Genomic DNA, 57,148 nt, shown 5'->3' with positions numbered 1-57,148 from the left:
TAGTTGTGTATAACATTGCGCTAACACAAAAGAAACTTCTCGTGCAAACATATACTTAGAAGAATAATCTTCGTTTTGAATGTCGAATAGTAACTCTTTTGCTTCTTTTAAGCGACCTTTGTTTACTAAATAAATGCCATAAAACAAGCGAGCAGAAAGTGCTTCTACCTCACTGAAGTTGCTTTTATTCTTATCAATAATAGTCCAATCTTGTAAAGCTAAATGCGTTTTACCAGACATTAAATGATAGCGCATCATGTAAAGGTGGTACGTATTAATATAGTTCGTGCGTGCTATCGTGCTTTCCTTATCAAGTAACCGAACCATGATCGCGTGTGCTTCCTTTTCATCAACAAATTGAATCGCTTCGATGAATGCTTCTAGAGAATGTTTAATTTCTGCCTGCTGAGCGTATTCATCTTCTATGTTAATACCAAGTCTCTCTAAAAGAAGGGACGCAGTTGCGTGATTGGCTTTGTAAATGGTATTCTCAATTTTGCTTAGATGTGGAATGGAACAAATACCGTCAGCAAGTTCGGCTTGAGTCATATTGTGCTTAATTCGGTAATATTTAATTGTTCTACCTAACTCCACTAGTCATCAACCCACTTTTTTTAGTATCGGTGTAACGATGTCACTAATGTACTATTAATTCGTCAAAAACACGGAAAATCCTGCAAAGTAAACGGAAAAGAATAGATCGATTAAATGATCCATTAATAAAAAACGAAGAGCTACTGCAAATGCAGTAGCTCTTCGTTTTCTTCACCTTCAGCTTCAAGTAAAGCTTGCTGTATTTCTTCTATTGTATAGCCAAAAGTCATTTGCAAATGAGGGAAATCGACAAAATCCGTCCAATCTCCTCCCCACTCAAACCCTAAATCTTTTGCAAGCTCTGCTACTTCAAACCAGTCAGGCTCTCCGTTGTTATTCCCGTCATAAGTTAAATCCCAGATTGGCTGGCCTGATTGATTTAATAAAGCGTAGTCTACTGCAAGACCGAAATTATGCAATGACTGACCACCCATAGCATTCGTAACAATTTTTCCGCCCGCTGAACGACCTTGACGGAAAAGTTCGTTTTGTTCTTCTATTGAACGAAATCCATCGGTAATCATCAGATCAATTCCAACAGCAGCAGCATGTTCAATCAATTGCTCTGTTTTTTCTTCTATAATAGGGTGTAAACCTTCTGCATAAATAATTTCTTCTATTTCAACTTCTGGTTTATCAGAGGAAATAAATTGTGCAAGGGTATTTTCTATATGCGTAATATCGATAAATGAATCGGACTCAACGCCATTAAACGCTTCATCTCTATTTATATAAAAAACCATAAAAATTAGTAGGGCGACACAGACAAACAAAAAAATAAATGACTTTAAAAAAGACCTCACTAAGTACCTCCTTTATCAATTTTTGATGGTCGATGTAGAAATCGCTCGATGTATGGAAGCACTTCCTATATCTTACTCTTTGTCATGATTCATTTCAACAATGAATTTGAGGTGCATTCGTCTTCTGATTAAAAAGTAGACAAGCCCAATAATCATCCAGATTAAGCCAATTGTTAATGCATTTCGCTCTATTGAAAAAAGAAGTGAGATGCAAAAAATGGCTCCTGATAGCGGTATGAGTAAATTTAATAAAACACCTTGAACGGATCTTTCTCTTTTACGAATAAAATAGTGAGCAATTACAGAGGCATTTACGCTCGTAAAGCCAATTAAGGCACCAAAACTAATGAATGAATAAATAATCTCCAGCTCTCCGAATATAGCAGTTAAAGAAAGCACGCCAATTAACACAATATTAAACAAAGGCGTTTTAAATGTAGGATGAATATACCCAAAAAACCGTTTAGGCAAGGTATGATCCCGACCCATCGCAAATAACAAGCGCGAGGCACTAGCGTGTGAAGACATCGATGAAGAAATGACAGCTACCATTGTCCCTGCTAAAAATAGGGAATGTAGAAAGGAGCCACCAACAAATTGAGCAATTTCTAACGATGCCGCCTCAGCTGACATAAATGCTTCAAAGTTTGGATAGACAAGTTGAAGCAGGTAAGAAACGCCAACAAACAGTGCTCCACCTATTAGTACAACTAAAACAATGGCCATAGGGACCGTTTTCTTAGGGTTTTTTGTTTCTTCTGATAAAGTAGAGATTGCATCAAAACCGAGAAACGAAAAACAAAGAATGGATGCACCGGTAAATACGGTCGCCATTTCGAGTGAAGGACTAATAAAAGGTAGAATTGATACGAGTTCGCCTGAACCTAGCCCACTTGTTAATCCACGAATGATAAAAAACACAAAGACAGCTACAACAATGATTTGAAATAACACAAATAGGCCCGTTATGTTTGCAGTCAGTTTAATTCCAAGTGCGTTCACTGTCGTAATGAGAACAGCTAAGATAATGACCCAGATAAATGCAGGGATATTGGGAAATGCGGCTTCTAAATAGACCATCCCAATGGCGAAGTTAACCATCGGTAAAAATAAATAATCAAGTAACAACGTCCAACCTGCTGCGAAGCCAACATTAGGATGAATGCTTTTTTGTGCATACGTATACGCTGATCCCGCTTTTGGATATGCCTGAACCATACGACCGTAACTATAGGCCGTTAAAAGTAAGGCTGCGATTGTGAATAAGTAGGATGTTGCGACATGCCCTTGTGTTAATTGCGCTACGATTCCGTACGTATCAAAGACAACTAACGGGTCCATGTAAGCTAAGCCGATAACAAGTAACGGCACCAGCGTAAGCGTACGCTTTAATTGCTGTTCTTTCTCCAAAGGAACCACCCCCTATAATATAGATTTAGTTTACGGTTTTGCTTGTTTTACTGCAAACTCTTTTTTGTTTGTCTATGCATTAGAATGTTTTATTTTGTAGAAATGAGTCAAACACGCGTCAAATAAATGATAAATTTGTTTGCACAAACGCTGCACGCATATTATACTCATTAATGAAAATGAAAATCTTTATCAATAAGGTGGAGGCAAGAACGAATGAAACGATTAAATAAATGGTCAATTACATCTACATTAGCACTAAGTGCAGTCTTACTTACGGCATGTGGAGATGATTCTGCTGAAGAAAATAATACAGACAATAACAATCAAGCAGGCGAAACACAAGCGGAAACAATACAATATGAAGCGTTAAATGGAATGCAAGAGATCCCCGCTGATCCTCAGCGTGTTGTCTTACTCGCAGACGTGTATTTTGGTTACTTGCAAGAACTTGACATTGATGTCATTGCTACAACTGATTTTGTGTTCCAAAGTCCGTTTTTAGAAGAGTATACGACTGATATTGAGAATTTGGGTGATGCTAATGCTGTTGCCGTTGAAGAAATTTTGGCTTTAGATCCAGATTTAATTATTGCCTACCATTCTTCAGAAATTCTTGAACAACTAGAGAGCATTACAACGACAGTAGCTGTTGATTATGCATCACTTGGCTACAAAGAGCAACTAGAAGAATTTGGAACGATGTTCGGGCGTGAAGAACAGGCTCAAGCGTGGATTGATGATTGGAATGCGCAAATTGATGAACTTAAACCAGCTGTTCAAGAAGCTGTTGGCGAACAGACAATCTCGATCTTACAACCAAATGAGAGTGATGTTGTTCTCTATGGAAACGGTTGGGGACGAGGCGGAGAAATTCTTTATCAAGAATTTGAATTAAACATGCCAGAATCAGTCGAAGAATCGGTTGGCTCAAACGGCTTTAACAACCTTTCTCTAGAAGCAGTACCTGAATATGCTGGAGATTATATCTTAACTGGTCCGTGGTTGCCTAGTTTAGATGGAAGCTTTTTATACGACAGCTCAATTTGGAACGGACTTCCTGCCGTTGAAGATGACAAGATTTTTGAAATGGATTCAATTGGCTACTATTTCAATGATCCATTATCGATTGAACAACACTTAGATGAAATCTCAACGTTCTTAATTGAGAATGAGTAGTATCCGTGAAAGACTAGTATCTCACTAGTCTTTTTTTTGTTTATATGAGATCCTTTTAAAAAGCGTTCAAGAAATGGAGTGAGGAAAATGATCGTAACTTCAGAGTGGTTAAATGCTCAGCAAGAAGAAAATATAGTGATTTTAGATGCAAGGCATGACTTGGTCGACTTAGAATTTGGAAGAAGGGAATACAACAAAGACCATATTCCAGGAGCGCTTTTTATTGATATGGCAACTGAGTTGGCAGACCTTTCTTTAGAGGGTGGCGGACGCTATCCGATGCCGTCGCCGCAAAAGATGGCCGATATGTTTGCGAAAAAAGGAATTAATGAAGATTCAAGAGTCGTTGTTTATGATGACAATAATGGCGGAATGGCTGCTGGTCGTGTATGGTGGATGCTACATTATCTTGGGAAGAATCAGGTTGCATTACTTGAAGGTGGAATCTCTGCTTGGAAAGAAAAAGGGTTCCCTACTACAAATGAAGTTAAGCCAAGGACGCCGATTCAGTTTACGCCTACTATTCGAAATAATGAACGCATTGAGGCTGAAGAGGTATACAAAAAACTTGCTGACGACAATGTTGTACTTATTGATGCGCGCACATTCGATCGCTATAGTGGTCAGAGTGAAACACTTGACGCAAAAGCTGGACATATTCCAGGAGCGCTAAGCTATTTCTGGAAAGAAATACTGGCTGATAATAAGAAGTGGAAGAACAATGAAGAGCTTGGTGTACATTTCAATGCCATCAATAAAGAGAGCGAAGTCATCGTTTACTGTGGTTCAGGTATCTCAGCTTGTCCGAACGTCATGGCTTTAAAAAAAGCAGGATACTCGAATGTTAAATTGTATCCTGGTTCATGGAGTGACTGGATTACCCATGATCAATATCCAATTGAATAAGAAAGAACGTGAAAAACGTTTTACATCATGTAAAGCGTTTTTATACGTTTTAACAAGGGGTAAAAAGGCTATTATTTCATCATGATAAAAGTTTCATTATTATGGAGGTATTCATTTGAGCGTCCACGTTATTTGGTTTCGGAGAGATTTGCGTCTTAACGATCATTCAGCCCTTGCAGAAGCACTAAAAGAAATGGACAAGGATGATCAACTATTATTTGTGTTTCATATCCATCCAGCATTAACAGATGAATTTACAGTTAGGCATGATTATTTCTATGAAACGCTTCATTCATTTGTAGAGAATGCTGAAGAGAAAAAGCTGCCAATACACTTTTTAACTGGTGAAATGGAGAAAGGCTTCGATCAGCTCTTAACATCCGTCGAAAAGATAGAAGCCATTTATTTTCATGAAGATGAGACTGCTTTTGGTCAAAAAAGAGATCAGACATTTGAGAAATGGGCAAAACAAAAGGGTCTAAAAACGGTTAAAGTGATTGATCATCATTTACATGGATCAAAATCGATTGTCAAAGATGATGGGACACCGTATAAAGTCTTCAGCCCTTACTATAAGAAATGGCGAGCGGAAGAAAAACCAATGATTCACGACTACGACTGCCAACAGTTAAAGAAACAAATGCTTGTTAACGTAACTGAATTAAAGGAAGGTAAGCGAGCTTACAGTCAATTAATGCAGCAAAAAACGGGAAGGTGGAAGAAGTTTGCGGGAGAAGCATCAGCGTATGAGCAATTGGAATCGTTCATAGAGAATGATCTTGCGACATACCATGTAAATCGAGATCTGCCTGAAAAAGATGCAACTAGTCAGCTATCAAAATACTTACGGACCGGTTCGTTATCCATTCGTTCAGTTTACCATGCAGCGTTGGCTAAAGCGGATGAATTGGAACAGACAGAAGGGGTGGAGACATTCATTCAGGAGCTTGCTTGGCGGGATTTCTACAACATGATTTATGCAAACTATCCTAATAGCAAGAATGAAGAAATACAATCAAATTACCGTGACATTAATTGGCGAAAGGATCATGACCAATTAAAGGCTTGGAAAAAAGGGGTGACAGGCTTTCCCCTTGTTGATGCGGCGATGCGTCAATTAAATGAAACAGGTTGGATGCATAACAGATTGCGCATGGTAGTGGCTTCGTTTTTGACGAAGCATTTGTTAATTGATTGGCGAGAAGGTGAAAAGTATTTCTCTGAGCAGTTGATTGACTATGATGCAGCTTCAAATATAGGAGGCTGGCAGTGGGCATCTTCGACAGGTACGGATGCTGTACCGTATTTTCGAATTTTCAATCCAACAAGGCAGTCGGAACGGTTTGATAAGCATGGGCGGTTTATTCGCCAATTTGTAGAAGAGTTGCAGGATGTCCCTTCTAAATTTATTCATTCACCGGAAAAAATGACAACGGAACAAAAACAAATGTATAACTGTAGCCGCTATCCAGATCCAATTGTTGATCATAAAAAAGCGAGAGAGCGGGCATTAGAAACGTTTAAAAACCAATAGTCAGCTTTTCTCGTTATGCATGGTCACCGATCTATTGGTATACTTGTGATACGGATTAACAGAAGGATATGAAGAAAGCGGGTGATTGTGTGTCGGATACGTATACACAATTTTTACACCAAGGCTTTACCACGTTAGACGCATTCGCTGAGAATTTAGGCCAGTTATTGGCTTGCCCCATTACAATTGAAAATAATCATCATCACCTTCTTGCTTATTCTGAGCACGGTGAGGGCACTGATTCAGCACGAGTTGCTACGATTATTGGTCGCAAAGTACCAAGTACACTTATCCATCGCTTTTGGAAAGAGGGTATCATGACTTCTTTAAATCAATCACCTGAGCCTGTTTTAATTGCAGGTATTCCAGATGTTGGTTTAGGAAGAAGAGTGGCTTTATCAATTCGAGATAAATTGAATCAAGTGATTGGCTATATATGGGTATCAGAGGCAACTCGCGTTTTAACTGTTTATGAACAGCAGTGGATGAAGCGGGTTGCCATTAAAGCGGCTAGTCTTCTTATTAAAAAAGGAAACGTTCAAGGAAAAGCGTCAACGGAAGAAAAACTTTGGAAACTGTTAACGAATACGTATATTCAGGAAGAAGTTCCAGAAGAAACGAAATTAGCTGGTGCGGTACACACTATTTTTATGATTGATTTTGAAAATAAAATGGAACATTTAACGCAATGCCAAGTAATCATTGAACAAACCACCGCTCTTTATATGTTTGATGGTAGATACATGATCGCGTTCTTATCAAATCGTTCAATTGTACATAGTGTGAGTCATCTTGTTAAACAATTACCAGAAAATCTTATAATGGGTTGTGGAAACCCGTCTTCTTCAATTGATCATGTTGCTCGATCATACGAACAAGCGAAGGCAATGCTCATTTTAAAACAACGTTACCCTCATGAATTAAAGAATGCACTATTTTATTATGAAGCAGGAGCATTACGCTATATTCAGCCATATGAAGAAAAAGCCTATCTAATCGGTGATCATCCGGCTATTGTCATTCTTGAAGAATACGATTTACTGAATCAAACAAGCTTACTGGAAACCGTGATGGTATATGTCAAGAATAATGGGCACGTCTCTTCTACGGCAAAAGCATTGCACATCCACTTAAATTCGCTTCAATACCGTTTAAAACGAATAACTGATTTGACTGGTTTACAATTAAAAGACCCAACTGAACGGATTGGCATTTATCTTGACTTACATCGGAGACAATAGACTTGTGTAAAATACACAAATCGATTGTCTTATTTTTAGTTTATCTACCTAAAGAAAGAAAACGCTTTTCTGGATATACTAGTAGGACTAGAAGAATTCAAGGGGGCTTTCAAAATGATTATTGGAATACCTAAAGAAATAAAAAGCTACGAAAACCGAGTGGCAATAACGCCAGCTGGCGTCATTACGCTGATTACAAGCGGACATCATATTTTAGTTGAGTCAGAAGCGGGTATTGGAAGTGGCTTTAAAGATGCAGAGTATCAAGAGGCAGGAGCAACAATCCTTGATAAAGCAAGTGATGTATGGCTTAAAGCAGACATGATTATGAAAGTAAAGGAGCCGTTGGCATCTGAATTCATTCATTTCCGTCCTGGTCTCATTTTGTTCACATACTTACATCTAGCAGCGGAGCGTGCTCTCACAGAGGCACTCATCAAACACGGCGTGACAGCAATCGCGTATGAAACGGTTGAATTAAACCGGACATTGCCACTGCTCACGCCGATGAGTGAAGTTGCTGGCAGAATGGCAACGCAAATTGGTGCACAGTTCCTTGAGAAGACGAATGGCGGAAAAGGAATACTGTTGTCGGGCGTTCCTGGGGTTAAGCGAGCAAAAGTTGCGATTATTGGTGGTGGAGTAGTCGGTACAAACGCTGCCAAGATGGCAATCGGTCTTGGCGCAAGCGTGACCTTACTTGATGTTAGTGCAGAGCGATTACGTCAGTTAGACGACCAGTTTGGCAATGACATCCAGACAATGATGTCTAATCCACTCAATATTGCCGTTGCTGTGCAAGAAGCTGATTTAGTGATTGGTGCTGTCCTTATTCCTGGGGCAAGAGCACCAAAGCTTGTAACCGAAGAAATGGTTGCCAGTATGAATGCGGGAAGCGTCGTAGTTGATGTTGCGGTTGACCAAGGTGGTATTATTGAAACCGCAGATCGCGTCACTACACATGACGCACCAACGTATACAAAGCATGGTGTTATTCATTATGCAGTTGCGAATATGCCAGGAGCTGTGCCACGTACGTCAACAATTGCTTTGACGAATGTGACGATTCCATATGCAAAACAAATAGCAGATAAAGGTGTAAAAGACGCTTTATTTGCAAATCACTCGTTATTAAAAGGGTTAAATACAGCTGGTGGCTTTGTTACCTACCATGCTGTTGCGCGAGATTTAGACCTTGCATTTAAAGAAACAGAGGAAGCCTTATCAACTCTATAACAAAAAGCACATTGCTTCGGCAATGTGCTTTTTTGTGTGTAGTTTAGATAGGCTCGGTTAAGAACGTTACGCATACAGGATAAGGCACATCAATGTGAGCTTCCTGCAGTGTTAATCTCCCAGTTTCTTTATTGCGGGAAAACACGGTAAGCGTGCTAGACTCTTGATTGGAAGCGAGTAGGATAGAGCCTGATGGATCAATCTGAAAATCACGGGGCCAGCTTCCTTCTGTTGAGACAATTTCCAACAGTTCAAGTTCACCAGAATGCTCGTTTACTGAGAAACAGGCAATCGAGTCATTTCCTCTGTTTCCAGCATAAACAAATTTCCCATCCTTCGATAGATGAATTGCACTGCCTTGACTATGTTCAACGAAGCCCTCTGGAAGTGTAGAAATAAGCTGCAGTTCTCTCAACTCACCTAAATCAGCATTGTAATGACAGACGATAACTTGATTTGATAATTCCGTCATGATATAGGCATAAGGCTCATGCGGATGAAAGGCAATATGCCTTGGACCTGAGCCTGGCGGTGCATGATAGGTGTAGTGACTATGTAATTGACCTTGTTCCAACGTGTACAAAATCACTTCATCTGTTCCTAAATCAACTGCAACCGCGTAGTTTTCCTCAGGAGTAAAGCCAGAGAAATGGGCATGGGCTTTTTCTTGTCGTTCGTCATTTGGACCGCTTCCAACGTGTTGAGCAGTCGAAGAGATCTCTTTAATTGACCCATTTGAGTTAAGCGTAAAGGCCGTAATCATTCCACTGTGGTAATTGGCGCTTAATGCTTTTGTTTGGTCTGTGTTAATGGTTACATGGCATGGTCCACCATCTGCTGTAATGGCTTTATTGACAAACGAAAGCTCTCCAGTCTGCTTGTTAATGTGGTAAGCACTAATTCCACCAGCACCGTCTTCTTTCATAACCGCATAAATCATTTCGTCATTGTCGCTAATAGCCACATACGTGGGGTCCTTTAATTCAGCAACAGGAGAAATATCACTTACCTTATAGTTGTTGCTGTCAAGAGTAAAGGAGTAAACGCCCTTGCTTTCTCCTTTTGTATATGTACCAATGTACCCGCGGTAGGTTGTCATAGAAACACTTCCTTTTATTCGTTTTTTTTAGTATACACGAATTAGTGTACTAGTTCATTTTAGAAGAAGTGAGCGTTCGTTTTTTACGTTCTAGTAATTTTGAAGATGTAAAAACAATTAATCCAATCCAGATAAACAAAAAGGCTAGAAACTCAACGGAAGTGAACGGTTCACCAAAGACAAATATACCGAGTATGAGCATTGAAGTAGGTGCTATGTATTGCAAAAAGCCTATTAGTGAAAAAGAAATTCTTCTAGCCCCGTAGGAAAAGAGCATTAGTGGAACCGCTGTAGCGATACCCGCGCCAAAAAGCAGGGCAAGGGTTTCTAGATTAAATTGATTCCATTCTGTTGTGGATAACAAGGAAAGATACAGAATGGCAATAGGTGTGACCAAAATCGTTTCAATGAGCAGACCGCTCTTGGCAGATAAAGGGATCGTCCGTTTAATCAAACCATACAGACAAAAAGAAAGAGCCATACCAAAAGAAGCCCATGGGATGTGGCCACTTAGTAAAATTAAGATGCTCACCCCGACGCAAGCTGAACAAACAGCTACGATCTCTGCTTTACTAAGCTTCTCTTTTAGAAAGACCATGGCGAGCACAACATTTAGCAAAGGGTTAATATAATACCCCAAGCTCGCATCAATTACTTTATCGCTCGTAACGGCAAAAATAAATAGAAACCAATTCACACTAATTAAACAAGCAGCCAAGCTCATTTGATAAAATGCTTTTTTATTCGTGAAAACCCACTGTAGTTCTTGCTTGTAGATTCGTTTGTCTCTTGAAAAAAGATAGAGGAAAAGCATGAAGATAAAAGCAAAAAGAATGCGATACATTAATACGTCTAAAGCTGGAAGGAATGAAAGCATCGCCCAGTAAAGAGGAAGTAACCCCCAAATAAGATAAGAGCTGAAAGCGGCCAATACTCCAGAATGTTGAGAGTCAGTAGGTGTCATCATTTTGCTCCATTTTAACTTAGTAGAATTCCCTAATTGTAAATGATTTCGAATAAAGAAGAAATATGTTTTTAGTTGCTTTATAAAATGTTTGCTACTTGTTTATACAAATTGATCTGGAGAACCTTCTTATAAAGAAAGCCCAGTAATAATAAAAGACGACCTATTTAATGTGTAAAGAGTCTGAATGTGAGGTTAATTGACAAAATTCCTTAAATAAATCGAAATGAATGCAGGAGAAATAAAGAAGAGATGCGAATAGAATTAGAGCCGACCATAATAATTGATCAAAAGAAAGAAGGGAAGCGATGAAACTATATGCATCAGTTGATATGGAGGGAATATCTGGGTTAGTTGATCGACAATTTGTCACTCCTGGTGAGCGTTTTTATGAACGAGGGCAACAATTAATGACGGACGAGGTAAATCATGTTGCAAGTGCTGCATTTCAAAATGGGTGTACGGAGTTTGTGGCAAATGATTCTCATGGAAAAATGAATAACATTCTAGTAGAAAAGCTCCATGAAGAGGTAAAACTCATTTCAGGTGAGGTTAAGCCTTACTCAATGATGCAAGGTTTGGACCAGACATTTGCGGGGGCACTATTTCTGGGTTATCATGCACGAGCTTCAAAGCCAGGCGTCATGAGTCATACGATGATTTTTGGTGTACGCTCCATGTGGCTGAATGGGCATGAGATTGGTGAGATGGGCTTAAATGCGTATTTAGCCGGGTATTATGAGATTCCGGTTTTAATGGTCGCTGGAGATGCCGCAGCATGCGAAGAAGCGGAGCAACTGTTACCTGGCGTCATAACCGCTCCTGTGAAAACGGCACAATCAAGGTCTGCAGCACTTTGTTTGTCACCAACTAAGAGTAAAGTACTATTGCAGGAGCAAACACAAGCCGCTTTAGTGAATGCAACAAAAATGGAACCGTTAACATTAACTGAGAAGCCCGTCTTACATATTGAATTTGCCAACTATGGTCAAGCAGAATGGGCTGCTTTAATGCCTGGTGCGCAAATTGACAATGGCACAACGGTTTCTTTTCATGCCCGTGATGTAAAAGAGGCGTATCAAGCGATGTTGGTTATGACTGAGCTTGCGATGCAAACAACGTTTTGTTAAAGAGGGGCGAAGAAGATGCTGAAGTATGTTAGTCGCCGCTTCTTGGCGATGATCGTTACGTTGTGGATTATTATAACTGCTACATTTTTACTAATGCATACCGTTCCAGGGTCACCGTTAAATAGTGAGCAAACAACAAATGCAGCTATTCAAGCGAATTTAGAAGCTTATTTTGGATTAGATCAACCAGTTATTGTGCAATATTTTGATTATCTGCGCTCGTTGTTACAGTTTGATTTTGGTCCATCAATTTCACAACCGGCTGTATCGGTAAATGATTTGATCTCTAGAGGATTTCCTGTATCGCTTGAACTAGGACTGTATGCAATTGGCTTTGCGCTTATTTCTGGTGTCACACTTGGAGTACTTGCAGCGTTAAGACGTAACGGATTAATTGACTATACCCTGATGACGTTAGCAGTATTAGGGTTATCCATTCCAAACTTTATTCTAGCAGCGCTATTAATTAATGCATTTAAAGATTATCTGCCTGTAGCACTTTGGCAGAGTTGGCAGCATATGATTTTACCCGTATTTGCACTAGCAACATCACCAATGGCTATTATTGCGAGATTGACGCGTTCAACGATGGTCGATGTTTTAACGCAGGACTACATACGAACTGCCCAAGCAAAGGGTCTTTCGCCGTTTACCATTGTGACCAAACATGCACTGCGCAATGGACTAATGCCAGTCGTGACGATTATGGGGACACTCGTTGCAGGAGTGCTGACAGGAAGCTTTGTTATAGAAAAAATATTTGCTATCCCTGGTATTGGGCGATATTTTGTTGAAGGAATTAACAATCGAGATTACCCAGTTATTATGGGAACAACCATTTTCTACAGCGCGATTTTGCTTGTGATGTTATTTATTGTTGACATCATTTATGGATTCCTCGACCCACGCATCCGATTGCATAAAAGGGAGGGGGAGTAGAAATGGCACTGCTAAATTCCAAAGGTCAACAAGTAAGCGATGACTTGTTTAAGCGTAATACAGCAAAATTAAACGCAGAAGTCGTGTCAAGGCCATCTCTCTCTTACTGGAAATCGGTTTGGATTCGGCTTAGGCAAAATAAGTTAGCTATGCTCGGGTTGTTTACAATGATTGGGCTTATTATCATGGCAATCATCGGTCCATGGATTTCACCCAACTCCGTAACCGGAGGAGATCTTACTCAAGTAAATCAGCCTCCTTCATCAACGTATTGGTTTGGAACGGATGCACTTGGACGCGATATGTTTGCAAGAACATGGTACGGCGCTCGAATCTCGTTATTCGTCGGTTTTGCCGCAGCGTTAATTGATTGTGTAATCGGTATTGTCTACGGCGGTGTATCGGGCTATAAAGGTGGACGCACCGACTCAATCATGATGAGAATTGTCGAGGTGCTCTATGGTTTACCATATCTCTTAGTTGTTATTTTATTAATGGTCATAATGGGGCCAGGTCTATTTACGATCATTGTTGCACTGACTGTGACGGGATGGGTTGGAATGGCGCGAATTGTAAGGGGACAAGTGTTGTCGTTAAAGCAAAATGAATATGTTTTAGCTTCCAAAGTATTTGGAGGAAGCACGCCTCATATTATTAGAAAAAGCTTGCTCCCGAATACGATGGGACCCATTATTATTCAAATGACTCTTACAGTACCATCGGCTATTTTTGCTGAAGCTTTTCTGAGCTTTTTAGGACTTGGCATTTCTGCACCATTTGCGTCATGGGGTTCACTTGCTGAAGATGGATTATCGGCCATTTTAACAGGTCATTGGTGGCGATTGTTTTTCCCAGCCTTCTTTATCTCCTTAACAATGTACGCATTTAATGTGTTTGGTGACGGCTTGCAAGATGCCATTGATCCAAAAACAAGGGGGCGCTAGGCTTTGACTATTTTAGAAATTAAAGATTTACATGTATCGTTCAAAACATACGGTGGTGAAGTTCAGGCCGTTAGAGGAATTAATCTAACACTGAATAAGGGCGAGACGCTGGCGATCGTTGGTGAAAGTGGCTGCGGGAAAAGCGTTACTGCGCAAAGTATTATGCGTCTTCTACCAAAAACGACTACGAAGATTACCAGTGGAGAAATTCAGTTTAAAGGACAAGATTTACTCAAAATTTCAGATAAGAAAATGAGGTCGGTTCAAGGTAACGATATTTCCATGATCTTTCAAGATCCGATGACCTCACTCAATCCAACGCTAAGTGTTGGTACTCAATTAACAGAAGGAATACGAAAGCACACATCCATTTCAGCACAAGGCGCTAGAAAGAAGGCATTGGAGATGTTGCAGGTCGTTGGGATCTCTAACGGGGAAGAAAGGTTGAAGCAGTATCCACATGAATTTAGCGGTGGAATGAGGCAACGATTGATGATTGCAATGGCCCTCATCTGTGAACCAGATGTTTTAATTGCCGATGAACCTACAACAGCACTGGATGTGACAATTCAAGCTCAGATTCTCGCTTTATTTAAAGAAATTCAGGAGCGAACGGGGGTAGCGATTATCTTAATTACGCACGACCTTGGTGTTGTCGCTCAATTAGCTGACAGGGTTCACGTGATGTATGCTGGGAAAATCGTAGAAACAAGCAATCGGAGAGAATTATTCTATCAATCTGAGCATCCCTATACGAGGGGGCTACTCAACTCTATCCCACGTTTAGATGATGTAAGAGGAGAACTGTTACCGATTGCTGGAACACCGCCTGACTTATTCTCTCCACCACCAGGCTGTCCGTTTTCACCGAGGTGTCAATATGCAATGGATGTGTGCCGTGATCATATGCCTGCAAGTACAGACGTGTCTCCATCTCATACAGCCGCGTGTTGGCTATTGGATCCACGTGCAAAACAGGTGTTTAAAGATTTAGCATAAAAAAGGGGGAAGTAAAATGAAAAAGAATTGGTTGGTTGGCTCGTTCGTTGCAGTATTAGCTTTAACAGTAGCAGGATGTACGACGGGAAGCTCAGGAGATGATACAAATACGCCAAGCGACTCTGAAAATGGGAGCGGGGAAGAAGGGGAATCTACAGGCGATAAGATCCTGTTATTAAATAATGGGGCAGAACCAGCGACATTAAACCCACAAACGGCATTTGAATCTGTCTCGAGTGCGCCGCTAAATAATCTAATGGAAGGTCTTCTTAGGTTAGGAAAGGATCACACGCCTGAAGAAGCAACAGCTGAATCGTATGACATTTCAGATGATGGTTTAACGTATACTTTTACAATTAGGGAAGATGCAAATTGGTCCAATGGAGATCCTGTAACAGCAGGAGACTTTGAGTATGCTTGGAAGTTACTTGTGAACCCAGAAACTGCCTCTTCTGCAGCTTTTTTAGCCGATTTAATTGAAGGTGCTTCTGAATATAATGATGGATCTGGTTCGGTAGATGATGTGATGGTGACCGCGCTTGATGAGAAAACGCTCGAAGTTGTCTTAACAAGTCCGCAACAATATTTCTTAAATTTAATTACAAATCCGTCCTTCTTTCCTGTCCACCAAGAAACATCTGAGGAAAATGCGGATTGGCATACGAGTGCAGATACGTACATTGGTAACGGACCGTTTGAGTTAAGTGGCTGGGACCATAATTCAGAACTCCGTATGACAAGAAACGATGAGTACTGGGATGCGGACAACGTGGCGCTTGATGGCGTAACCTGGAATATGATTGAAGATGCGAATACCGCCTATCAATTGTTCCAACAAGGAGGACTTCACTCCGTCGCTCCTCCTGCTGATTTAGCTGAATCACTCATTGCTGATGGTGAAGTTGATTTATACGAACAGGCAGGAACCTACTTCTATCGCTTCTTAACAACAGAGGAACCGTTCCAAAATAAGAAAATTCGCCAGGCATTTGCGAAAGCTGTTGATCGCGAGTCCATTGTTGAACAAGTTATTCGTCAAGGTCAAGAACCGGCAGGCGGATTTGTCTCTTATGGCTTTACGGAGCCTTCAGGCGAAGATTTTAGAGAAGTGGGCGGTGACCTTTTTGAATTTAATGTAGAAGAAGCAAAACAACTACTAGAAGAAGGGATGGCAGAAGAGGGCTATGATGAGCTGCCGCCAGTAACAATTTCTTATAGCTCTGGACCAAGTGAACATGAGCGCATTGCAGAAACGTTGCAAAACATGTACAGTACCAATTTAGAAATAGACGTAGAACTTCAAGTTGTTGAATCAAGCGTATTTCTTGACCGTCAACGTGGATTAGAAATGCAAATGTCTCGGTCATCTTTTCTAGCGGATTATGCTGACCCAATCAATTTCTTGGAAAGCTTTATTACGGACAGCTCCATGAACCGTACGGGGTGGTCAAACGAAGCATACGATCAATTAATTGCTGAATCAAAAGTTGAAGGTGATGAAGAAAGACGATTTGAACTTTTACATGAGGCTGAGGAAATTGTACTCGAAGAAATGCCATTTTTCCCACTCTATTTTTATAACCAACCAGTGTTGCAAAGTGATGCGGTCTCTGGAATTGTTCGTCATCCAGTTGGTTATATTGAATTAAAATGGGCTGATTTGAACGAATAGCATAAGAAGAGAGGAGTTGTTCTCCTCTCTTTTTGTTTAGGAGGAATTTATGAAAATCGTTAAGCCGTCTCTATTAAAAAAAGGCGATACCATTGGGATCATTGCACCTGCGAGCCCGCCTGAGTTAAAAAAAATTCATTATGCAAAAACGTTCTATGAAAAAAAGGGCCTAAAGGTAAAACTTGCACCCTCTGTCGGAAAACGCAACGGCTATCTTGGCGGGTCTGATCAAGAACGAATAGCGGATCTAGAATTCATGTTCAAGGATCAAACCATTAAAGGTATTTTTTGCGCATGTGGGGGGTATGGGACACCGAGGATTGTTGATCAAATTGATTATCAGCTCATTAAAGAAAACCCTAAAATCTTTTGGGGCTATAGCGATATTACTTGCTTGCACACAGCTATTTTTCAACGTACAGGTTTAATTACGTTCCATGGTCCAATGCTAAGTTCCGATTTGGCGGTAGACGAATTAGATGCTGTTACAATAAATGGGTTGAACCAGGTCTTTGCAAAAACTGAAATTATGATCAATCAGTCGACACAACCGCTACACACTCTCATGCAAGGGACAGCTAATGGTCCGATTGTTGGAGGGAATTTAACACTACTTACGAGTTTACTAGGTACGCCATATGAAATAGATACGAACGGGTCTCTACTTTTTATAGAAGAAATTGAAGAAGAGCCATATAGAATTGACCGCATGCTGAATCAATTAAGGCTCGCTGGAAAATTAGATCAAGCGGCTGGCTTTGTAATTGGTCATTTTAATCAATGTGAACCAAAGACTCCAGCAAAATCGCTCACGCTTGAACAGGTTATTCAACGCTATCTGGTCATTGAGGGGAAGCCGTCTGTTAGTGGTTTTCAAATTGGACATTGTCTTCCCGTTAAGTCTATTCCGCTTGGAGCGAGGGCAACACTCGATGCGGATTGTAAACGATTAATGATTGAATCTGGTGTGAAGGAGTGAGAAAATGGAAGAAATGAAAGTGAATGTGCCCGTAGCAACTTTATGGACTTCTCCTGAAAGTCCAAGAGATGTTGATCTGGCAGCCATTCAAACCCCAACTTTTTATGAACAATGGTTGGAAAAACTTACGTTTGAACAGCGTTTGCAGTTGTGTACGAATAATCTAGTGCAAAGTCAAGTGCTTTTTAATGAAACAGTTCTGGTATTACGAGAAGAAAACGGATGGGCAGAAGTTTTACTACCCAACCAACCAACGCTTAAAAATATACGAGGCTACCCTGGCTGGATTCCATTCGATCAGTTAACTCCCTTTAACTATCAATCTCATAAAGAAGTACGCATTAAAAGCACAGCTGCTAAATTAAAAATAGAAGGGCAGCAGCATGAATTGAAATTAAGTTATGGAACCGTCTTACCAGTATTTCGAGAGAATGAGAACAATGTCTCTGTTCAGACCCCACTGGGAAAAGGCTATTTAAATAAAGAAGATATTGAGGCGGCTAATGAAACATACGGAAGTGAGATGCTTGTTGACTCAGCAAGGCGATTTATTGGTCTGCCGTATTTATGGGGTGGCATGAGCAGCTTTGGGTACGATTGTTCAGGTTATGTTTACGCTATGCACCGTTCGATTAATATAACGATCCCTAGAGATGCGTCGAATCAAGTGAAAACAGGAAAGAACGTTCAGTTTAAACATGCAGAGCCAGGAGACCTTCTTTATTTTGCTTATGAAGAGGGGCAAGGTGCGGTTCACCATGTGGCGATGTACACTGGTAACGGACGAATGATTCATGCGCCTAAAACAGGGAAGACGATTGAAGAAATTGAACTTAATGGAACTGTTTATGAGAAAGAACATTGTGCAACTAGAAGGTTTGTTGGTGCATCTAACTGGAGGGATTTAGCGTGAATAAGCCTATTTTAGAAGTAGAACATTTAAAAAAACATTTTAACATTCGAAAAAACCAAACGTTAAAAGCGGTTGATGGTGTTTCTTTCTCCATTCAAAAAGGAGAAATGTTCGGTCTTGTTGGAGAATCAGGATGCGGAAAATCTACTTTAGGTAGAACAGTGCTTCGACTTTATGACCAAACAGCTGGTACAGTGCGCTATAATGGTGAAAATGTCCATCAAGCAGATGCAAAAACAAAAAAGCAGTTAGACCGTCGTATGCAAATGATTTTTCAAGATCCTTATGCATCATTAAATCCCCGCTCAATGGTGGTTGATATAATTGCAGAGGGAATGGATATCCATCATCTTTATCAGGGGAAAGAACGACTACGTCGTGTGCATGAATTACTTGAAATTGTTGGGTTGAATAAGGAACATGCGAATCGGTACCCCCATGAATTTAGTGGGGGACAAAGACAACGAATTGGTATTGCAAGAGCCTTAGCGCTTGAGCCGGAATTTATTGTGGCTGATGAGCCCATATCTGCTTTGGATGTTTCCATACAAGCTCAGGTTGTTAATTTACTGCAAAAATTACAAAAGGAAAAGGGTTTAACGTTTTTATTTATTGCCCATGACCTCTCAATGGTTCGGCACATTAGTGACCGTATTGGTGTTATGTATCTAGGAAAACTTGTTGAAATAACAACAAGTGAGCAGCTGTATCAAAACCCACTTCATCCATACACAAAAGCACTCCTTTCAGCTATACCGATACCTGATCCTGATTTAGAAGATAAACGTGAATCGATTATTTTGAGAGGTGAAATTCCTAGCCCGATATCCCCTCCTAGTGGATGTGTGTTTCGTACAAGGTGTCCACAAGTAATGGAGCAGTGTTCGTATAGCGAGCCACAAATTCGCGAATATGAAACGGGACATTTTGCTGCGTGTCACTTGTATGAAAGAAATCATACTTTGCAAGGAGTGCAAGAATCGGCTGCAACAAAGAGCACATAACTGTTTTAAGGAGGAAAGCAATGAATTATAAGTATCCTGTTGTTATAGGCGCTGGATTGTTGTTAATGGCAGGAGGTTGCCAGACACAGGAGGAAGTTCGTGAAACTGCCGTATTAGGAACAATTGATCAAAGAACAGCTCAATTATTAGGGACAGATAACAAGTTATTCTCAAAGACGGCGACCATTAGTACGATAGGCGATATTCTTATTCATGATCGTGTATACGACGATGCGCGCACAAATGATGGCTTTGATTTTGTACCGATGTTGGAAGATGTAGCGCCTTATCTTGAAGCAGCTGACGTGACCATTGCCAATCAAGAAACGATGATTGGTGGAGAGGAATTAGGATTGTCAGGCTATCCTGCTTTTAATTCCCCTTTCGAAGTTGGTGATGCCCTAAAAGCATCAGGAGTAGATGTTGTCACTTTAGCAAACAACCATACACTTGATCGTGGTCCACAAGTGATTATGAATGCTCTAGATCACTGGGACAAGCTTGATATGGTTTATACAGGATCGTTTCGAGATCAGGAAGATGCAGACGAACTTCGGATAGTAGAGAGTAATGGGATTGCTATAGCAATCTTAAGCTACACGTATGGAACAAACGGAATCCCTATTCCAGATGGACGAGATTATTTAGTCAATTTGGCAATACCTCAATTAATGGAAAAACAAATTAAAGAAGCAGATGAAAAAGCAGACGCTGTGCTTGTTGCCCTTCATGCAGGCGATGAATATGTAGATTATCCGAATGATCAACAAAGAGAATGGGTGCAGTTAGCAGCAGATAGTGGAGCAACTGCTGTCATTGGCCATCATCCCCATGTTCTGCAGCCTGTTGAATGGGTAGAGGGTGTGCATAATCATGATATGCTTGTCGTGTATTCGTTAGGAAATTTTTTATCAGGCCAATTCGATCATCCGAGACGAGTAGGAGGAATTTTTTCCTTTGAGTTGGAGATGCAAGATAATGGAAAGGCTCGGGCAATTACACCATCATTTATGCCTACGTATGTACAGTTCGAAGAGGATAGTAGCAATTATCGCGTAACGCCAATGAAAGATTTAACAGATGAAGAATTACCTGATGTGCTTGACCATATGCAAGATGTTGATAGTCATATGAGTCAATGGGCACCTGAACTAGAGGTCATTAAGGAGTAGAAGGCTTTATGTTAAGATCAATTGGATTGTACGTTTTTGCGAGTTTATTTTTTCTAGCAGGTGTGGGACATTTCGTCATCGATTCGTTTTTTATCGATGCAATGCCAGGCTGGGTTCCCTTTAGAGCTGCAATCGTCTATTTATCTGGTGTCGTGGAAATGCTTTTGGCGGTCTTGTTAGTTTATAAACCGACAAGGGCAAAAGCAGGCGTTTGGACAGCCCTATTTCTCATACTGGTTTTTCCTGTTAATCTTTATATGGCATTTACACCGAGTCAATATGATCTTCCAGCTTTTGCGCTCTGGTTAAGGTTACCTCTCCAATTTGTTTTAATTTGGTGGGTATTAAAAGGAACAAAACCGAATTAAAAGAAGCAGGCATTCCTTAAGTGATGTCTGCTTCTTTTTTATCTATCTTTCTTGAGTTTGTGGAAAGGTATTATCCAAATGTTCAATATGGTTTTTGCCCCAATTGTGCATCGCGTCCAAAATCGGTTTAAGGCTCTCTCCATAAGTTGTCATGGAATATTCAACTTTTGGTGGAATTTGCGGGTAGACTTTGCGCTCTATAATATCATTTTGTTCTAGTTCTCTTAGTTGGGACGTGAGCATTTTTTGAGTTATTCCAGGTATTGCCCTCTTTAATTCATTAAATCTCATCACATCCTTAGTAATGAGTTGAAATAAAATCTTATGCTTCCATTTACCAACAAGAATTTCTAATGCGGTGTCAACTTGGCAAGATGTTTCCAATTAATCATCACTCCTTGGGCTTTAGTATCCTTTTTAATACTATAGTACAAATAAGTGCGTACTTACAATAATGAAGAGATTTAAGTAAACTAATTTTAACTCATTTTCAAATTTAGGAGGAAAAAAGATGATTCATGAAGATTCGTTTTTAGGTGAAGTAACGCTAATTGTTAAAAATATAGAGCGATCCCTAGACTTTTATACAGAAACATTAGGTTTTCAATTTAGTATGATTCGACCAGGAGAAGCCGTTCTTTTCTCTAACACGGAAACACCTCTGCTTATCTTAAAAGAAGACAAACAAGCGATAGAAGTGCCCCCAAATACGTATTTAGGTCTTTACCATTTTGCTTTATTATATCCAGATCGTCAAAGTTTAGGTGCTCAATTAAAAAAGTTGCTTGAATTGAATGTACGTATAGGTGGTGCCGATCATTCTGTGAGTGAAGCCATTTACTTAAATGACCCTGATGGTAATGGAATTGAATTGTATCGTGATCGACCTCGAACAGAATGGCAGTATGATCAAGATAACCATGTGTATATGGATACAAAAGCGCTTGATATAGAAGGTCTCTTGCTGGAAGCTACCGAATGGAAGGGCCTTCCTGATGGTGTGAAGATGGGACATATTCATTTTCATGTGGATAATTTGGATCAAATCGAACACTTCTATAAAGACATTCTTGGGTTTAGCGTCATGACTTATTTCGGACGACAGGCTCTTTTTATGGCTGCTGGGGGATACCATCACCACTTTGGTTTTAATACATGGGCTAGTAAAGACATTCAGCAACCAAAACCAGCTGTAGGGTTAGAACTTTTTACGTTAAACATCCCGGATGAACGTTCTTTCCAAGAGTTAAAAGAGCGATTAGAGAGGCATCAGCAGGAGATTATTAAGCATTCAAATCACTCGTTTTCATTAGTTGATCCATCGTTTAATCGGATGAAAATCAAGCTGGTTGAATCAAAAGCATAATAGTTGTTATTCGTACAAAATCTAGATAAACTTAAAAAAATTAGTCGGATTACTTCAGACTACCTGAGGGGGGAGACGAAATGACACTGTTTTATGAAGCGGTTGAGAAACGTCGTTCTACTAATAAAATTAGTAAAGAGCTGGACATTAGTGATGAAAGAATTGAAGAAATCATTAGTCATGCACTAAAGTATGTCCCGTCTGCGTTTAATTCACAAACAACTCGTGTTTTATTGTTATTGGGAAAAGAGCATGATTGGTTTTGGTCTGAAACAGAAACACTTATCGAACAAGCAGGCACTGATTATAAGCAGGAAAACAGCGAAGTTGCGCTTTTAAAAGCTGGTTATGGTACCGTATTATTTTTTGAAGACGAAAACGCGGTAGCTGCGGCACAACGAAAGAACCCTCAATATCTTGAATACTTCGCCGAATGGGCTGATCAAACTTCAGGTATGCACCAGCTTGCTGTTTGGACCGCATTCGAAATAGAAGGAATTGGGGCATCGTTGCAACATTATCAGCCTCATGTTGATGAGATGGTTTCAAGTCGTTGGAGTGTGCCAGCTTCTTGGAAGTTAAAAGCACAAATGCCGTTTGGAAAGCCCTTGACCTCTTCTTCAAATGAAAAAGGGAACAAAGAGAATCATGTCGAGTTAAAGATCTTCAAATAAAAAAACGGTTACCGTGGAGGTAGCCGTTTTTATTTAAGCGTTTCTTCTTTTAGTTCTGGATAAATTTTAGTTGGTTCTGTAACACGATCGTCTGTGATATGAACTTGAACCATTTTATTATGTTTCATAAATTTAAAAACACCATTATTAAAGTCAGTTCCGGTTTCTTTAAAGAATATTCCTTCATACTTTGCCTGTTTTGTATGAGTGAAAAGCAAGTGGTAGCCTTTTTCATCTTCAACAATATAGGCGCGTACTCCCTTTTCAAAATGCCCTTCTAATCCTTTGATCGCTCGGTCACACGAAACGACATGGAAGTCAACGAACGGAATTTCACGAAGTAATACGTTCATGAATGAACCTTTTGTGATTTCTTCCCAACGGCTTTTTGCCGTTTGGCCAATAATAATTTGTGTGATGTGGTGTTCCCGTGCTACTTCTGCAATCACTTTAACAGCTGGTTTTTTTTCATTGTCACGAATGACAAATTCTTCTACATCACATTCTTCAGCTAATTCTTTCCAACGATCAATATAAGCTGACTTTTCTGCGTCTAATTCGTCGTAAGGGAGTGAATCAACAGTCAATATATAGAGAGGACAATCAAGCATACTGGCGATCTTTGCTCCACGTCTGATTAAACGCTCACCGTTTGGTCCGTAATAGACACAGACCAATATACTCTCATCCATACGTCCTTTTGCTTTCTTCATTAAAGAGTTCACCTCAGTTTTTAAAATAAGTAATCTAAGAACACTTGAAACGCACTTAAAACACGCCTTCAGTCACCCTTATGCCACTGAGGCTTTTATGAAACCAAGCCATTATATAACGTAATTCCAAAAAATACAATCGAAATTGAAAAACAGTTGCTTTACCCATAAAATGCGCGCAAATCGAATTTGCTTGGACGCAAATGTGACAGATTCGACACATCTATTCATTTCCAAGTGTATATCTGTGCAATGAATTAAAAAATAGTATATACTTTTTTACATAAAGTAATCATCAACGATTCATAATGAGAAAATCCTTCGATTAACACCTTCCACTTTTTTGAGTGAAGTGTTTACCTATCCAATAGGTATGTTGGGCGTGCAGTGAACGATTGTACTGCGCGATTTTGACTTGTGCATACAAGATTCCAACAATTGCTTCAATCATACACCCTCTTAACAGGAAAGCACAAGCGTTGATTGACTTTGTTTTTTTGGGGTAAACTTTGAATGATTTTAAGATCAGATGAATGCGTACATAGATGATAGCATGATGTTAAGAAGGAGGTTGTGTTTTTGTACACGTTAAATATAGCAATTGTTATTCCTTTTATAGTCGCTCTTTTTATTCCACTTCTCTATAAAAAATTCGGACGTGTTCACACTGGATGGTTTGTCCTTGCTGTACCAGTTGCACTTTTTATTTATCTTGCCCAATTTATTCCGTCGATAGCAAGAGGAGAAGTGTATTTTAGTGAGGTTCCTTGGATCCCTTCATTAGGAATAAATTTTGCAGCCTATTTAGATGGCTTAAGTCTAATACTTGCCTTATTGATTACAGGTGTAGGAAGTCTAGTGGTTTTATACTCCATCTATTATTTGTCAAAAGAACGTGAGTCACTTGGTCATTTCTATGTGTACCTTTTAATGTTTATGGGTGCCATGCTCGGCGTTGTTCTGTCAGATAATTTAATGGTCCTTTATTTATTCTGGGAATTAACCAGCATATCTTCTTTCTTATTAATTGCGTATTGGTATCACCGCCGCCAATCAAGATATGGTGCACAGAAATCAATGTTAATTACTGTAACTGGTGGTATTGGAATGCTTGCCGGGTTCATCATGTTAAGCACGATGACTGGGACAAATAGCATTAGAGAGATTATCGCTACAATTGGTCAGTATACGGACCACACTCTGTTCATTCCTGCGATGCTCTTGGTTCTGTTAGGAGCCTTTACGAAATCCGCGCAGTTTCCGTTTCATATATGGTTGCCAGATGCGATGGAAGCACCTACACCAGTTAGTGCTTACTTACACTCTGCAACAATGGTTAAAGCCGGAATCTATTTAGTTGCCCGCTTCACTCCAGTGTTTGGAGGAGATGCAGTTTGGTTCTGGGTCGTGAGTATTGTGGGTCTAGTAACGTTGTTTTGGGGTTCTTTTACCGCCATCAGACAAACGGATCTGAAAGCGCTACTCGCCTATTCAACGATAAGCCAACTTGGTCTTATTATGAGCTTACTTGGTTTAGGTTCAGCAGCTCTCTACTTTGATGAAGCGACTGAGGCAACAGCCTATTACTCGCTTGCCATTTTTACTGCATTGTTTCACTTAATTAATCACTCCACTTTTAAAGGGGCATTGTTCATGGTCGTTGGGATTGTCGACCATGAAACAGGAACGCGTGATATTCGGAAGCTTGGCGGGTTAATGACGATTATGCCAATTACGTTTACGCTTGCCGTTATCGGGAGCTTTGCGATGGCCGGGTTGCCACCGTTTAATGGTTTCCTAAGTAAAGAAATGTTCTTCACGAGCACGTTGCGGGCGTCGGAACTTTCCTTCTTCTCAATGGAGACTTGGGGGTTAATGTTTCCGGTTGTAGCTTGGGTGGCGAGCGTTCTAACCTTTGTCTATTGTATGATCCTTGTTTTCAAAACGTTTTTTGGAAACTATCAGCCAGAAAAACTTGAGAAAAAAGCACATGAAGCACCACTTGGTATGTTAATCCCACCAGTAATCTTAGCAAGCCTTGTTGTAGCGTTTTTCTTCTTCCCAAATATCATAGGGGAATACTTAATCCAACCGGGGTATGGAGCAATTTTGCCAACCTTCATGGAAGCGAATCTCCCTGATTATGACATTGCACCATGGCACGGAATCAATACGGAATTATTAATGACCTTAGGCGTTGTTGGATTTGGGATTGTTTTGTATCGACTTTGGCCGAGCTGGAGTGGAATATACGCACTATTCCCAGCAAAATTCTCGCTCGATAGTTTGTACAATCATACGCTTATGTCGGTTGAACGTCGCTCAACGTCACTAACGAACCGCTACATGACAGGCAATATGTATCATTATATGGTTTATATTTTCATTGTCATTATTGTTGTAGTGACCGGAGCTATTGCGTACACTGGGGCGTTTCGTTTTGACCCGTCAAATGATGCACCAATTAGTATCTATGAAGCCTTTATTGCAGTTGTTATGGCATTAACGGCAATTGCTATTCCATTTGCAAAATCAAGATTAACAGCCATTTTATTAAATGGTGTACTCGGTTATTTATTAGCGCTGTTCTTTGTGTTTTTCAGAGCTCCAGATTTAGCCTTAACTCAGCTTGTTGTTGAAACGGTTTCGGCATCGTTGTTCTTATTATGCTTCTACTTCTTACCTGAATGGGAAAAAGAAAAGAGAAAACGGAAGATAAAAGGTATAAATGCTATTATTGCACTTTCAGTCGGTACACTTGTCACGATGCTTGCTTTATCTGTTCAAAGTAACCGCTTGTTTGATTCGATCTCTGCCTTTTATGAAAATGCTTATGAACTCGCTGGTGCACAAAATATCGTTAATGCGATCTTAGGAGACTTCCGTGCGTTTGATACAATGCTTGAAGTTGTCGTCCTCTTAATTGCAGGTATCGGAGTGTATGTACTGATTAAGCTTAAGGCGAATAAGGGGGGACGAGACGTTGAAAACAAATGATGTCATACTTCATACGGTAACCAAGGTCGCTGTTTTCATTATACTGACTTACGGTGTTCACCTTTTTTTAGCCGGACACTATGAACCAGGGGGCGGGTTTGTTGGAGGTCTTGTCTTGGCTTCCGCATTCGTCTTACTTCTCTTAGCGTTTGATATTGAAACAGTGCGATTAGGAATGCCAATTGATTTTAAGCTTCTCGCCGCAGCTGGTGCTTTTATCTCTGTGGGAACAGGTCTTGCAGCTATGGCATTTGGTGTTCCATTCCTTAGCCAAACTGAAATATCTGCTACTGTACCAATCCTTGGTGAAATCCCACTAGCATCGGTTGTTTTGTTTGAAGCTGGTGTCGCATTTGCCGTAATAGGCACGGTTGTAACCATTATAATTAGTATAAGTGAGGATGTTTAGCTTATGGAAACAATGATGTCTGTCTTAGTCGGGATACTTGTGACTGTAGCAACGTACTTGATTCTTTCCAAAAGCTTGCTCCGAGTCATTTTGGGAACGGCGATTATGTCCCATGCAGTCCATTTGCTAATTATGATAATGGGCGGCTTTTCACGCGATTCAAGTGCGCCTCTACTTGGGGAGGAAGCAGCATCTTACACAGATGCTCTGCCACAAGCTTTAATATTAACAGCGATTGTTATTAGTTTTGGTGTAACTTCCTTCTTCCTTGTTCTCGCGTATCGTACGTATAAAGAATTAAAAACAGATGATCTTACAAAGTTAAGGGGACATGATAATGATGAATAATTTACTTGTGCTACCAATGGTCCTCCCTTTAATTGTAGGTATTGTACTCATCTTTTTGAGACCATTTATTGTCACGCAGCGTGTGATTAGTTTGTTGACAATGGTGGTTACGTTTGGAATAAGTCTTTACTTATTAATAGAAGCTCAACTAAGTGGTATCGTAACGCTCGACTTTGGTGATTGGGCAGCTCCATTTGGAATTACATTTGTGGGAGATAGCTTTTCGTTGTTGCTTGTAACAACGGCTTATCTCATAGCTTCCATTTCATTGCTCTATGTATTTTCTTCAATTGGTGAGGAAAAAGAGCGGATGTTTGTATATCCTCTTATTCTTCTACTATTAGCTGGTGTGGCTTGCTCTTTCCTGACAGGAGACCTATTTAACTTGTACGTTGGGTTTGAAGTTATGTTGCTTGCATCTTATGCACTAATTGTACTAGGTGGAGAAAAGGGACAATTAAGAGAATCAATAAAATATGTTCTTGTTAACGTTTTTTCTTCATTTATTTTCTTAATCGGTATTGCTTACTTATACGGTGTACTTGGCACATTAAACTTTGCTCATTTATCTGTACGTATTGCCGAAGTCGGACAAACACCGATTCTTACAACAATCGGCATTATCTTTTTACTTGTCTTTAGTTTAAAAGCAGGATTGTTGCTTTATTTCTGGTTGCCAGGTTCGTATGGCGCTCCACCAATGGCAATCGCAGCCTTATTTGGAGCCCTGCTTACAAAAGTAGGCATTTATGCACTGTTTCGGTTTTTTACCTTATTGTTTTATCACGAACCGCAAATAACGCACACGCTTTTAGCTGTAATGGCGATACTAACAATGATAGGTGGATCAATCGGAGCAGTCGCTTACAATGACCTCAGAAAAATCATTTCTTATAATGTCGTCATCGCTGTCGGGTTTATCTTAAGCGGTCTGGCGATCTTTAACAGCGCTGCAATAGAAGGAGCCATTTTCTATTTAGTTCATGACATGATTGTAAAAGCATTGCTATTTATTCTTGTTGGACTAACGATTTACTTATCTGGAACAGCTCGACTCGAACAGATGAGCGGAATGATTCGAAACTATCCGTTACTCGGCTGGTTATTCTTTATTACAATGATCTCTTTAGCAGGTATTCCACCACTAAGTGGATTCATTGGTAAAGTATACGTTGCCCAAGGCGCAATTGAAGGTGGAGCCTTTGTCTTGTTGGCATTCACACTGATTTCGAGTATCTTTGTTTTATACTCATTGCTACGGATCTTCCGGAATGTTTTCTGGGGTGAAACGATTATTAGTAAAGACAATATGATCCCTCTGAAAAAGAGAGTGCTTCTCCCTGGTGTGTTGTTAGCTGTTGCTACATTGGCGCTTGGACTAGGAGTTGAAGGTATTGCAGGAATTGTGACAGATGCAGCAGAGACGTTAATGAACCCTGACATCTATATTGATGCTGTTTTAAATCAAGGGGGCGTCTAAATGATGAAGATTAAACAAAGAGGAGGGACCTTCATATGTTAGGCCAACTCTTGTTAAATATATTAATTGCTTTTCTGTGGGTGCTTCTTCAAGATGAGGATAGCTTTCAATTTTCAACTTGGTTTGCTGGCTTTTTAGTTGGTATGGGTATTTTGTATGTAATGCGCCGATTTTTTTTCAAAGAGTTTTATTTGCAACGTGTTTATGCAGCGTTTAAATTATTGCTTATTTTTATCCGAGAGCTCATTACATCTAGCGTATTAATTATAAAGCAAATCTTAAGCCCGAAAATGAACTTAACTCCAGGAATCTTCACGTATAAAACAAAGCTTGAAGGAGATTGGGAAGTAACAGCACTTGCGCTTCTTCTGATGCTTACACCTGGCTCGGTTGTACTTGAAATTTCACCAAATAACGATACGTTTTATATCCATGCGATGGATATACCAGACTCTAAAAATGCAGTATTAAGAGCAATGACAAAATTTGAGAAGGCAATTATGGAGGTGACGCGGTAATGTTTGAAGCGATCTTAATCACGGCACTCGTTTTGTTTGCTTTAGCAATTGGTATTGCAGCATATCGCATTATTAAAGGTCCATCAATGCCCGATCGTGTTGTTGCCCTTGATGTCATTGGGGTTAACTTAATTTCAGTTGCTGCAGTTGTTTCAATTGTTTTAGATACAAGAGCATTCTTAGAGGTTATATTGATTGTTGGTATTTTAGCGTTTATAAGTACGATTGCTTTCTCTAAGTTTATAGAGAGGGGGGTCATCATTGAACGCAAGCGCGACAGGTGAAATGGTCGGAGCGATCTTAATCCTCGCTGGCGCCATTATGGCCGTGGTAAGTGCAATCGGAGTCATTCGACTGCCAGATGTATACACACGATCGCATGCGGGGACAAAGAGTGCAACATTAGCCGTTTTACTAACTTTAACAGGAACGTTTATCTATTTTTGGTTAGCTGATCATTATATTAGTATTCGCTTAATCTTAGGGATTGTATTTGTTTTCTTAACAGCACCTGTAGCAGGACACTTAATTGCGAGGGCCGCTTATCGTTCGAAAGTTCCTTTAACGGAAACGAGCGTTGAGGATGAACTTAAGAAAGTGTTAGAGGAAGAAAACTACAATGAACCTGATTTAACTGAATCAGAGCGTAAAGAAAAAGAAGACGGCTAAAGTGCCGTCTTCTTTTTTTATAGTTCCCAATAAGGTTTGAGGCTATAATGCGCATGAAGGCTAGCTTCGTACTCTCTCGTGATTGGATTCTCTTTTTCATGCTCAGGAGCAGTTTCGATTCGTTTTTTCTCAACGCTTACCGTTAAAGTTTTATCAAACCATGTCACATCTTTTAGAGCACTCATTGAGAGAAGAACAGGTTCTTTTTGCATAAAACCGCCTGTATCAATAACCATGTAGCGTACATGCCAGTCGTCTGATTTCTCGACAACAAAATCGATAATTTTGCCAACCTCTCCGCCTTTTGCATGAACATGGTACCCGCGCAATTCATCAAGGCTAAACAGGTGAATTTGATCTTGTTGCATTTTTTCCATTTGCTGTTCGTCGGTTCCCGTTTTAATTGCTTCGTCGGTTCCTTCAGGATTCTCACTATTTGGCACATAAACTGGCGGGATAAGGGGTGCGCCTGCAGCAGCATTTGTTCCATAGGTTGAGGTAACAGGAACAGCTGGTGTCCCCCAATACGTCGGCCACCCGTAATGATTGTTTAGTTCCCTTTCATAGTAACGATTAATAGGAGCTTGCTCATCGGGCTTCGGGCTATCTTTTATTTGTTGCTTAGTTGCATCAACACTAATCGACCCGTTTTCTTTATCGATCTCTTTGAATGCTTTAGTACTTAGCAACACTTTTCCACCAAAAAACCAAGTTCTCGTATCACCAACAAAGTAGCGTAACTGAAGTGTATGTGAGTCAACAAAGAAATCATTCAAATGTCCAAGTTCTCCGTCTCGAGCACTCATCGTAAACGTTTCCAATGTTTTCGCATGTAGTAACATCATCATTCCTCCATAACCGTATTAACTGTCTATAACCGTATTAATCATAACTGAAACCAAAAGAAAGAATTTAGTTTTAAGGTATACTAAAAGAGGGAAGCCATAAATAGGAGGGATTCACACTATGAAAGTAGCTGTAATTACAGGAGCTAATACAGGTATGGGATTTAGTACGGCATTGGTTTTAGCTAATAGCGGGATGCATGTTATTATGCTTTGCCGAAATGAAAAACGTGGGAAGCAAGCATTGTCTGATTTGGAATCGCGTAAAAAAAACGGTAGTGCTGAACTAGTCATATGTGATCTTGGTTCGTTAGAGAGTATTCGTTACGCAGCGGCAGAGATAAATTCGAATTACAAACAGATTGATGTGTTGATTAATAATGCAGGAGTTGTGAGTCCTAAAAGAGAGGAGACGGTAGACGGCTTTGAAATGCAAATTGGTGTGAATCATCTAGGACATTTTCTTTTGACAAATTTATTACTTGAACGTTTAAAAGCTGCGGCTAACGGTCGAATTATTATTGTGTCGTCTGGAGCCCATAAATGGGGGCACTTTTATATAAATGACCCACATATGCATGAACATTATAACGTCTTAAAGGGATACGGTCAGTCAAAATTATGCAATCTACTATTTGCTAAGGAACTTCAAGCAAGAGTAGAAGGTACGGGTACCTCTGTCTTCACTTTACATCCAGGTGCTGTGGCAACTAGCTTAGGTGTGAATAGAGAAACAGGCTTTGGTAAGGCCATTCATTCGCTTCTTAAACCAGTATTCTCTAGTCCTCGCGAAGGGGCGGATACAGCTATTTATTTAGCTCTTTCAACTAAAGTTTCAGCAAAACAGGGCCACTATTTTGTAAATCGCAAGTCAGCAAAAATTAGTGAGCGGGCGCAAGATGAAAAAATGGCAAAGAAGCTTTGGCTTTGGAGTGAAAAGCAAACCAATTTAACTTAAAGAATAAAAGTAAACTTCGGTTTACTTTTATTCTTATTTTTTTTGAAAAAGGGGGTTAAAAAGAGTCGCTAAAAGAAGTACAATAGGTGTGAAAGAGTTACCTTTAAATATGAGATCGATTTCATAGGAGGGTTTTATAATGAAATTAGGCGTATTTGCAGTATTGTTTGCTGAGAAACCATTTGAAGAAATGCTTGATCATGTAAAACAACTAGGACTAGAAACAGTTGAGATTGGCACAGGAGGGTATCCTGGAACGGCTCACTGTGATCCAGCTGAGCTCTTAGCGGATGAGTCTAAATTGAAAGCGTTTAAAAAAGCAGTTGATGACCGTGGGCTAACAATTTCAAGTCTAAGCTGTCATGGAAACGCTTTAACTCCAGATGAAGCGTTTGCCAAATCGTCCCATGAGTCATTTGTACAAACGGTGAAACTTGCAAAAAAATTGGGTGTTACAACAGTAACGACTTTTTCTGGTACACCAGGTGCATATGATGGGGCGAAACAACCTAGTTGGCCAGTTGCGGCGTGGCCAAATGAACATGGTGAAGTTTTAAAATGGCAATGGGAAGAAAAGTTAATTCCATATTGGAAAGAGATGGCTGCTTTTGCTGCCGATCACGATGTGAAAATTGCGTTAGAGCTTCACGGTGGTTTTCTAGTGCACTCACCTGCTACCTTGTTGAAACTAAGAGAAGCGTGTGGAGATGCAATAGGAGCTAACGTTGACCCAAGTCATTTATGGTGGCAGGGCATTGATCCTGTTGCTGCAATAAAAATATTAGGGAAAGCCAATGCAATTCATTTCTTCCACGCAAAAGATACATATATTGACCAAGATAACGTCAATATGCACGGCTTACTTGATATGCAATCGTATGCAAATTTACAGGATCGTGCTTGGTATTTCCGTTCCGTAGGCTATGGCCACGACGTGAAAACTTGGGCAGATATTATTAGTGCCTTACGTTTAGTTGGTTATGATGGAGCGATTAGTATTGAACATGAGGATGGGCTCATGTCGATTGATGAAGGTTTCCAAAAAGCTGTTGATACACTTCAACAAGTATTGATGAAAGAGCCAGCCCCAGATATGTGGTGGCTGTAAGGAGGAAGTAAGATGTCAAAAATTAAAGTAGCGGTAGTAGGCTGTGGTTCGATTGCCATTCACCGACATGTCCCAGAATATGCAGCTAATCCTAATGTAGAGTTAGTGGCTTTCTGTGATTTAAATCAAGATGTAGCTCAAAAAATGGCGGATCAATACGGCGTTACAAATGTGTTTTCATCTCATGAAGACATGTTAGCAAATGTAAATGAGATCGATGCAGTCAGTGTATGCACACAAAATGTCGATCACGCTCAAGTATCTATTGATGCAGCAAATGCTGGATGCCATGTGCTTTGTGAAAAACCGATGGCTACATCATTAGAAGAAGCTGAAAAAATGATTGATGCGGCAGCTGCGAACAATGTTCAGCTTATGATTGGTCATAATCAACGTCTAATGCCTCCACATGTAAAAGCAAAAGAGATTCTTGAGTCTGGAAAAATCGGTCGACCGCTAACATTTAAAACGACGTTTGGCCATGGCGGAGCTGATTCTTGGAGCATCCAAGGAAAAGATACATGGTTTTTGAAGAAAGATAAAGCGTTTGTTGGAGCGATGGGCGATCTAGGAGTCCACAAAATTGATTTAATTCGCTGGTTGCTAGGAGAAGATGTGAAAGAAGTAGCTGCCTTTGTTGAAACGCTAGATAAAGATGCAGACGTCGATGACAATGCGACTACTTTATTACGAATGGAAAGCGGTACAATTGGAACAATGGCTGCAAGCTGGACCTATTACAAAGGTGAAGATAACACAACGACGATCTATGGGGAAAAGGGTGTGCTCGAAATTCACGACGATCCAAATGTCCAAGTCATTGTGAAGCTTACAAACGGAACGGTAGAGCGCTACACAGTGGGAGCAATTGCAACAAACGATGCTGGTGGTCAAGTTACAAGTGGGGTAATTGATGAGTTTATCTCGTCAATAAAAGAAAATAGAGAGCCGCTAATAACAGGTGAAGAAGGGAAAAAATCCCTGCGCGTTGTTTTAGCTGCGTTAGAATCAGCTAAGTCAAAATCATTTGTTTCTGTTAAGAATATAGGCTAGGAGGAGAATCTTTAATGGAACAACTAGGATTGGCACTTTACACTTTGCGCAATGAGCTGGAAGAAGATTTTAAGGGAACGCTTGAAAAGGTAAAGGCAATTGGCTATAGCGCCGTTGAATTTGCTGGGTTTGGAAATAACAGTGCTACTGAAATCAAAGCAATGCTTAACGATATCGGTTTAGAAGCTTGGTCAAGTCATGTACCTTTAGACCAGTTGCGAACAAACCTAGATGCTGTAATTTCATTTCATAAAGAAGTCGGCATTCAGTTTGTTGTCTGTCCATTTGTTGCTGAGGAAGAGAGAAGAAACAAAACGGATTATTTTAATTTAGCGGAAGAGCTTGAGACAATTGGCCATTCGCTGCGCGAAGCAGGGCTAACGCTTTGTTATCACAATCATGATTTTGAATTTGATCAGTTTGATGATGAGCTCGGTCTTGATATTTTGCTAAGAAATACAAGAACGTGCAATATGAAGCTGGAGTGTGACACATTCTGGGTGGAATTTGCGAATCATGATGCAAAAGCATATGTGTTAAAGCATGAGAATCGAGTTCCTATTATCCATTTAAAAGATATGAAAAAAGCTGAAAAAACGTTTGCAGAAGTTGGAGAAGGTAGATTAGATATTGCAGGCATCATTAAAGCGGCCAAAGAAGCTGGGACAACCTATTTTATTGTAGAACAAGACGTTTGTGAACGTCCTCCACTAGAAAGTGTTGAAATCAGCTATAAGAATTTACAGAACATCTAAAGAAAAACGTCACCTATTTTAGGTGGCGTTTATTTTGTCCATTTAACAGTCAAGTTAGCACTTTAATCAAGGTGCTGTATCGATTGATCCCAATCTATCTGGTAGGCTCCTATTCGCTTTGCGAGTTGTTCAAGCGCTGCTGCAAGATTTGCAAAGTTTCCTTCTGTCATAGGGAAATCTTTTACTAAATAAATTTGCTCAACAACTAGTTGGCCATTGGCGCGATTATGATGACTAGAAAGCTGTCCAACGAGTTCACCATTCTATAAAATAGGCATCCCATAAGGACCAATCTTCCTTTTCGATGCTGGTGTGTATATTTCCCAACGGTAAACAAAGGAGTAAAGATCCTCAATTCGTTCTCTTCTCCATAGAAAAGGATCAAGTGGAGAGAGAAATTGTATGGAAGGTTCAAGTTCCCTTGAATGACTTAATAAGCTGTCAAGATCGTTTGTGAGAATCGCGTATGGGCGTTTTACACCTTCAATCGTCACAGAAGTAAATAAGTTAGAATCAATGTTACGTTGATGGAACTGTTTTCGTTGACTTGCAGTTAATCTTTGCCATCCATAGCGTGGATCATCTGAGCTGAACAAGCGATAAGCTCGTGCATACTTTACTAATAGCTGTTGTGCTCGTTCATCCATACTCATGTCGTTTTCTTGATGTCGTATCGAATGAGGAATTACATCAGCTGTTCTAGCGAAATAGCGTGTTGCGCCAATTCGATTTACAATCTGAATGTCACCTGTATAAAAAAGAAGCTGCAGTACATGACTCGTTTCTTTTGTCGTTAGTAAATCGGTGTCCCAACCGCCTTTCACTTTTTTTAACGATGTAAAAGCTGCTGATGCAAGAGGGCCTTCGTTTTCTAAGCGAGATAAGATGGTGGACGTGCTCTCCTTATAACGATTTAATTCTTCCTTGTATCGAAGTGAAAAATGGTGGCGTATATCTGCAAAAAGCGGGTAATCTGTTAAAGGAAGTAAACACGCTGCCTGAGCAATGTATTCAAATGCATGTCCTTCTTTTAACAACAATTCGAGTTGTGATGGTTTATAATTTGGGTATTCGCAGACTGGCTGTTAAATGATGATTTTTATCAACAATTGAAACAGGATCTAATTGAATCGCTTCTAATTCACTCAAGAGTTGAAGGGTATTTTTATAAAGGGGAGCTACTTTTTTCTGATATAAAAAACGTTTTGCAGTCTGACGTGATATAGTAAGCATAACGGACTTCCTTTCAATAACGAAAAAATTTATAAAGTATAGCGAGGTCTACTATGACGCGAAAGAGATATGAAAACATTGATCAAATAAAAAATAACCACACGTTTCTTGATTTTATAAAATGGTACAAGGAAAGAATGGTCAAGAAGAAAGATTTAAGTGAAACAATTGCTTTTACAAAATCACCATCATTTAAAAATATACATATGGAGAAGTTTAATTCAATTACGTGGATTGGACACGCGACTTTTTTAATCCAGTTAAATGGGATGAATATATTGACAGATCCTGTGTGGTCCAATTTTATGGGGACTACAAAACGGGCTGTCCCAAATCCTTTCCCGATTTCAAGTTTACCAGCAATTGATTATGTTCTCATCTCTCATGGGCATTTTGACCATCTTGATTTTAAGACATTAAAGCTAATTCCAGGAAATCCAACAGTTTTGATTCCCTCAGGATTAAAGCATTTATTTGTAAAAAAAGGCTACCCATCAGAAGCTGTATTTGAGTTTAATTGGTGGGACAATTGGAAAGAAAATGGTGTTTCATTTACGTTTACTCCTGCACAACATTGGGTTCGTAGAGGCTTGTTTGATATGAACCAGTCTCATTGGGGCGGCTGGCATATTGAGACACAAGCAAAGACGGTTTATTTTGCAGGTGATAGTGGTTATTTTGATGAATTTAAAAAAATTAAGCAAACGTTACAAGCGATTGATTATGCGCTTTTACCGATTGGTGCTTATGAACCGGAATGGTTTATGGAAATTGACCATATGCAACCGGAGCAGGCAGTTGAAGCATTTTTAGATTTACAGGCGAACACTTTTATTCCGATGCATTATGGAACATTTCGATTAGCTGATGACACAGGTCCGGAAGCGCTTAAAAAGCTTCATGATTATTGGCGTAAAAAAAACATTCCTGAAGAACAAAAAAAAGTACTCCCAATTGGAAGTACGCTGTGGATTTGAGGCATTAAGCCGCTTCTGCTTGGCTTCTCTGCCTCTCTTCGTTACGTATAAAGCCAGAATGAGAAAACCACATAAGTAAAAAGATTGGAATGGAAACTCCAAAAAAAGGTAATACGCCAGGGAATTGAAACATTAAATAATATGCTGCAAGCAAACTAACAAGCATACCGACACTTAAGAACGGGCGCACAACCGCATGTAGAACAGCATGTTTGAGTAATTTACCAATTGTTAATTCGTAATGTACAAAAACAGTAAATGAATAAAAGAATGTAAGGACATAAAGAATACTCAACAAGAGCAACGGAAGTGATAGCATGGCGATATACGGATTGGTATGATTGTAAACAAACAATAAATCAATGAGTAAAATAAATCCAATCGCAGTTAGACAAAGACCTAATCTCTGCACTTTCCAATAATCTTTTTTAAAGTAAGTGAGAAACGTTTTAAAGATTGGGAGCTCCGTCTCACCTCTAATCCATTGCCTTGAAATTGCAAACGCAGCTTGAGTCGCTGGAAATAACCCTCCTGCAATTAGTCCTGCAATCGTAAAACCAAGCCATAACAAATTTAATAGAGCGAGACGCATAATCCACTCTGCTACTCGATAAATACCACCCATTAATCCGTTCATTTCCATTGAAGATACCACCTCTTTTGAAAGCGTTATCTAAATTGTATCACAAAAATCAAAAAAAGAGCTGCTAATTTAGCAACTCTTGCAAGGATTTTATTTTAAATCTTTCACAACTTCTTTTGTTTCAATCGTCCCTAGATCATAAATGATGGTATACAGTTGTTGAAGTTCATTGTCTGTTCTATCTTTATCCCGGTCTGCTTCTTTTTCTTGAAAAGGACGTTGGAAAACTTCCTCTTGGCGAAAGTCTTCGGAACGAATTTGATCAATTAACGCTTGAATTTGATCCACTTCTTTACTTGTGGCGTAAATTTCATATTGAATGGTGTTATCGGGTAATTTCAGGTCGGAAATTTGCAACATAGCCATATCTACCGTTACATAATAGCGTTCTCTGTTCATAGTTAAAAACTCCTTTACAAACGTTGTTAGTTTTCTTAGTTCCCCTCTTTAACTCTCCATACACTTCTTTTTTTTTGCTAATAAATGTTTACGTATAGATCAACAGGGTAACAAAATACAAATGTCACCCTAAATTTTGGATAAGAAATAACGTGTAACAATTAACATAAACAGGCTAGAGCGAACATAAAATAAAGGCGGATTATAACTCGTCAGGTGACAAATTCAGGAATGTTCGGTACATTTGTAAATGCAGTACCTTTATGAGTAGGAAGGTATGAGTTTGGTCTATTGAAAGTATGGGTGATGGTAGTGCAGAAACTTGTAGCACTTGTGTTTTTATCTTTAATTTTTACATCAGGATGCTCTAATGCATATCAAGTAGCTGCTTTACCAAAGAAGGTAACTTTAGATTCTTCAGACGTTGTTAAAATGCCGACAATACAGGCTTTAGAAATAAATAAAACCATTAAGCTAAATGGCCAAGCCATCATAATGAACCCAGAAAATGTAACTGTAAATGTAAATCACGCCAATCGCTTACCCGTTTTGTATGAGCCTGATGACTTAGTTGTTGCCAACGTTCGCTATCCCTATAGTGGAGTTGAGGAGCGATCCTATTTAAGACGCGAGGCTGCAGAAGCAGTAGAAGAATTATTTCTAGCCGCTGAGGAGATCGGACATATCCTCTATTTTAACTCTGGCTACCGTCCTTATTTAAGGCAATATGAATTATTCCAAAATGCACAATTAACGCATGGCTATGATCAAACAACTGTGGCAAAGCCAGGATATAGTGAACATCAAACGGGACTAGCAGTAGATATATCCTCAAACGAGGTTAATTTTTCATTAACGAAACAGTTCGGCCTAACTGAGGAAGGCATGTGGGTTGCTGATCACGCTCACCTTTTTGGATTTATTATCCGATATCCAGAAGGGAAAGAAGAGATAACGGGGTATCAATATGAACCATGGCATTTGAGGTATGTTGGAGAAATCGCAGCTGACATATATAATCAGTCAATCACTTTTGAAGAATATCTTCAAATTGTAAAGAAAATGTAAAACTGGTGTGAAAGTTCGTTATGTCTGTGGAACTATATTCAAGTCAAATTTTTTTTGATAAACTGATTGCTTGTAGATACAAAACGGGGAAAAGTAACCGCTCAAAAGAAATAGAGCTGATCTCGTTTTAATTGGGAGGAGACTAGCGATATGAACAAAATAAAAGCTGGTATAAGAAGATTGCAGTTCTTTTGGCTAGCTGTCGCTTTATTATCAATTACAACCTATGTGCTTTATAAAGTTGCGTTTACAATTCCAACAGAAAATATGATGCAGGAATTTTTGTTATTTATTAATCCAATCAGTTCATCTATTTTGTTACTTGGTATAGCGCTTCTGTTTAAGAATAAAACGAGAAACGTAATGGTTGTTGTCTTATCATTCATTGGTTCTTTTATTTTGTATGGTAATTTACTGTTTTATCGTTTTTATTCAGATTTTTTAACATTGCCTGTTCTGTTACAAACAAATAACATGCAAGATTTATCGTCAAGCGTGTTTGAATTGATGAGTATTTGGGACCTATTTTTATTTGCCAATGTTGCAATTCTTGCAGTGCTTGTAGCACGTAAAAAAGTTCCTGTTGTTGGCCGGTTAAAGAGAGAGCCCGTTTTAATTGCTGCGCTTGCGGTCTTGCTATTTTTAGGGAATTTAACACTTGCTCAAACGGAGCGACCACAGTTACTTACGCGGTCATTTGACCGTGATATGATTGTTAAGAACATTGGTGTGTTTAACTTTCATATTTACGATATCTTCCTTCAATCACAATCGAGAGCTCAACGCGTGCTCGCAGATAGTTCTGACATCATTGAAGTGAAAAACTATGTTCAAGCAAATCATAAAGAGCCTAATCCTGACATGTTCGGTGTAGCTGAAGGAAAAAATGTCTTTATGATTTCACTCGAATCGATTCAAAGCTTCGTCATTGATAATGATATGGAGGGGCAAGAGATAACGCCGTTTTTAAATCAACTGAAAGATGAAAGTTATTATTTCGAGAATTTCTATCATCAAACGGAGCAAGGGAAAACATCTGACTCTGAGTTTATCGTCGCTAACTCCATGTTTGGAAGAGGCAGTGGAGCAGTGTTTTTCACACATGCACAAAACAACTACAACGCGACACCAAAAATTTTAGGTGAGAATGGCTACTATTCTTCCGTCATGCATGCAAACAATCGAACCTTCTGGAATAGAGATGTTGTTTACGATACGCTAGGTTATGATCATTTTTATGATGTGGAGTATTATGATGTTACTGAAGAGAATTCAGTTGGTTGGGGATTAAAAGACAAAGAGTTCTTCGAGCAATCAATCGATTTGTTAAAGGAACAACCACAGCCTTTTTATACAACGTTTATTACGTTAACCAACCACTTTCCATTCGAGCTTGATGAAGAGGATAAAATGATTGATGAAGGCGACTATGGTAGTGGTACATTAAACCGTTTCTTCCCGACTGTTCGCTATATGGATTATGCTGTTGAAGAATTCTTTAACGATATTAAAGAAGCAGGGCTTTATGAAGATAGCATCTTTATTTTATATGGAGACCATTACGGGATTTCAAGCAACCACAACAACGCGATGGCACGCTTTTTAGAACAAGATGAAATTACACCGTTTGACACGGTTCAATTACAGCGTGTTCCCCTATTCATTCACATTCCGGGTCATGAAGGTGAAGTGATTGATACGGTAAGTGGGCAAGTCGACATTCAGCCAACATTGATGCATTTACTTGGAATGACGACAAAGCAAGACATTCAATTTGGATCAGATCTCTTTTCACCTGATAACGAGTCATATGCTGTTTTACGAAACGGTAGCTTTATTACGGACGATGTGGTTTGGACAAATAACACTTGTTACGATAAAGAAACGGGAGAACCACTCACAGAAGAGGAGCAGGCTGCTTGCGAAGAGTTTGCGCCACGGGCTACTCAAGACCTAGAGTTTTCCGATAAGGTGATTTATGGAGATTTACTCCGCTTCTACGAGCCCGATAACCAAGATTTAGTGGAAACTGATTCAGATGATGAAGAATAAATAAAAAGCCGTCGCATTCGCGACGGCTTTTTTGTAAACTAGAAAGGGGAAGAGGTGTAACAGATGAGGAGAAGCAATCGCTTTTGGTTAGTCATCATTCTAAGCATTGTGGTCATTTATGGTATTTTGTATTGGGCGTTATCTGAAGATGTGCAGTGGCCCTATTAAGATAAGGTTGGAGGAAGTTTGTGATGTGAATTAGCTCCACCAAGTGCTGTTATAATTGTTGTGGCAAAACCGGTTGCTACAACTGCTATTGTAGATAAGATGATTTCTTCATGAGTAACAATTGGAATTCCAGCAATGACAGCGCCTAGGTCAAAACCGACGATTAATACACCTACATTCCAGCTTGTCTTAGCAGAAATCATCTGGGCTAGCAGATCAAACCCGCCTGTACTTATTTCAAGTAAGAACATGATCCCCGCCCCAACCCCAAGCATTAGTCCGCCGATGATAGCACTTGTAAGAGGACCAAGAAGGGGTGTGTCGGGAATAAACTGGGCGAAGTAATCAATCATTAATGACGATACAATGACGCCAGCAAGTGAGTTGTAAAAGAACGGACGATAATAAAACCAGGCTAGAATATAAATGGGGATACTGATGACAATGATGGTCATCCCTACAGGGAAATTCCATACATAGTGGGCAATTAGCCCAACACCAATAATCCCTCCATCCAACAAGTGATAGGAAACAAAGAAGAAATTAATTCCTAAACTTATTAGCAAGCAGCCAACTAGTAAAATGACAATATACCGGATACCTTTTATCACTTAATCACCCTCACACAATCATTAGCCAAGCTTTAGTCATACATATGCGGACAACTCTTTGGCTATGCTGAAGTGAATAAGGAATATCGTTCTGCTAACAAAACATCTAATAATACGTTGCGGAAAACTGAAGATAAAGTAAAAAGAGGATAACAAGGGCTCCAATGATGAACGCAACCTTTTTCAATTTTGAATTTCGTTGTCTGTTTTTCCATCGATTAGGGTTAAAGGATATGTCGTCATCGTCAATATACGTTTTTCGGGATCTGCTCATTGCATATAAGGTGTGTAATGGTCGAGCACCTTTAAGAAATAGTGGAGCAAATAAAACGCCAAAACCTAAGCCGAACAAGTGACCGAGTACATTAATTCTTGAATTAATAAAGGTCATAATGAGTGATATGATGAGAATTGGCAAAAAGGCTTGCGCTGATTGCCGGTCCATTAAGTCGTTCCGGTAGAGGTACATAAATAAAAATACGCCAAACAGCCCAAAGATTGATCCAGAAGCGCCTACATGTGAGTATGTGGAGCCTTCCAGAAAATAAGTGGCTACATTTGCTAAAATACCTGGAATTAAATAAATGAGCGCAAACTTAAATCGTCCCAGCATCCCCTCAAGTGCTGGAGCAAAAATTAACAAGGCCCCCATATTAAAAATCAAATGAAAGAGATCTCCGTGGAGAAATATTGGTGTCACTAAACGCCAATATTCTCCAGCTTCGATGCCGGAATTTAAACCGATACCTAAATAACGAAAGTAGAATCCAGAAGGTAAAAGTAAAAGGATAAAATGAATAAAAACAGTTAAGGCGATGATGCCGCTAACCACGGGGAATTTGCGTATATAAGAAGAGAATGTTTCATTGCGAATAAACATAAAAAAGCTCCTTTAATGGCATAAATTTTTGGGCTTAAGATTCATTCTATTATAGCAGTTCTTATTTATATACGTATAGCGACACTGTCTTAAAAAAGGCTTGAAGGAGAGAACGATGATCAAAGGAATTGGAATTGATATTATTGAACTAGATCGGATAAAAGCTGTGCAGAAAAGACAGCCTCGATTGTCTGAAAGGATTCTAACACAAGCTGAAAGATTGCAGCTGGCTGAATTAGCTCCAGCGCGCCAAATTGAATTTATCGCTGGCAGGTTTGCGGCGAAAGAAGCTTATGCAAAAGCAAAAGGAACAGGGATTGGTGCGTATTTATCTTTTCAGGACATTGAAATAATGAGAGCAGATAACGGTAAGCCGTATATTGTTAATAAACAGCATCAAGAACGGTCGCATCTTTCTATTACACATTCGAAACAATATGCAGTTGCGCAAGTTGTGATTGAAGAATAATTTAAACTTGTCAATACTCGTCTGCATAATGCTTGGACCTCGCTCATATAGTTTACAGCAACAGGGTATTGGACACTCGTCTAGTTCCCAATGTGAGCTGAAGGGGTGAAGAGTAACATGAAGAATTTGAAGTTATGGCTATCCGTAGTCACTGTTTTCATGGTGTTGGTATTAGCAGCTTGTGGTGAGAAGACGCAAGAAGATGTGTTGAATGATGTTGAAGACATGCTAGAATCTACAACGGGCTATAAGACAAAAGCAACTATGTTGTTAAAGACAGGTCAGGAAGATCAGACATATGATGTGGACGTATGGCAGAAAGACAACACTTACTACAAAGTTGATTTGAAAAATGCAGCGAATGACCAAAGTCAAATTATACTTAAAAATGATGAGGGTGTTTTTGTCCTAACACCTGCTTTAAACAAAGTGTTCCGCTTTCAAAGCGATTGGCCAAAAACAAGTAGTCAAGCATACCTCTACGAATCCCTTTTAAAAGACATTACTCTGGATGCTGACATGCAATTTACGCAAGATGATGAGCATTATGTCTTTAAAACAGCCACGATGTACCAGAATAAAAATTTAAACAGCCAAGAAATTCGTTTGAATAAGAAAGACTTAAGCCCTGATACAGTTAAAATAATGGATGCAGATAACAATGTGCTAGTCGATGTGACATTTACCGAATTTGAAAAAAATCCTTCATTAACTGCAGAAGAATTTGAAACAGAAAAGATCATGACGGGTGCACAAATGTCAGAGCCAACAATGACGAGTCCTCAGACAGAGGAAGAAATACGAATTCGCTATCCTGACTTTATTCCAGATGGCATAAGTGATCAGCCGAAAGAGGATGAAGTAACGGTCGGTGACCGCACAACGTATGTCCAAGAATACACGGGCGAGAAATCATTTACGCTCATTCAAGAAAACAGCTTAACGGTTCCTGTTTTTAGCACTCCATTGAATTTGTCAGAAGGAGATCCTGTTGATTTAGGATTTACAATTGGTATTCAGTCTGGTGAACGTATCATGTGGTCACATAATGGAACGGACTACTCCTTAATTTCCCAGGACCTAGAGTACGGTGAGCTAATAGAAATTGCTCGCTCTGTGTATCTAGTCGGTGAGAAATAACAGTATAAAAGAGATCCGTATTTAAAGGGAAGCCTTCTTGTGGGGTTTCCCTGCTTTGCGGTAATAAGTGTGCAGCTAATGCTAAACCTGATCCATATAGAAGGTGCATAGTTTTAAAGTGATACGGATAAAATGAATCTAAAGATCATAAAAAAACGTTGACCTACCGTTTTGTATAATAAGATTGTTATTAATTTAAACGGATCTATAAAAAGGACTTTGCAAACTCCCTACAGCAATGCTATGATAAACAATGTATAAATGATCGATTATATAATTCTCAAACGTAATTTTAGAAGGCATACTGAACTGAATGAGGTGGATGCTGTGCTTGAGCAAGAAAAATGGAACGAAGATAGCAATGGAATAGGATCGAAAAATAGTGATCGTGCTGATTTAAAAGCTGAAATTCGCGAATCGATGCAACAAGGTTACATGGAGATGGCAAAAATCAACCTTACAATTGCGTCTGAAGCCTTTCTTGCTGAGGAGGAAGCTAATCACACGCTGACGCGTCTCGTTAGTGGGGTGTAGCTTTTGATAGTGAAACGTGGTGATGTTTATTTCGCAGATCTTTCTCCCGTAGTTGGTTCAGAACAAGGTGGGGTAAGACCTGTATTAATTATTCAAAATAACATTGGCAATCGATTTAGTCCTACGGTTATTGTTGCTGCCATTACAGCACAAATTCAAAAGGCAAAACTTCCTACGCATGTTGAAATAAGTTCAAGTAAGTATGGGTTTGATCGGGATTCAGTTATATTGCTAGAACAAGTCCGAACAATTGATAAGCAACGGTTAACTGACAAGATCACTCACTTAGATGATAAGATGATGCAATCTGTTGACAAGGCATTGACGATAAGTTTAGGACTTATTGATTTTTAACGTTAAACCCCTTCTGGAAAATGGGGTTTTTTTGTTGTATCTTATACCACTACCTATAAAAATGCGAAGAATAACGATTAATCTTTGCAACGAATGCCAACTCGTGAAATAATATATAGTAGGATGTTTGAAGTGGAAGGGGAAGACAAATGCAGTCACAAATTGTCTCTTATCTTCAAAGAAACCGGACAAGGTTGATGGAAGAATGGGAAAAACAATTAACTGGGCTCCGAACTGAGCACGATATACAATCGCTAACAGACGAAGCGTTTAAACAATCGAGTAATGAGTTCATTCTGTTGATGCTTGAATCGGCAAAAGAAAATAATAATGATAAATTAAACGAATTTGTCAGTAGACATATACAACAGGGTGGATCACTTATATTTCTTTCAAAATTGATCCAAAAATTCCGGAGTGCTTCTCAGCAACTTGTTATACGACCTAATGTGGAAACTGGAGATTCTGCTCAGACTATTGTTGAATTAAACGATTGGATTGATGAGCGAATGGATTCCATCGTAAAGGATTACTCGAATTCGTGGGATCAGACGATGGAGTTACAAAAGCTGTCACTATTAGAACTCTCAGCCCCGTTAATTCCTGTTTTTGAAGGAATTACGGTTATGCCACTAATTGGAAGTATTGATACGACAAGAGCTCGGTTGATTATGGAAAACTTATTAGAAGGTGTGATTGAACACCGTTCAAAAGTTGTTTTAATTGATATTACTGGAGTACCTGTTGTTGACACAATGGTTGCTCATCATATTATTGAAGCTTCTGAGGCAGTACGTTTGGTAGGCGCAAAGTGTATATTAGTTGGAATACAGCCTGAGATTGCTCAGACAATTGTTAATTTAGGAATAGACTTAACGAGATTCCCAACAAAAAGCACACTGCGTAAAGGTGTTGTTACTGCATTGGAAATGACAGAAAAAAAACTAATGGATCTGTAATTGGAAGGAGTAAAAAATGAGAATTCCAATTCTTAAATTAAACCAATATTTATTAATCAGTATACAAATTGAATTGGACGATCAGACGGCACTTCAGTTTCAAGAGGACTTACTTGGAAAAATTCATGAAGTGGGTTCTACTGGGGTCGTCATTGATTTAACGAGTGTTGATATGATTGATTCATTCATCGCAAAGGTATTAGGCGATGTGGTGGATATGTCAAACTTAATGGGTGCCAGAGTTGTGCTAACAGGAATTCGTCCTGCTGTAGCAATTACGCTAATTGATATGGGAATTAAATTAGAGGGTGTATCAACAGCGCTTGACCTAGAACAAGGACTCGCAAGCTTGCAACAGGAACTGGAGGGTTAGATATGGAAAATATCCAATCCAGCGTAGAAGTTAATAATGAATGGGGAATCGTTGCTGCTAGGCAAGCTGGTCGAGATTTATCTCGTCAACTTGGCTTTGGAAATGTTGACCAAGCGCGAATTACGACCGCGATCTCTGAGTTGGCAAGAAACATCTACTTATATGCCAATCGTGGTGAAATCCGTTTGGAAGTAGTAGAGAATACCGTAAATACAAGATTGCGTAAAGGTATACGCGTTATTGCTGTTGATGAAGGCCCTGGTATTCAAAATATTAGACAAGTCATGGTTGATGGATTTACGACATCAAGTGGCCTTGGTGCGGGTCTGCCTGGAGTGAAGCGTCTAATGGATGAATTTACAATTGATTCTGAAGTAGGGGTTGGCACTACGATTACAGCAACTAAATGGACAAGGTAAGGGGGTTTGTGAATGCCTGTCGCTGATCATAAACTACAGCTTTCGTATAAACGTATTCTGAAAGATTTTTTAGAAAATCAATCAGAGGAGAGTCTTTATGAAGCCCAAAAAATAAGCAAATTTCTTCTGGAGCAAAAAATTTCTCCAGAAGAATTTGTTAGTATTCATTTTAAAATCTTGACTGAGGTCTTACCAACTATTGATAAGAAGGTTCAGGATTCTTTTGATTTATTGATTGAGGTTATGATGGGCTATGGACTTGCCTATCAAGAACATCAAATCTTAAGGAATCGCCAACAAGAACTGGAATTAGAGATTGATGTTGCAGCAAACATGCAACAAACATTGCTGCCGCAAAAGAAGCCAAATGCGGAATTTCTAGACGTGGGTGTGGTTTGTGTACCCGCTAAGAAAATGAGCGGGGATTACTACCACTATGTTCATGATGATAACAAGGGACTTGGAATGGCCATTGCAGATATTATTGGAAAAGGCGTTCCAGCAGCGCTCTGTATGTCTATGATTAAATACGCTATGGATAGTTTGCCATCTGAACAACAACTGAAACCGTCTTTGTTACTCGAAAATTTAAACCGAGTTGTTGAACAAAATGTTGGTGACAGCATGTTTATTACGATGATGTATGGATACTATAACAGAACAACAGCTGATTTCCATTATTCTGGCGCAGGACATGAGCCAGGATTCTTTTATCATGCGGTCAAGGATCAATTTGAGGAATTACGCGCAAAAGGTTTAGTATTAGGTGTATCAAGAAAAACAACCTACAAAGAGTACATCCAACACTTAGATGTGGACGATTTCGTTGTTCTGCTTTCTGATGGAGTAACGGAATGTCGTATTGGGGATGAATTCATTGAACGAGAAGAACTGACGGAATTAATACGGAAGTATATGCATCTTCCTGCGCAAGAAATTGTCGACCATGTCTATGATGAATTAATGAAATTACAAGAATTTGTCTTAAGAGATGACTTCACATTAATTATTCTGCGTAGAAAGGTTTAAGATTTTTTAAGAAGTGGTATTAGAGTTGAATGGAAGTTAACTGTCATGAGGAGGAAATTGAACATGAATCTTTCTATACGATCGGAACAAGTGGACTCCACTTATCATATACACCTTGCTGGTGAGATTGATACGTATACGGCACCGCAATTAAGAGAATCGCTTTTGCCATTAGCGGAAAAAGAAAACTTAACGATAAACATTCATTTTGATGAAGTTGAATACATTGATAGTACTGGTTTAGGTGTTTTTGTTGGCATCCTTAAAGCTACTGATGCAAATGGAGGGCAATTAACGTTGCAAGGTATGTCCAGTCGTGTCAAACGCTTATTTACGATTACTGGATTAGATGAGGTTATCACAATAAAGGAAAAGGAGGGGCAAAGCTAATGGAACAACATGATCGCATTCATATTGAACTCCCGGCGAAGTCTGAATATGTAAGCATAGCGCGCTTGTCTGTTTCTGGAATAGCAAACCGCCTAGGCTTTTCTTATGATGATATTGAAGATATAAAAATTGCCGTAGCTGAAGCTTGTACAAACGTGGTTGAACATGCTTATTCAGAAGATGGCTTTATTTCGCTCGCTTGTTATATCTATGAAGATCGGATTAAGATTATTGTTGCAGATCAAGGAAAGAGTTTTAATATTGATGAGGTTGAGAGTCGCTTAGGTCCTGTTGATTCCAAAAAACCAGTTGGAGATTTAAAGGAAGGAGGACTTGGCTTATTTCTCATAACAACATTAATGGATAAAGTGGAAATTAACGAAGATAATGGAGTAATGCTTGTTATGACAAAGTATCTTTACGAGAGTGGGGTGGAGGAAAGTGTCGACGGAGTCTCTTCCTTACAATCAGAACAAGGATAATATCTATATATGGATTGAAGAGTATCAACGCACAGGAAACGAAGAAGTTCAAGTCCAACTAGTGAAGCATTTTGAAGCATTAGTGCGTTCGTTATCTCGCAAGTTTTCAAAAGGAAGAGAGTATGATGAAGACTTATTCCAAGTGGGAATGGTCGGGTTGCTTGCGGCTTTAAATCGTTACAATGATGAATTTGGTCGAAGTTTTGAGTCTTTTGCTGTACCTACTATTGTTGGGGAAATTAAGCGATTCATTCGTGATAAAACATGGAGCGTGCATGTACCGAGACGAATTAAAGAACTTGGTCCCAAAATAAAAAAAGCAGCTGATGCACTAACAATTGAACTTCAACGATCGCCATCTGTGAGTGAAATTTCTGAGTATCTTCAAGTTAGTGAAGAGGAAGTACTTGAAACGATGGAAATGAGTAAAAGTTATCAAGCCCTTTCTGTTAACCGGTCGCTGGAGGCTGATCAAGAAGGCGGAGAAGTGACGCTGTTAGACCTAGTTGGGAACGAAGATGATGGCTATGAGCAGGCTGATCAAAAAATGCTTCTCGCTAAAGCATTTCAAGTATTAAATGAGCGCGAAAAAGAAATTTTGCAATGTACGTACTATGAAAATTTAAGCCAGAAAGAAACGGGTGAGAAACTCGGAATATCACAGATGCATGTATCACGATTACAGAGACGTGCGCTACAGAAATTACGAGAATCCATTCGCGTTGAACCAACGGAGATCTTCTAGTGGTCACATATTACAAAGATCATTATGTTGACATCGCTACAGTACAACGGACAAAACCAGGAAATACGGTTTGTGGAGACGCGCATATTGTGATCCAGTCGAGTGATTATGCGATATGTGCGGTAATTGATGGGCTAGGCAGTGGAAAAGGGGCGCACTTTTCCGCTGAGAAAGCTGTTCAAGCAATAAGAGAATATCAACATGAATCAGCTGTGGAGATATTAGAACGATGTAATCAAGCTCTTTCAAATGAAAGAGGCGCAGTTATTACGCTTGTACACATTGATTATGCAAACAACGTTCTGACCTATTCAAACTACGGAAATATTGGTTTTTTACTACATCATCCAGATGGATCAACTGACCAGCCTATGCCAAAAAGAGGCTATTTATGTGGCAGAATGCAAAAGTTGACAAGTGAACAGTTCAAGTATAAGCCTGGCTCAGCATTTATAATGTTTTCAGACGGGGTAGAAAGCTTGCCGCCCATTCGAAAGCTGGCAGCACTATCAGTGAGTAATGATCTAATTTCTAATCAACTGTATAGTGTAAAAGATGATGCCACGTTAATGGTTGGTAAATTAAAGTAAGCACTTTACTTATATAAATAAAGTGCTTATTTTTTTATGATATGATAGGTGTAAAAATGGAGGAAAACTGATGGATAATGAATTACTTTCAGCCACAATCCGAAAAACAGGATTAAATAAAAAACAAGTTGAACATGCGATTTTTCTTTTAAACGATGGAAATACAGTTCCATTTATTGCGCGCTACCGTAAAGAACAAACAGGTGGATTAGATGAGTTGCAATTAAAGGAAATTGCAGATACATATGAGTATGAGAAAAATGTGTATACAAGAAAAGAGGAAATTACACGCCTAATTGATGAGCAAGGCAAATTAAGTGTTGAGCTAAAGGAACAAATTAAGAAAGCTGAGAAATTACAGCAGCTAGAGGACATCTATCGTCCTTTTAAACAAAAGCGTAGAACAAGAGCGACAATTGCCAAGGAAAAAGGACTTAGTCCTTTAGCAGAAAAGGTTTTATCATTTCCTTTTAACTTTGACCAGTCAAAAGAATGCGAACTCTATTTAAATGAGGAACATGATTTAAATGATGAGGAAGCCGTTTTAGCTGGTTTACGAGATATTATTGCCGAAAATGTTGCTGAAGACCCTAAGATAAGAGAAGCATTAAGGGAAAAAGCGTTACGACAGAGTGTCATTTCCGCGACTAAAAAGCAAAAAACTGAAGATGAAAAAGGGATTTTTGCTAACTATTATGATTTTCAAGAACCCATTAGCAAAATCGTTCCTCATCGAACGCTGGCTTTAAACAGAGGAGAAAAGGAGCAGGTTTTACGTGTAGGTGTTCAATTACAGTCAGACGCTTTTATTGATAGTATTAAACGATTATTCGTGAAGAAAAAAACGTCGCCAGTTGTTCCAATCGTTGAAGAAGCAATCAAAGATTCGTTCACGCGGTTATTAGAACCGTCATTAGAAAGGGAAGTTCGGTCTTTCTTAACCGAAAAAGCGGAAGAACAAGCCATTTCTATTTTTGCCGAGAATTTAAAACAATTATTATTGCAGCCACCGATTAAAGGACAAGTTATACTCGGGATAGATCCTGCCTTTCGAACAGGATGTAAGTGGGCAGTAATTGATGCTACAGGAAAAACGCTTGATATTGGCGTGATTTACCCGACTGCTCCTCACCATAAGACAGAAGAGGCAACTAAAATTGTTATTGACTTGATTCAGGAATACGGTATTGAGATGATTGCAGTTGGGAATGGAACTGCCTCAAGAGAAACGGAGCAGTTTGTTGTTTCTGTCATTAAACAAGTTAATCAAACCGTGTACTATGTCATTGTAAATGAGGCGGGTGCAAGTGTGTATTCGGCATCAGAACTTGCAAGGAAGGAATTCCCTCAATTACAAGTAGAGCAAAGAAGTGCGATCTCAATCGCTCGTCGCCTGCAAGATCCTTTGGCAGAACTGGTGAAAATTGATCCAAAATCAGTTGGGGTTGGACAATATCAGCATGATGTATCGCAAAAGAAGTTGACTGATTCACTGGCATTTATCGTTGAAACGGTTGTAAACCAAGTTGGTGTTAACGTCAATACAGCTTCTTCCGCGTTGTTGTCGCATGTGGCGGGCTTAAATAAAGTTCAAGCAGCAAATATCGTTGCTCATCGTGATGAACAAGGCCCGTTTCAGAACAGGGTAGCTCTAAAAAAAGTACCTCGTTTAGGTGCAAAAACATATGAACAGTGTATTGGATTCTTGAGAGTGCAAGGGAGTGACAACCCTTTTGATGCTACCGGTATTCATCCAGAAAGTTATAAGTCTACTCAACAACTGATTAAGCATTTTAAGCTTAGCCTTGAAGACATTGGTACAAATCGCTTCCAAGAAAAAGTAAAGAAAGAAGAGTTGGCTACACTTGCCAAAGATTTAGCAGTAGGAATGCCTACACTTATTGATATTCTTGATGCATTGGCCAGGCCAAATCGAGATCCTCGTGATGATGTTCCCGCTCCGCAATTAAAGCAAGATGTTTTAAAGATGGAAGATCTAGCACAAGGAATGGAATTGCAGGGCACTGTCCGAAATGTTGTTGACTTTGGTGCATTTATTGATATTGGTGTGAAGCAAGACGGACTGGTACACATTTCTAAGTTAACAAATCGATATGTAAAACACCCAATGGAAGTCGTATCTATTGGTGATGTTGTTACTGTATGGGTCGATTCTATTGATTTGGCAAAAGAACGAATAGGGCTAACGATGAAAAAGGTTGATAACTAACAGAACAGGGAGCATAGTGCTCCCTGTTTTGTTTAGTCAAAGCGTTTGCTTTTGCGTGAGTGTATGATTTGTAGAACCGGAAGCTTTATAATAAAACCAGCATTGATTTAAAACTTTAAGCTGATGACGATTCTTTTCGATGTATGCTTTGCGAAGTTGTTTCTTAAGCCAAGTAGGCAATAGAGGTCGCTCCTTTCGCTTTTCAAGTAGTATATGCCTATTGGTTTGTCAGTGTTGATTGTTTTTTAGGAGGATTACATGACAGCAAACGAGTTGCAACATTTAACTGAGTGGTTATCAATGACTTTTTTTAAGAAACCATTTGCCCATCAAGCAAGATTTAATAACAAACTTCGTACGACAGGAGGGCGTTATTTACTTAAGTCACATGACATTGAATTAAATTATAAACATTATGCTCAATTTGGCAAAGATGAGTTAATTGGGATTATCAAACATGAATTATGCCACTATCATTTGCACATAGAAGGAAGAGGGTATAAACATGCTGATGCAGATTTTAAAGAGTTATTAAAAGCGGTTGGTGCTCCTAGACATTGTCAAACAATACAAAGAGAAACGACCGTTCTTTATTATAAATGTAACCAATGTGATCAGGTTTATAGGCGTAAACGGAGAATTAATACGAAGAACTATGTCTGTGGAATTTGCCGAGGGACGCTTAAATTTTTCTCGAAAAAAAGCTTGCGTTAAAATGAATTCTTATGATATATTATAGAAGTCGCCAAGAGAGGGACACGGTAAATGATACATATTCCACAGTAGCTCAGTGGTAGAGCTATCGGCTGTTAACCGATCGGTCGTAGGTTCGAGTCCTACCTGTGGAGCCATGGAGAAGTACCCAAGTGGCTGAAGGGGCGCCCCTGCTAAGGGTGTAGGTCGTGTAAGCGGCGCGAGGGTTCAAATCCCTCCTTCTCCGCCAGATATGGCCCGTTGGTCAAGTGGTTAAGACACCGCCCTTTCACGGCGGTATCACGGGTTCGAATCCCGTACGGGTCACCATTAATTCCTTTTGAATATATGTGGTACTAGTTTGACAAAGAGAAGCGAGTAGTTCAAGGACAAGAAGTGCTTGAAGAAAGAAGCGTACAGGCGTACGTGACTGACTGAAAGGCACGAATTGGACGAAGAATTGCGAAGGTTATCTGCAGTCAATATGGAGGATTAGCTCAGCTGGGAGAGCATCTGCCTTACAAGCAGAGGGTCGGCGGTTCGAGCCCGTCATCCTCCACCATTTCAATGGTCCGGTAGTTCAGTTGGTTAGAATGCCTGCCTGTCACGCAGGAGGTCGCGGGTTCGAGTCCCGTCCGGACCGCCATTTTTATAAGCTATTTATGTCTGCGGGTGTGGCGGAATTGGCAGACGCGCTAGACTTAGGATCTAGTGTCTTTATGACGTGGGGGTTCAAGTCCCTTCACCCGCACCATTTACGCGGTTGTGGCGGAATGGCAGACGCGCTAGGTTGAGGGCCTAGTGGGAGTTAAATCCCGTGGAAGTTCGAGTCTTCTCAACCGCATTAGAGTAGTACCAGGGTAATAAACCTTTGGTGCTTTTTTTATATTTAAAATTAGACTTAATGCTGTTGCTTTACCGATTAAGTCTAGGTAGTTAAAAGAAAGAGTGCTTTTATAAATAAGTTGCTTTAAGGTGGTCAATTGCATAGGATAACGTGTAGATCTAAGGGGGCGTTATGTTTTGTATTTTGATCGAGCTTATTACCGAAATTCGCCGAATGGATACTACTCATTTGTAAGACCAGAATTTCCGGCGATAAATACAATTCAATTTTCTCAATCTGTTCAACAATTTGAATATCTAATCCAACAAAGTCAGTTACTCTTAAAACGTTTAGAAGATAAGTCTTTTGCTTATCATTTAATGGATGCAGCCCAAAAAAGTGATAAACCGAAAGTCGATCAAATGATTAGATCGATTCCCGGTCTAACAGTTGTAGCGAATATTAATTATTCACCTACTGGGGTTGTTTTTCAGTTACAGTCACCAGCAGTAGAAGATGGAGCTGATTGTTGTTCTTTATCAATAGTACTCAAATGGTCTTGACTATTTGAGTACTATTTTTTATTTAAGTGGGAAGTCATGAAGTTGAACAAAAGTATACCCGGCTTCTTGTAGGGTTGGGATGGCTGCAATAACACCTTTAGCCGTACCGCTATTTGGTTGATTCATATGTAATAGCGCGATAGCTCCGGGGAATGCCCCATTAAGTAATGCTTCTTCCACTTGGTTTGCGCTGTATGTAGCTCCAGCATCACCGAGTAAGGAGTAGTTAACAGGTTGGATGCTTAAGTGGTGCAATAGCTCTATTGCAATATTATCAAAAAAGGCTGTGCCTGGACGGAACATGGTCGGTTGTTCTCCTGTTAATTCAAAAATTAGATCTTGATTTATGGTTATCTCTTCTAATGCTTCCTCTGGCGAAGAGGTTCCAACAATTCCCCAGGCACTTTCGCCGGTGACTGAAAGAGGCTTATGTTCTGTACCGTGGTTTTCAATTTGAAAAAGAGGATTATTGGCGAGCTCTAAAAATTTTTCTTGATTCTCTTTTATCCAGCGAGCATTTACGAATAAAGTAGAAGGGATTTCATTCGTTATTAAATAACGAATCAGTTCCTCGTCAATTTGACTTCCGTTTGGACCCCCACAAGCATCAAAGGTTAATGCGATAACCTTTTCGGTCGTATCTAATTCTGTTTTAACACCTTCTAAAAACTCGCCCCAAGCATGTGGTGTACGTTGAAAAAGAGATAAGTCGATTTCATTAAAATCGTCATTCGCATTAGGGACTACTTTTTTAATATCATAAATAAACCGATTAATAGGCTGGAGTACTTCCCCTTTGTATGGTTGGTCGTTGGTGCATCCGGAAACAAATAAAGTGCATAGAAGCCCTCCTAAAAGCCACCTTTTTTTAAACGCTGTTTTTTGTTTATGAAGAACCATAATGTAGCTCCTTTAACTGAAGGTCACTTTACTTTTTAAGTTGAGAAAGTAATTGTTTTTCTTTATTATATACTAAGCGTTAAAATTAGCGGATTGTTCTGGATACATTTTTTTTGGTAAAAGGTGTTGCTAGTAAACATTTTATATGCTATATTTTTATTTGTCGTCAACGAGTTCTAATTTTAATTTTATAAGCGCCCGTAGCTCAATTGGATAGAGTACTTGACTACGAATCAAGCGGTTAGAGGTTCGACTCCTCTCGGGCGCGCCATTTTACGGGAAGTAGCTCAGCTTGGCAGAGCACTTGGTTTGGGACCAAGGGGTCGCAGGTTCAAATCCTGTCTTCCCGACCAGTTATTTAAGCGGGTGTAGTTTAGTGGTAAAATCTCAGCCACGAACAAAGACAAAGCTCCCCCGACAATGCTTTGAGTTGTCTCGACGGATTTACTTCAGTGTAAATGCTTTAAGAGGAAGAGACATGTCTGGGCGTTGACAAATCATATTATTAAATACATTCAATATGCGGGTGTAGTTTAGTGGTAAAACCTCAGCCTTCCAAGCTGATGATGTGGGTTCGATTCCCATCACCCGCTCCATTTATCTTAACTCATTTGCTGGTTCATTTGAATTTGAGAGATGCTTTAAATAAAGTTGACATCGGTATTTTGAGTGAAATAAAAGCTCAAATAAAGATCTTGACATTAATTATTTAAATGATATATGATAGGTGAGTCGCCAAGAGAGAACGGCGCAAACGAGTTCTTTGAAAACTGAACAAAAGCCAAGCGTAATAAAGAGATACAAGGTATCTCGTCAATGAAAGTCGTAGAATGGTATTCTACGCGTCAGCAACAAATGAGCAAGTCAAACTACTTTTTAACGGAGAGTTTGATCCTGGCTCAGGACGAACGCTGGCGGCATGCCTAATACATGCAAGTCGAGCGGACAGAAGGGAGCTTGCTCCCGGAAGTCAGCGGCGGACGGGTGAGTAACACGTGGGCAACCTGCCCTTTAGATTGGGATAACTTCGGGAAACCGAAGCTAATACCGAATAATACATAGAATCTCCTGGTTCAATGTTGAAAGATGGCCTTCGTGCTATCACTAAAGGATGGGCCCGCGGCGCATTAGCTAGTTGGTAAGGTAACGGCTTACCAAGGCGACGATGCGTAGCCGACCTGAGAGGGTGATCGGCCACACTGGGACTGAGACACGGCCCAGACTCCTACGGGAGGCAGCAGTAGGGAATCTTCCGCAATGGACGAAAGTCTGACGGAGCAATGCCGCGTGAGTGAGGAAGGCCTTCGGGTCGTAAAGCTCTGTTGTGAGGGAAGAACAAGTACCGGCGTAACTACCGGTACCGTGACGGTACCTCACCAGAAAGCCACGGCTAACTACGTGCCAGCAGCCGCGGTAATACGTAGGTGGCAAGCGTTGTCCGG

Annotated in this window: 62 protein-coding genes, 10 tRNA genes and 1 rRNA gene (1 of these 73 cut by a window edge); 57 read left to right on the top strand and 16 right to left on the bottom strand. The window is 39.6% G+C overall.

What is annotated here, in order from left to right; translation table 11 throughout:
- The 3 genes from JOC54_RS23365 to JOC54_RS09465 all read right to left on the bottom strand — a co-directional run.
- Positions 1–594 carry the start of a helix-turn-helix domain-containing protein gene (locus tag JOC54_RS23365; protein ID WP_204465910.1) on the bottom strand. 666 nt of this gene lie to the left of the window's left edge, so only the first 594 of its 1,260 coding nucleotides appear in the window; it begins with the start codon at positions 592–594; the stop codon falls past the left edge of the window.
- 140 nt (positions 595–734) lie between these two features.
- A complete protein-coding gene (locus JOC54_RS09470) occupies positions 735–1,397 on the bottom strand; it encodes a M15 family metallopeptidase (RefSeq protein ID WP_051990966.1) in 663 nt (220 codons plus the stop codon).
- A 72-nt stretch (positions 1,398–1,469) separates the two neighbouring features.
- Positions 1,470–2,807: an APC family permease gene (locus JOC54_RS09465; RefSeq protein WP_204465908.1), complete on the bottom strand. Its 1,338-nt coding sequence runs from the start codon at positions 2,805–2,807 to the stop codon at positions 1,470–1,472.
- 216 nt (positions 2,808–3,023) lie between these two features.
- Between JOC54_RS09465 and JOC54_RS09460 the strand changes: the two genes are divergently transcribed.
- The 5 genes from JOC54_RS09460 to ald all read left to right on the top strand — a co-directional run bounded on the left by JOC54_RS09460 (position 3,024) and on the right by ald (position 8,903).
- Positions 3,024–3,986: an ABC transporter substrate-binding protein gene (locus JOC54_RS09460; protein WP_204465906.1), complete on the top strand. Its 963-nt coding sequence runs from the start codon at positions 3,024–3,026 to the stop codon at positions 3,984–3,986.
- An 87-nt stretch (positions 3,987–4,073) separates the two neighbouring features.
- Complete coding sequence (locus JOC54_RS09455; RefSeq protein WP_204465903.1) at positions 4,074–4,892, top strand: sulfurtransferase; 819 nt, start codon at positions 4,074–4,076, stop codon at positions 4,890–4,892.
- 115 nt (positions 4,893–5,007) lie between these two features.
- The gene (locus tag JOC54_RS09450) at positions 5,008–6,426 is read left to right on the top strand and encodes a cryptochrome/photolyase family protein (protein WP_204465902.1); all 1,419 of its coding nucleotides are present in this window, start codon (positions 5,008–5,010) and stop codon (positions 6,424–6,426) included.
- A gap of 89 nt (positions 6,427–6,515) precedes the next feature.
- Positions 6,516–7,667: a PucR family transcriptional regulator gene (locus JOC54_RS23360; protein WP_204465901.1), complete on the top strand. Its 1,152-nt coding sequence runs from the start codon at positions 6,516–6,518 to the stop codon at positions 7,665–7,667.
- Positions 7,668–7,781: 114 nt separating this feature from the next.
- Entirely contained in the window at positions 7,782–8,903 is a 1,122-nt protein-coding gene (ald, locus tag JOC54_RS09440) for an alanine dehydrogenase (protein WP_204465900.1), read from the top strand.
- Between the two features lie 43 nt (positions 8,904–8,946).
- Here the strand turns inward: ald and JOC54_RS09435 are convergent, their stop codons facing one another.
- On the bottom strand, positions 8,947–10,002 hold the full coding sequence (locus JOC54_RS09435) for a lactonase family protein (RefSeq protein WP_204465899.1): 1,056 nt from the start codon (positions 10,000–10,002) through the stop codon (positions 8,947–8,949).
- 49 nt (positions 10,003–10,051) lie between these two features.
- Entirely contained in the window at positions 10,052–10,966 is a 915-nt protein-coding gene (gene rarD / locus JOC54_RS09430; protein ID WP_204465898.1) for an EamA family transporter RarD, read from the bottom strand.
- Positions 10,967–11,274: 308 nt separating this feature from the next.
- On the opposite strand from rarD, the gene dppA reads away from it, so the two are divergent.
- Genes dppA through JOC54_RS09380 form a run of 10 tightly spaced genes read left to right on the top strand, consistent with a single transcriptional unit; the run spans position 11,275 to position 21,086 of the window.
- Positions 11,275–12,096: a D-aminopeptidase DppA gene (gene dppA, locus JOC54_RS09425; protein WP_035418128.1), complete on the top strand. Its 822-nt coding sequence runs from the start codon at positions 11,275–11,277 to the stop codon at positions 12,094–12,096.
- Between the two features lie 15 nt (positions 12,097–12,111).
- Positions 12,112–13,035, top strand: coding sequence for an ABC transporter permease (locus tag JOC54_RS09420; protein ID WP_035418127.1), 924 nt, complete (start codon positions 12,112–12,114; stop codon positions 13,033–13,035).
- Between the two features lie 2 nt (positions 13,036–13,037).
- On the top strand, positions 13,038–13,979 hold the full coding sequence (locus JOC54_RS09415) for an ABC transporter permease (RefSeq protein ID WP_035418126.1): 942 nt from the start codon (positions 13,038–13,040) through the stop codon (positions 13,977–13,979).
- Between the two features lie 3 nt (positions 13,980–13,982).
- Positions 13,983–14,978, top strand: coding sequence for an ABC transporter ATP-binding protein (locus JOC54_RS09410; protein WP_035418124.1), 996 nt, complete (start codon positions 13,983–13,985; stop codon positions 14,976–14,978).
- 16 nt (positions 14,979–14,994) lie between these two features.
- Entirely contained in the window at positions 14,995–16,650 is a 1,656-nt protein-coding gene (locus JOC54_RS09405) for a peptide ABC transporter substrate-binding protein (RefSeq protein WP_204465897.1), read from the top strand.
- Positions 16,651–16,699: 49 nt separating this feature from the next.
- Complete coding sequence (locus tag JOC54_RS09400; RefSeq protein WP_204465895.1) at positions 16,700–17,629, top strand: S66 peptidase family protein; 930 nt, start codon at positions 16,700–16,702, stop codon at positions 17,627–17,629.
- 4 nt (positions 17,630–17,633) lie between these two features.
- Positions 17,634–18,542, top strand: coding sequence for a C40 family peptidase (locus JOC54_RS09395; protein WP_204465894.1), 909 nt, complete (start codon positions 17,634–17,636; stop codon positions 18,540–18,542).
- On the top strand, positions 18,539–19,546 hold the full coding sequence (locus JOC54_RS09390) for an ABC transporter ATP-binding protein (protein ID WP_204465893.1): 1,008 nt from the start codon (positions 18,539–18,541) through the stop codon (positions 19,544–19,546). Before JOC54_RS09395 ends, JOC54_RS09390 begins: the two co-directional genes overlap by 4 nt.
- A gap of 20 nt (positions 19,547–19,566) precedes the next feature.
- Positions 19,567–20,718, top strand: a complete 1,152-nt coding sequence (locus tag JOC54_RS09385; protein ID WP_035440362.1) for a CapA family protein — start codon at positions 19,567–19,569, stop codon at positions 20,716–20,718.
- A gap of 8 nt (positions 20,719–20,726) precedes the next feature.
- Positions 20,727–21,086 carry a DoxX family protein gene (locus tag JOC54_RS09380; RefSeq protein WP_204465892.1) on the top strand — a complete coding sequence of 120 codons (360 nt, stop codon included), beginning with the start codon at positions 20,727–20,729 and terminating at the stop codon, positions 21,084–21,086.
- Positions 21,087–21,128: 42 nt separating this feature from the next.
- On the opposite strand, the gene JOC54_RS09375 is transcribed toward JOC54_RS09380, so the two are convergent.
- Positions 21,129–21,470 (bottom strand): winged helix-turn-helix transcriptional regulator, encoded by a 342-nt coding sequence (locus JOC54_RS09375; RefSeq protein WP_035418118.1) that lies wholly within the window; start codon positions 21,468–21,470, stop codon positions 21,129–21,131.
- 127 nt (positions 21,471–21,597) lie between these two features.
- On the opposite strand from JOC54_RS09375, the gene JOC54_RS09370 reads away from it, so the two are divergent.
- Positions 21,598–22,452 carry a VOC family protein gene (locus JOC54_RS09370; RefSeq protein ID WP_204465890.1) on the top strand — a complete coding sequence of 285 codons (855 nt, stop codon included), beginning with the start codon at positions 21,598–21,600 and terminating at the stop codon, positions 22,450–22,452.
- Between the two features lie 80 nt (positions 22,453–22,532).
- Positions 22,533–23,126, top strand: a complete 594-nt coding sequence (locus JOC54_RS09365) for a nitroreductase family protein (protein ID WP_204465889.1) — start codon at positions 22,533–22,535, stop codon at positions 23,124–23,126.
- Between the two features lie 29 nt (positions 23,127–23,155).
- Here JOC54_RS09365 and JOC54_RS09360 read toward each other — a convergent pair whose 3' ends face one another.
- Positions 23,156–23,839: a universal stress protein gene (locus JOC54_RS09360; RefSeq protein WP_054794787.1), complete on the bottom strand. Its 684-nt coding sequence runs from the start codon at positions 23,837–23,839 to the stop codon at positions 23,156–23,158.
- A gap of 579 nt (positions 23,840–24,418) precedes the next feature.
- Here JOC54_RS09360 and JOC54_RS09355 point away from each other — a divergent pair.
- The 7 genes from JOC54_RS09355 to JOC54_RS09325 are packed head-to-tail and all read left to right on the top strand — an operon-like array spanning position 24,419 to position 30,260.
- Positions 24,419–26,836 (top strand): Na+/H+ antiporter subunit A, encoded by a 2,418-nt coding sequence (locus JOC54_RS09355; protein WP_204465888.1) that lies wholly within the window; start codon positions 24,419–24,421, stop codon positions 26,834–26,836.
- Positions 26,823–27,245 (top strand): Na(+)/H(+) antiporter subunit B, encoded by a 423-nt coding sequence (locus JOC54_RS09350; RefSeq protein WP_035418113.1) that lies wholly within the window; start codon positions 26,823–26,825, stop codon positions 27,243–27,245. Before JOC54_RS09355 ends, JOC54_RS09350 begins: the two co-directional genes overlap by 14 nt.
- Before the next feature lie 3 nt (positions 27,246–27,248).
- Positions 27,249–27,593, top strand: a complete 345-nt coding sequence (locus JOC54_RS09345) for a Na(+)/H(+) antiporter subunit C (protein ID WP_035418112.1) — start codon at positions 27,249–27,251, stop codon at positions 27,591–27,593.
- A complete protein-coding gene (locus JOC54_RS09340) occupies positions 27,586–29,073 on the top strand; it encodes a Na+/H+ antiporter subunit D (RefSeq protein WP_204466238.1) in 1,488 nt (495 codons plus the stop codon). Before JOC54_RS09345 ends, JOC54_RS09340 begins: the two co-directional genes overlap by 8 nt.
- Before the next feature lie 35 nt (positions 29,074–29,108).
- Entirely contained in the window at positions 29,109–29,591 is a 483-nt protein-coding gene (locus JOC54_RS09335; RefSeq protein WP_035418111.1) for a Na+/H+ antiporter subunit E, read from the top strand.
- Positions 29,591–29,875 (top strand): Na(+)/H(+) antiporter subunit F1, encoded by a 285-nt coding sequence (locus tag JOC54_RS09330; protein WP_035418110.1) that lies wholly within the window; start codon positions 29,591–29,593, stop codon positions 29,873–29,875. Before JOC54_RS09335 ends, JOC54_RS09330 begins: the two co-directional genes overlap by 1 nt.
- A complete protein-coding gene (locus tag JOC54_RS09325; protein WP_035418107.1) occupies positions 29,853–30,260 on the top strand; it encodes a Na+/H+ antiporter subunit G in 408 nt (135 codons plus the stop codon). Before JOC54_RS09330 ends, JOC54_RS09325 begins: the two co-directional genes overlap by 23 nt.
- Positions 30,261–30,277: 17 nt before the next feature.
- Here JOC54_RS09325 and JOC54_RS09320 read toward each other — a convergent pair whose 3' ends face one another.
- Complete coding sequence (locus JOC54_RS09320) at positions 30,278–31,102, bottom strand: PRC-barrel domain-containing protein (protein WP_035418106.1); 825 nt, start codon at positions 31,100–31,102, stop codon at positions 30,278–30,280.
- A gap of 124 nt (positions 31,103–31,226) precedes the next feature.
- Between JOC54_RS09320 and JOC54_RS09315 the strand changes: the two genes are divergently transcribed.
- The 4 genes from JOC54_RS09315 to JOC54_RS09300 all read left to right on the top strand — a co-directional run bounded on the left by JOC54_RS09315 (position 31,227) and on the right by JOC54_RS09300 (position 34,979).
- Positions 31,227–32,063, top strand: coding sequence for an SDR family oxidoreductase (locus JOC54_RS09315; RefSeq protein WP_035418105.1), 837 nt, complete (start codon positions 31,227–31,229; stop codon positions 32,061–32,063).
- Between the two features lie 139 nt (positions 32,064–32,202).
- Positions 32,203–33,171, top strand: coding sequence for a sugar phosphate isomerase/epimerase family protein (locus tag JOC54_RS09310; RefSeq protein WP_035418104.1), 969 nt, complete (start codon positions 32,203–32,205; stop codon positions 33,169–33,171).
- Positions 33,172–33,183: 12 nt separating this feature from the next.
- Positions 33,184–34,224, top strand: coding sequence for a Gfo/Idh/MocA family protein (locus JOC54_RS09305; protein WP_035440360.1), 1,041 nt, complete (start codon positions 33,184–33,186; stop codon positions 34,222–34,224).
- Positions 34,225–34,238: 14 nt separating this feature from the next.
- Positions 34,239–34,979 carry a sugar phosphate isomerase/epimerase family protein gene (locus tag JOC54_RS09300; protein ID WP_204465887.1) on the top strand — a complete coding sequence of 247 codons (741 nt, stop codon included), beginning with the start codon at positions 34,239–34,241 and terminating at the stop codon, positions 34,977–34,979.
- A gap of 263 nt (positions 34,980–35,242) precedes the next feature.
- Here the strand turns inward: JOC54_RS09300 and JOC54_RS09295 are convergent, their stop codons facing one another.
- Positions 35,243–36,019: a DNA glycosylase AlkZ-like family protein gene (locus JOC54_RS09295; RefSeq protein ID WP_204465886.1), complete on the bottom strand. Its 777-nt coding sequence runs from the start codon at positions 36,017–36,019 to the stop codon at positions 35,243–35,245.
- Positions 36,020–36,035: 16 nt separating this feature from the next.
- A complete protein-coding gene (locus tag JOC54_RS09290) occupies positions 36,036–36,212 on the bottom strand; it encodes a hypothetical protein (protein ID WP_204465885.1) in 177 nt (58 codons plus the stop codon).
- A 53-nt stretch (positions 36,213–36,265) separates the two neighbouring features.
- Between JOC54_RS09290 and JOC54_RS09285 the strand changes: the two genes are divergently transcribed.
- Positions 36,266–37,189, top strand: a complete 924-nt coding sequence (locus JOC54_RS09285; protein ID WP_204465884.1) for an MBL fold metallo-hydrolase — start codon at positions 36,266–36,268, stop codon at positions 37,187–37,189.
- A 4-nt stretch (positions 37,190–37,193) separates the two neighbouring features.
- Here JOC54_RS09285 and JOC54_RS09280 read toward each other — a convergent pair whose 3' ends face one another.
- Both JOC54_RS09280 and JOC54_RS09275 read right to left on the bottom strand, forming a co-directional pair.
- Positions 37,194–37,832 carry a YesL family protein gene (locus tag JOC54_RS09280; RefSeq protein WP_051990955.1) on the bottom strand — a complete coding sequence of 213 codons (639 nt, stop codon included), beginning with the start codon at positions 37,830–37,832 and terminating at the stop codon, positions 37,194–37,196.
- A gap of 90 nt (positions 37,833–37,922) precedes the next feature.
- Entirely contained in the window at positions 37,923–38,231 is a 309-nt protein-coding gene (locus tag JOC54_RS09275) for a hypothetical protein (protein ID WP_035418102.1), read from the bottom strand.
- Positions 38,232–38,543: 312 nt separating this feature from the next.
- On the opposite strand from JOC54_RS09275, the gene JOC54_RS09270 reads away from it, so the two are divergent.
- Entirely contained in the window at positions 38,544–39,299 is a 756-nt protein-coding gene (locus JOC54_RS09270; RefSeq protein WP_204465883.1) for a M15 family metallopeptidase, read from the top strand.
- 150 nt (positions 39,300–39,449) lie between these two features.
- Positions 39,450–41,351, top strand: a complete 1,902-nt coding sequence (locus JOC54_RS09265) for an LTA synthase family protein (RefSeq protein ID WP_204465881.1) — start codon at positions 39,450–39,452, stop codon at positions 41,349–41,351.
- 164 nt (positions 41,352–41,515) lie between these two features.
- Here JOC54_RS09265 and JOC54_RS09260 read toward each other — a convergent pair whose 3' ends face one another.
- Together JOC54_RS09260 and JOC54_RS09255 are read right to left on the bottom strand one after the other, a co-directional pair.
- A complete protein-coding gene (locus JOC54_RS09260; RefSeq protein WP_321204473.1) occupies positions 41,516–42,130 on the bottom strand; it encodes a YitT family protein in 615 nt (204 codons plus the stop codon).
- 106 nt (positions 42,131–42,236) lie between these two features.
- The gene (locus JOC54_RS09255; RefSeq protein WP_204465880.1) at positions 42,237–43,010 is read right to left on the bottom strand and encodes a rhomboid family intramembrane serine protease; all 774 of its coding nucleotides are present in this window, start codon (positions 43,008–43,010) and stop codon (positions 42,237–42,239) included.
- Positions 43,011–43,125: 115 nt separating this feature from the next.
- On the opposite strand from JOC54_RS09255, the gene acpS reads away from it, so the two are divergent.
- From acpS to JOC54_RS09190, 13 genes are all read left to right on the top strand, one after another.
- Entirely contained in the window at positions 43,126–43,479 is a 354-nt protein-coding gene (gene acpS, locus JOC54_RS09250; protein ID WP_204465879.1) for a holo-ACP synthase, read from the top strand.
- A gap of 117 nt (positions 43,480–43,596) precedes the next feature.
- A complete protein-coding gene (locus tag JOC54_RS09245; RefSeq protein WP_204465877.1) occupies positions 43,597–44,619 on the top strand; it encodes a LolA family protein in 1,023 nt (340 codons plus the stop codon).
- Positions 44,620–44,880: 261 nt separating this feature from the next.
- Positions 44,881–45,153 carry a hypothetical protein gene (locus tag JOC54_RS09240; RefSeq protein ID WP_051990951.1) on the top strand — a complete coding sequence of 91 codons (273 nt, stop codon included), beginning with the start codon at positions 44,881–44,883 and terminating at the stop codon, positions 45,151–45,153.
- Positions 45,154–45,156: 3 nt separating this feature from the next.
- Entirely contained in the window at positions 45,157–45,507 is a 351-nt protein-coding gene (locus JOC54_RS09235; protein WP_035418095.1) for a type II toxin-antitoxin system PemK/MazF family toxin, read from the top strand.
- 149 nt (positions 45,508–45,656) lie between these two features.
- Entirely contained in the window at positions 45,657–46,466 is an 810-nt protein-coding gene (gene rsbRA / locus JOC54_RS09230; RefSeq protein ID WP_035418094.1) for an RsbT co-antagonist protein RsbRA, read from the top strand.
- A 16-nt stretch (positions 46,467–46,482) separates the two neighbouring features.
- The gene (locus tag JOC54_RS09225; protein ID WP_035418092.1) at positions 46,483–46,839 is read left to right on the top strand and encodes an STAS domain-containing protein; all 357 of its coding nucleotides are present in this window, start codon (positions 46,483–46,485) and stop codon (positions 46,837–46,839) included.
- A gap of 2 nt (positions 46,840–46,841) precedes the next feature.
- On the top strand, positions 46,842–47,258 hold the full coding sequence (locus JOC54_RS09220) for an anti-sigma regulatory factor (protein WP_035418091.1): 417 nt from the start codon (positions 46,842–46,844) through the stop codon (positions 47,256–47,258).
- 12 nt (positions 47,259–47,270) lie between these two features.
- Positions 47,271–48,287, top strand: coding sequence for a PP2C family protein-serine/threonine phosphatase (locus JOC54_RS09215; RefSeq protein ID WP_204465876.1), 1,017 nt, complete (start codon positions 47,271–47,273; stop codon positions 48,285–48,287).
- 63 nt (positions 48,288–48,350) lie between these two features.
- Positions 48,351–48,677, top strand: coding sequence for an anti-sigma factor antagonist (locus tag JOC54_RS09210; protein WP_035418089.1), 327 nt, complete (start codon positions 48,351–48,353; stop codon positions 48,675–48,677).
- Positions 48,677–49,159, top strand: coding sequence for an anti-sigma B factor RsbW (gene rsbW, locus JOC54_RS09205; protein ID WP_035418088.1), 483 nt, complete (start codon positions 48,677–48,679; stop codon positions 49,157–49,159). The genes JOC54_RS09210 and rsbW overlap by 1 nt, the downstream gene beginning before the upstream one ends.
- Positions 49,119–49,904 carry an RNA polymerase sigma factor SigB gene (gene sigB / locus JOC54_RS09200; protein ID WP_035418086.1) on the top strand — a complete coding sequence of 262 codons (786 nt, stop codon included), beginning with the start codon at positions 49,119–49,121 and terminating at the stop codon, positions 49,902–49,904. The genes rsbW and sigB overlap by 41 nt, the downstream gene beginning before the upstream one ends.
- Positions 49,904–50,494, top strand: a complete 591-nt coding sequence (locus JOC54_RS09195; protein ID WP_204465874.1) for a PP2C family serine/threonine-protein phosphatase — start codon at positions 49,904–49,906, stop codon at positions 50,492–50,494. Before sigB ends, JOC54_RS09195 begins: the two co-directional genes overlap by 1 nt.
- Before the next feature lie 70 nt (positions 50,495–50,564).
- Entirely contained in the window at positions 50,565–52,724 is a 2,160-nt protein-coding gene (locus JOC54_RS09190) for a Tex family protein (protein WP_204465873.1), read from the top strand.
- A gap of 36 nt (positions 52,725–52,760) precedes the next feature.
- Here the strand turns inward: JOC54_RS09190 and cmpA are convergent, their stop codons facing one another.
- Positions 52,761–52,904 (bottom strand): cortex morphogenetic protein CmpA, encoded by a 144-nt coding sequence (gene cmpA, locus JOC54_RS09185; protein ID WP_094190323.1) that lies wholly within the window; start codon positions 52,902–52,904, stop codon positions 52,761–52,763.
- A 78-nt stretch (positions 52,905–52,982) separates the two neighbouring features.
- Here cmpA and JOC54_RS09180 point away from each other — a divergent pair, with 78 nt between their 5' ends.
- The 9 genes from JOC54_RS09180 to JOC54_RS09140 all read left to right on the top strand — a co-directional run bounded on the left by JOC54_RS09180 (position 52,983) and on the right by JOC54_RS09140 (position 54,806).
- A complete protein-coding gene (locus JOC54_RS09180; protein ID WP_035418083.1) occupies positions 52,983–53,438 on the top strand; it encodes a SprT family protein in 456 nt (151 codons plus the stop codon).
- Between the two features lie 62 nt (positions 53,439–53,500).
- Positions 53,501–53,575 (top strand) — tRNA-Asn (locus JOC54_RS09175).
- A 1-nt stretch (position 53,576) separates the two neighbouring features.
- Positions 53,577–53,667, top strand: a tRNA-Ser gene (locus JOC54_RS09170).
- Positions 53,668–53,672: 5 nt separating this feature from the next.
- Positions 53,673–53,747 (top strand) — tRNA-Glu (locus JOC54_RS09165).
- Between the two features lie 156 nt (positions 53,748–53,903).
- Positions 53,904–53,979 (top strand) — tRNA-Val (locus JOC54_RS09160).
- 7 nt (positions 53,980–53,986) lie between these two features.
- Positions 53,987–54,063: transfer RNA gene (locus tag JOC54_RS09155), tRNA-Asp, on the top strand.
- A 22-nt stretch (positions 54,064–54,085) separates the two neighbouring features.
- Positions 54,086–54,171 (top strand) — tRNA-Leu (locus JOC54_RS09150).
- A 5-nt stretch (positions 54,172–54,176) separates the two neighbouring features.
- Positions 54,177–54,261, top strand: a tRNA-Leu gene (locus JOC54_RS09145).
- A 179-nt stretch (positions 54,262–54,440) separates the two neighbouring features.
- Positions 54,441–54,806, top strand: a complete 366-nt coding sequence (locus tag JOC54_RS09140; RefSeq protein WP_035418081.1) for a YuzC family spore coat inner layer protein — start codon at positions 54,441–54,443, stop codon at positions 54,804–54,806.
- An 18-nt stretch (positions 54,807–54,824) separates the two neighbouring features.
- Here JOC54_RS09140 and JOC54_RS09135 read toward each other — a convergent pair whose 3' ends face one another.
- Positions 54,825–55,706 carry a polysaccharide deacetylase family protein gene (locus JOC54_RS09135; RefSeq protein WP_204465871.1) on the bottom strand — a complete coding sequence of 294 codons (882 nt, stop codon included), beginning with the start codon at positions 55,704–55,706 and terminating at the stop codon, positions 54,825–54,827.
- Positions 55,707–55,900: 194 nt separating this feature from the next.
- On the opposite strand from JOC54_RS09135, the gene JOC54_RS09130 reads away from it, so the two are divergent.
- The 4 genes from JOC54_RS09130 to JOC54_RS09115 all read left to right on the top strand — a co-directional run.
- Positions 55,901–55,977, top strand: a tRNA-Arg gene (locus tag JOC54_RS09130).
- Positions 55,978–55,982: 5 nt separating this feature from the next.
- A tRNA-Pro gene (locus JOC54_RS09125) sits at positions 55,983–56,059 on the top strand.
- A 169-nt stretch (positions 56,060–56,228) separates the two neighbouring features.
- Positions 56,229–56,302 (top strand) — tRNA-Gly (locus JOC54_RS09120).
- A 280-nt stretch (positions 56,303–56,582) separates the two neighbouring features.
- Positions 56,583–57,148, top strand: a 16S ribosomal RNA gene (locus JOC54_RS09115); the annotation flags it as partial.

Source organism: Shouchella xiaoxiensis (assembly GCF_016907895.1).
Taxonomy (GTDB): Bacteria; Bacillota; Bacilli; order Bacillales; family Bacillaceae_D; genus Shouchella; species Shouchella xiaoxiensis.
This window is presented reverse-complemented; position numbering and strand designations above follow the sequence as displayed.

What these genes read in the sequence shown, in the direction of transcription:
- JOC54_RS09380 (WP_204465892.1), top strand. Translation starts at nt 20,727, where the DNA reads ATGTTAAGATCAATTGGATTGTACGTTTTTGCGAGTTTATTTTTTCTA.
- JOC54_RS09345 (WP_035418112.1), top strand. Translation starts at nt 27,249, where the DNA reads ATGGAAACAATGATGTCTGTCTTAGTCGGGATACTTGTGACTGTAGCA.
- JOC54_RS09395 (WP_204465894.1), top strand. Translation starts at nt 17,634, where the DNA reads ATGGAAGAAATGAAAGTGAATGTGCCCGTAGCAACTTTATGGACTTCT.
- acpS (WP_204465879.1), top strand. Translation starts at nt 43,126, where the DNA reads ATGATCAAAGGAATTGGAATTGATATTATTGAACTAGATCGGATAAAA.
- JOC54_RS09220 (WP_035418091.1), top strand. Translation starts at nt 46,842, where the DNA reads ATGGAAAATATCCAATCCAGCGTAGAAGTTAATAATGAATGGGGAATC.
- JOC54_RS09405 (WP_204465897.1), top strand. Translation starts at nt 14,995, where the DNA reads ATGAAAAAGAATTGGTTGGTTGGCTCGTTCGTTGCAGTATTAGCTTTA.
- JOC54_RS09245 (WP_204465877.1), top strand. Translation starts at nt 43,597, where the DNA reads ATGAAGAATTTGAAGTTATGGCTATCCGTAGTCACTGTTTTCATGGTG.
- JOC54_RS09240 (WP_051990951.1), top strand. Translation starts at nt 44,881, where the DNA reads ATGATCGATTATATAATTCTCAAACGTAATTTTAGAAGGCATACTGAA.
- JOC54_RS09290 (WP_204465885.1), bottom strand. Translation starts at nt 36,212, where the DNA reads ATGCTTACTATATCACGTCAGACTGCAAAACGTTTTTTATATCAGAAA.
- JOC54_RS09305 (WP_035440360.1), top strand. Translation starts at nt 33,184, where the DNA reads ATGTCAAAAATTAAAGTAGCGGTAGTAGGCTGTGGTTCGATTGCCATT.
- JOC54_RS09265 (WP_204465881.1), top strand. Translation starts at nt 39,450, where the DNA reads ATGAACAAAATAAAAGCTGGTATAAGAAGATTGCAGTTCTTTTGGCTA.
- JOC54_RS09255 (WP_204465880.1), bottom strand. Translation starts at nt 43,010, where the DNA reads ATGTTTATTCGCAATGAAACATTCTCTTCTTATATACGCAAATTCCCC.
- JOC54_RS09135 (WP_204465871.1), bottom strand. Translation starts at nt 55,706, where the DNA reads ATGGTTCTTCATAAACAAAAAACAGCGTTTAAAAAAAGGTGGCTTTTA.
- JOC54_RS09460 (WP_204465906.1), top strand. Translation starts at nt 3,024, where the DNA reads ATGAAACGATTAAATAAATGGTCAATTACATCTACATTAGCACTAAGT.
- JOC54_RS09285 (WP_204465884.1), top strand. Translation starts at nt 36,266, where the DNA reads ATGACGCGAAAGAGATATGAAAACATTGATCAAATAAAAAATAACCAC.
- JOC54_RS09435 (WP_204465899.1), bottom strand. Translation starts at nt 10,002, where the DNA reads ATGACAACCTACCGCGGGTACATTGGTACATATACAAAAGGAGAAAGC.
- JOC54_RS09210 (WP_035418089.1), top strand. Translation starts at nt 48,351, where the DNA reads ATGAATCTTTCTATACGATCGGAACAAGTGGACTCCACTTATCATATA.
- JOC54_RS09360 (WP_054794787.1), bottom strand. Translation starts at nt 23,839, where the DNA reads ATGAAGAAAGCAAAAGGACGTATGGATGAGAGTATATTGGTCTGTGTC.
- dppA (WP_035418128.1), top strand. Translation starts at nt 11,275, where the DNA reads ATGAAACTATATGCATCAGTTGATATGGAGGGAATATCTGGGTTAGTT.
- JOC54_RS09335 (WP_035418111.1), top strand. Translation starts at nt 29,109, where the DNA reads ATGTTAGGCCAACTCTTGTTAAATATATTAATTGCTTTTCTGTGGGTG.
- JOC54_RS09300 (WP_204465887.1), top strand. Translation starts at nt 34,239, where the DNA reads ATGGAACAACTAGGATTGGCACTTTACACTTTGCGCAATGAGCTGGAA.
- rarD (WP_204465898.1), bottom strand. Translation starts at nt 10,966, where the DNA reads ATGACACCTACTGACTCTCAACATTCTGGAGTATTGGCCGCTTTCAGC.
- JOC54_RS09330 (WP_035418110.1), top strand. Translation starts at nt 29,591, where the DNA reads ATGTTTGAAGCGATCTTAATCACGGCACTCGTTTTGTTTGCTTTAGCA.
- JOC54_RS09280 (WP_051990955.1), bottom strand. Translation starts at nt 37,832, where the DNA reads ATGGAAATGAACGGATTAATGGGTGGTATTTATCGAGTAGCAGAGTGG.
- JOC54_RS09315 (WP_035418105.1), top strand. Translation starts at nt 31,227, where the DNA reads ATGAAAGTAGCTGTAATTACAGGAGCTAATACAGGTATGGGATTTAGT.
- JOC54_RS09370 (WP_204465890.1), top strand. Translation starts at nt 21,598, where the DNA reads ATGATTCATGAAGATTCGTTTTTAGGTGAAGTAACGCTAATTGTTAAA.
- JOC54_RS09180 (WP_035418083.1), top strand. Translation starts at nt 52,983, where the DNA reads ATGACAGCAAACGAGTTGCAACATTTAACTGAGTGGTTATCAATGACT.
- JOC54_RS09275 (WP_035418102.1), bottom strand. Translation starts at nt 38,231, where the DNA reads ATGAACAGAGAACGCTATTATGTAACGGTAGATATGGCTATGTTGCAA.
- rsbW (WP_035418088.1), top strand. Translation starts at nt 48,677, where the DNA reads ATGGAACAACATGATCGCATTCATATTGAACTCCCGGCGAAGTCTGAA.
- JOC54_RS09225 (WP_035418092.1), top strand. Translation starts at nt 46,483, where the DNA reads ATGAGAATTCCAATTCTTAAATTAAACCAATATTTATTAATCAGTATA.
- JOC54_RS09310 (WP_035418104.1), top strand. Translation starts at nt 32,203, where the DNA reads ATGAAATTAGGCGTATTTGCAGTATTGTTTGCTGAGAAACCATTTGAA.
- JOC54_RS09455 (WP_204465903.1), top strand. Translation starts at nt 4,074, where the DNA reads ATGATCGTAACTTCAGAGTGGTTAAATGCTCAGCAAGAAGAAAATATA.
- JOC54_RS09420 (WP_035418127.1), top strand. Translation starts at nt 12,112, where the DNA reads ATGCTGAAGTATGTTAGTCGCCGCTTCTTGGCGATGATCGTTACGTTG.
- JOC54_RS09365 (WP_204465889.1), top strand. Translation starts at nt 22,533, where the DNA reads ATGACACTGTTTTATGAAGCGGTTGAGAAACGTCGTTCTACTAATAAA.
- JOC54_RS09385 (WP_035440362.1), top strand. Translation starts at nt 19,567, where the DNA reads ATGAATTATAAGTATCCTGTTGTTATAGGCGCTGGATTGTTGTTAATG.
- JOC54_RS09190 (WP_204465873.1), top strand. Translation starts at nt 50,565, where the DNA reads ATGGATAATGAATTACTTTCAGCCACAATCCGAAAAACAGGATTAAAT.
- JOC54_RS09320 (WP_035418106.1), bottom strand. Translation starts at nt 31,102, where the DNA reads ATGTTACTACATGCGAAAACATTGGAAACGTTTACGATGAGTGCTCGA.
- ald (WP_204465900.1), top strand. Translation starts at nt 7,782, where the DNA reads ATGATTATTGGAATACCTAAAGAAATAAAAAGCTACGAAAACCGAGTG.
- JOC54_RS09215 (WP_204465876.1), top strand. Translation starts at nt 47,271, where the DNA reads ATGCCTGTCGCTGATCATAAACTACAGCTTTCGTATAAACGTATTCTG.
- JOC54_RS09400 (WP_204465895.1), top strand. Translation starts at nt 16,700, where the DNA reads ATGAAAATCGTTAAGCCGTCTCTATTAAAAAAAGGCGATACCATTGGG.
- JOC54_RS09415 (WP_035418126.1), top strand. Translation starts at nt 13,038, where the DNA reads ATGGCACTGCTAAATTCCAAAGGTCAACAAGTAAGCGATGACTTGTTT.
- JOC54_RS09340 (WP_204466238.1), top strand. Translation starts at nt 27,586, where the DNA reads ATGAATAATTTACTTGTGCTACCAATGGTCCTCCCTTTAATTGTAGGT.
- rsbRA (WP_035418094.1), top strand. Translation starts at nt 45,657, where the DNA reads ATGCAGTCACAAATTGTCTCTTATCTTCAAAGAAACCGGACAAGGTTG.